54 protein-coding genes, 2 tRNA genes and 1 other RNA gene (1 of these 57 running past the window's edge) are annotated in these 57671 nt (G+C 47.7%); 33 read left to right on the top strand and 24 right to left on the bottom strand.

Annotation, left to right across the window (positions count from 1 at the left end):
• From recR to ffs, 3 genes are all read right to left on the bottom strand, one after another.
• Positions 1–165 carry the 5' end (the start) of a recombination mediator RecR gene (gene recR, locus ACN08Z_RS06960; protein ID WP_419103826.1) on the bottom strand. The gene continues 810 nt to the left of window position 1, outside the view, so 165 of the gene's 975 nt are visible here — the first part of the coding sequence; its start codon is at positions 163–165; the stop codon falls past the left edge of the window.
• A 49-nt stretch (positions 166–214) separates the two neighbouring features.
• Positions 215–2644 (bottom strand): DNA polymerase III subunit gamma and tau, encoded by a 2430-nt coding sequence (locus tag ACN08Z_RS06955; RefSeq protein ID WP_419103825.1) that lies wholly within the window; start codon positions 2642–2644, stop codon positions 215–217.
• A gap of 123 nt (positions 2645–2767) precedes the next feature.
• An RNA gene (ffs, locus tag ACN08Z_RS06950) (signal recognition particle sRNA small type) lies at positions 2768–2864 on the bottom strand.
• Between the two features lie 174 nt (positions 2865–3038).
• Here ffs and ACN08Z_RS06945 point away from each other — a divergent pair.
• The 3 genes from ACN08Z_RS06945 (at position 3039) to ACN08Z_RS06935 (ending at position 5600) form a co-directional block, all read left to right on the top strand.
• A tRNA-Ser gene (locus ACN08Z_RS06945) sits at positions 3039–3126 on the top strand.
• Positions 3127–3914: 788 nt separating this feature from the next.
• Positions 3915–4526 carry a hypothetical protein gene (locus ACN08Z_RS06940; protein ID WP_419103824.1) on the top strand — a complete coding sequence of 204 codons (612 nt, stop codon included), beginning with the start codon at positions 3915–3917 and terminating at the stop codon, positions 4524–4526.
• Positions 4527–4991: 465 nt separating this feature from the next.
• Positions 4992–5600, top strand: a complete 609-nt coding sequence (locus tag ACN08Z_RS06935; protein ID WP_419103823.1) for a hypothetical protein — start codon at positions 4992–4994, stop codon at positions 5598–5600.
• A 4-nt stretch (positions 5601–5604) separates the two neighbouring features.
• Here the strand turns inward: ACN08Z_RS06935 and ACN08Z_RS06930 are convergent, their stop codons facing one another.
• Positions 5605–6270, bottom strand: coding sequence for a TetR/AcrR family transcriptional regulator (locus ACN08Z_RS06930; protein WP_419103822.1), 666 nt, complete (start codon positions 6268–6270; stop codon positions 5605–5607).
• A 150-nt stretch (positions 6271–6420) separates the two neighbouring features.
• Here ACN08Z_RS06930 and ACN08Z_RS06925 point away from each other — a divergent pair, with 150 nt between their 5' ends.
• The 6 genes from ACN08Z_RS06925 to ykgO all read left to right on the top strand — a co-directional run bounded on the left by ACN08Z_RS06925 (position 6421) and on the right by ykgO (position 12855).
• Positions 6421–7224: a hydroxymethylpyrimidine/phosphomethylpyrimidine kinase gene (locus ACN08Z_RS06925; RefSeq protein WP_419103821.1), complete on the top strand. Its 804-nt coding sequence runs from the start codon at positions 6421–6423 to the stop codon at positions 7222–7224.
• A 241-nt stretch (positions 7225–7465) separates the two neighbouring features.
• A complete protein-coding gene (locus tag ACN08Z_RS06920; protein WP_419103820.1) occupies positions 7466–8158 on the top strand; it encodes a queuosine precursor transporter in 693 nt (230 codons plus the stop codon).
• 153 nt (positions 8159–8311) lie between these two features.
• Entirely contained in the window at positions 8312–9742 is a 1431-nt protein-coding gene (locus tag ACN08Z_RS06915) for an amino acid permease (protein WP_419103819.1), read from the top strand.
• A gap of 268 nt (positions 9743–10010) precedes the next feature.
• Positions 10011–11381 (top strand): amino acid permease, encoded by a 1371-nt coding sequence (locus tag ACN08Z_RS06910; RefSeq protein ID WP_419103832.1) that lies wholly within the window; start codon positions 10011–10013, stop codon positions 11379–11381.
• A gap of 216 nt (positions 11382–11597) precedes the next feature.
• On the top strand, positions 11598–12698 hold the full coding sequence (locus tag ACN08Z_RS06905; RefSeq protein WP_419103818.1) for a GTP-binding protein: 1101 nt from the start codon (positions 11598–11600) through the stop codon (positions 12696–12698).
• Positions 12699–12732: 34 nt separating this feature from the next.
• Positions 12733–12855 (top strand): type B 50S ribosomal protein L36, encoded by a 123-nt coding sequence (gene ykgO / locus ACN08Z_RS06900; RefSeq protein WP_419102357.1) that lies wholly within the window; start codon positions 12733–12735, stop codon positions 12853–12855.
• Between the two features lie 99 nt (positions 12856–12954).
• Here ykgO and ACN08Z_RS06895 read toward each other — a convergent pair whose 3' ends face one another.
• Together ACN08Z_RS06895 and tgt are read right to left on the bottom strand one after the other, a co-directional pair.
• Positions 12955–13452 (bottom strand): hypothetical protein, encoded by a 498-nt coding sequence (locus ACN08Z_RS06895; protein WP_419103817.1) that lies wholly within the window; start codon positions 13450–13452, stop codon positions 12955–12957.
• Positions 13453–13484: 32 nt separating this feature from the next.
• On the bottom strand, positions 13485–14789 hold the full coding sequence (gene tgt / locus ACN08Z_RS06890) for a tRNA guanosine(34) transglycosylase Tgt (RefSeq protein WP_419103831.1): 1305 nt from the start codon (positions 14787–14789) through the stop codon (positions 13485–13487).
• 161 nt (positions 14790–14950) lie between these two features.
• Here tgt and ACN08Z_RS06885 point away from each other — a divergent pair, with 161 nt between their 5' ends.
• On the top strand, positions 14951–16447 hold the full coding sequence (locus ACN08Z_RS06885) for a SulP family inorganic anion transporter (RefSeq protein WP_419103816.1): 1497 nt from the start codon (positions 14951–14953) through the stop codon (positions 16445–16447).
• A gap of 160 nt (positions 16448–16607) precedes the next feature.
• Here the strand turns inward: ACN08Z_RS06885 and ACN08Z_RS06880 are convergent, their stop codons facing one another.
• The 5 genes from ACN08Z_RS06880 to ACN08Z_RS06860 all read right to left on the bottom strand — a co-directional run bounded on the left by ACN08Z_RS06880 (position 16608) and on the right by ACN08Z_RS06860 (position 22742).
• Positions 16608–17783: a glycosyltransferase 87 family protein gene (locus tag ACN08Z_RS06880; RefSeq protein WP_419103815.1), complete on the bottom strand. Its 1176-nt coding sequence runs from the start codon at positions 17781–17783 to the stop codon at positions 16608–16610.
• A gap of 585 nt (positions 17784–18368) precedes the next feature.
• Entirely contained in the window at positions 18369–18596 is a 228-nt protein-coding gene (locus ACN08Z_RS06875) for a hypothetical protein (RefSeq protein WP_419103814.1), read from the bottom strand.
• A gap of 311 nt (positions 18597–18907) precedes the next feature.
• Positions 18908–20140 carry an MFS transporter gene (locus ACN08Z_RS06870; protein WP_419103813.1) on the bottom strand — a complete coding sequence of 411 codons (1233 nt, stop codon included), beginning with the start codon at positions 20138–20140 and terminating at the stop codon, positions 18908–18910.
• A 191-nt stretch (positions 20141–20331) separates the two neighbouring features.
• A complete protein-coding gene (locus ACN08Z_RS06865) occupies positions 20332–21594 on the bottom strand; it encodes a glycoside hydrolase family 76 protein (protein WP_419103812.1) in 1263 nt (420 codons plus the stop codon).
• Positions 21595–21677: 83 nt separating this feature from the next.
• Positions 21678–22742, bottom strand: a complete 1065-nt coding sequence (locus tag ACN08Z_RS06860) for a pseudouridine synthase (RefSeq protein WP_419103811.1) — start codon at positions 22740–22742, stop codon at positions 21678–21680.
• 148 nt (positions 22743–22890) lie between these two features.
• Here ACN08Z_RS06860 and ACN08Z_RS06855 point away from each other — a divergent pair, with 148 nt between their 5' ends.
• On the top strand, positions 22891–23481 hold the full coding sequence (locus ACN08Z_RS06855) for a malonic semialdehyde reductase (RefSeq protein ID WP_419103810.1): 591 nt from the start codon (positions 22891–22893) through the stop codon (positions 23479–23481).
• Positions 23482–23524: 43 nt separating this feature from the next.
• Here ACN08Z_RS06855 and ACN08Z_RS06850 read toward each other — a convergent pair whose 3' ends face one another.
• The 3 genes from ACN08Z_RS06850 to ACN08Z_RS06840 all read right to left on the bottom strand — a co-directional run bounded on the left by ACN08Z_RS06850 (position 23525) and on the right by ACN08Z_RS06840 (position 25088).
• Complete coding sequence (locus ACN08Z_RS06850) at positions 23525–24469, bottom strand: DUF4232 domain-containing protein (RefSeq protein ID WP_419103809.1); 945 nt, start codon at positions 24467–24469, stop codon at positions 23525–23527.
• A 1-nt stretch (position 24470) separates the two neighbouring features.
• Positions 24471–24791: a 2Fe-2S iron-sulfur cluster-binding protein gene (locus ACN08Z_RS06845; protein ID WP_419102365.1), complete on the bottom strand. Its 321-nt coding sequence runs from the start codon at positions 24789–24791 to the stop codon at positions 24471–24473.
• Positions 24792–25012: 221 nt separating this feature from the next.
• Positions 25013–25088, bottom strand: a tRNA-Arg gene (locus tag ACN08Z_RS06840).
• Between the two features lie 446 nt (positions 25089–25534).
• On the opposite strand from ACN08Z_RS06840, the gene ACN08Z_RS06835 reads away from it, so the two are divergent.
• Both ACN08Z_RS06835 and ACN08Z_RS06830 read left to right on the top strand, forming a co-directional pair.
• On the top strand, positions 25535–27397 hold the full coding sequence (locus ACN08Z_RS06835) for a phosphoenolpyruvate carboxykinase (GTP) (protein ID WP_419103808.1): 1863 nt from the start codon (positions 25535–25537) through the stop codon (positions 27395–27397).
• Between the two features lie 227 nt (positions 27398–27624).
• Positions 27625–29112: a sugar ABC transporter ATP-binding protein gene (locus tag ACN08Z_RS06830; RefSeq protein WP_419103807.1), complete on the top strand. Its 1488-nt coding sequence runs from the start codon at positions 27625–27627 to the stop codon at positions 29110–29112.
• A gap of 121 nt (positions 29113–29233) precedes the next feature.
• On the opposite strand, the gene ACN08Z_RS06825 is transcribed toward ACN08Z_RS06830, so the two are convergent.
• Positions 29234–29602, bottom strand: coding sequence for a hypothetical protein (locus ACN08Z_RS06825; RefSeq protein WP_419102368.1), 369 nt, complete (start codon positions 29600–29602; stop codon positions 29234–29236).
• Positions 29603–29954: 352 nt separating this feature from the next.
• Here ACN08Z_RS06825 and ACN08Z_RS06820 point away from each other — a divergent pair, with 352 nt between their 5' ends.
• Both ACN08Z_RS06820 and ACN08Z_RS06815 read left to right on the top strand, forming a co-directional pair.
• Positions 29955–30404, top strand: a complete 450-nt coding sequence (locus ACN08Z_RS06820) for an RrF2 family transcriptional regulator (protein ID WP_419103806.1) — start codon at positions 29955–29957, stop codon at positions 30402–30404.
• Between the two features lie 142 nt (positions 30405–30546).
• Complete coding sequence (locus ACN08Z_RS06815) at positions 30547–31740, top strand: globin domain-containing protein (RefSeq protein WP_419103805.1); 1194 nt, start codon at positions 30547–30549, stop codon at positions 31738–31740.
• 84 nt (positions 31741–31824) lie between these two features.
• On the opposite strand, the gene ACN08Z_RS06810 is transcribed toward ACN08Z_RS06815, so the two are convergent.
• Positions 31825–33228: a phosphomannomutase/phosphoglucomutase gene (locus ACN08Z_RS06810; RefSeq protein WP_419103804.1), complete on the bottom strand. Its 1404-nt coding sequence runs from the start codon at positions 33226–33228 to the stop codon at positions 31825–31827.
• 127 nt (positions 33229–33355) lie between these two features.
• Here ACN08Z_RS06810 and manA point away from each other — a divergent pair, with 127 nt between their 5' ends.
• Genes manA through ACN08Z_RS06795 form a run of 3 tightly spaced genes read left to right on the top strand, consistent with a single transcriptional unit; the run spans position 33356 to position 36221 of the window.
• Positions 33356–34546: a mannose-6-phosphate isomerase, class I gene (gene manA, locus ACN08Z_RS06805; protein ID WP_419103803.1), complete on the top strand. Its 1191-nt coding sequence runs from the start codon at positions 33356–33358 to the stop codon at positions 34544–34546.
• 31 nt (positions 34547–34577) lie between these two features.
• Entirely contained in the window at positions 34578–34847 is a 270-nt protein-coding gene (locus ACN08Z_RS06800; RefSeq protein WP_419103802.1) for an ACT domain-containing protein, read from the top strand.
• Positions 34848–34856: 9 nt separating this feature from the next.
• Entirely contained in the window at positions 34857–36221 is a 1365-nt protein-coding gene (locus ACN08Z_RS06795) for a PFL family protein (protein WP_419103801.1), read from the top strand.
• 110 nt (positions 36222–36331) lie between these two features.
• On the opposite strand, the gene ACN08Z_RS06790 is transcribed toward ACN08Z_RS06795, so the two are convergent.
• The 4 genes from ACN08Z_RS06790 to ACN08Z_RS06775 all read right to left on the bottom strand — a co-directional run bounded on the left by ACN08Z_RS06790 (position 36332) and on the right by ACN08Z_RS06775 (position 39277).
• Positions 36332–37081, bottom strand: a complete 750-nt coding sequence (locus ACN08Z_RS06790; RefSeq protein ID WP_419103800.1) for a sugar isomerase domain-containing protein — start codon at positions 37079–37081, stop codon at positions 36332–36334.
• 64 nt (positions 37082–37145) lie between these two features.
• Positions 37146–38486 carry a PTS ascorbate transporter subunit IIC gene (locus tag ACN08Z_RS06785; protein WP_419102376.1) on the bottom strand — a complete coding sequence of 447 codons (1341 nt, stop codon included), beginning with the start codon at positions 38484–38486 and terminating at the stop codon, positions 37146–37148.
• 42 nt (positions 38487–38528) lie between these two features.
• Positions 38529–38816 carry a PTS sugar transporter subunit IIB gene (locus ACN08Z_RS06780; RefSeq protein WP_419103799.1) on the bottom strand — a complete coding sequence of 96 codons (288 nt, stop codon included), beginning with the start codon at positions 38814–38816 and terminating at the stop codon, positions 38529–38531.
• 29 nt (positions 38817–38845) lie between these two features.
• Positions 38846–39277, bottom strand: coding sequence for a PTS sugar transporter subunit IIA (locus ACN08Z_RS06775; RefSeq protein ID WP_419103798.1), 432 nt, complete (start codon positions 39275–39277; stop codon positions 38846–38848).
• Positions 39278–39633: 356 nt separating this feature from the next.
• Here ACN08Z_RS06775 and ACN08Z_RS06770 point away from each other — a divergent pair, with 356 nt between their 5' ends.
• From ACN08Z_RS06770 to nagA, 5 genes are read left to right on the top strand one after another with little or no spacing between them, the layout of a single operon-like run.
• Positions 39634–40521 carry an SIS domain-containing protein gene (locus ACN08Z_RS06770; RefSeq protein ID WP_419103797.1) on the top strand — a complete coding sequence of 296 codons (888 nt, stop codon included), beginning with the start codon at positions 39634–39636 and terminating at the stop codon, positions 40519–40521.
• Between the two features lie 28 nt (positions 40522–40549).
• Positions 40550–41509: a 1-phosphofructokinase family hexose kinase gene (locus ACN08Z_RS06765; protein ID WP_419103796.1), complete on the top strand. Its 960-nt coding sequence runs from the start codon at positions 40550–40552 to the stop codon at positions 41507–41509.
• A 46-nt stretch (positions 41510–41555) separates the two neighbouring features.
• Positions 41556–42389 (top strand): class II fructose-bisphosphate aldolase, encoded by an 834-nt coding sequence (locus tag ACN08Z_RS06760; protein WP_419103795.1) that lies wholly within the window; start codon positions 41556–41558, stop codon positions 42387–42389.
• 57 nt (positions 42390–42446) lie between these two features.
• The gene (locus ACN08Z_RS06755; protein WP_419103794.1) at positions 42447–43244 is read left to right on the top strand and encodes a DeoR/GlpR family DNA-binding transcription regulator; all 798 of its coding nucleotides are present in this window, start codon (positions 42447–42449) and stop codon (positions 43242–43244) included.
• A 25-nt stretch (positions 43245–43269) separates the two neighbouring features.
• Positions 43270–44433, top strand: coding sequence for an N-acetylglucosamine-6-phosphate deacetylase (gene nagA, locus ACN08Z_RS06750; protein ID WP_419103793.1), 1164 nt, complete (start codon positions 43270–43272; stop codon positions 44431–44433).
• 24 nt (positions 44434–44457) lie between these two features.
• Here the strand turns inward: nagA and ACN08Z_RS06745 are convergent, their stop codons facing one another.
• The 3 genes from ACN08Z_RS06745 to tmk form a co-directional block, all read right to left on the bottom strand.
• Positions 44458–45657 (bottom strand): MFS transporter, encoded by a 1200-nt coding sequence (locus tag ACN08Z_RS06745; RefSeq protein ID WP_419103792.1) that lies wholly within the window; start codon positions 45655–45657, stop codon positions 44458–44460.
• A gap of 97 nt (positions 45658–45754) precedes the next feature.
• Positions 45755–46900, bottom strand: coding sequence for a DNA polymerase III subunit delta' (locus tag ACN08Z_RS06740; protein ID WP_419103791.1), 1146 nt, complete (start codon positions 46898–46900; stop codon positions 45755–45757).
• Positions 46897–47586, bottom strand: a complete 690-nt coding sequence (gene tmk, locus ACN08Z_RS06735; protein ID WP_419103790.1) for a dTMP kinase — start codon at positions 47584–47586, stop codon at positions 46897–46899. Before tmk ends, ACN08Z_RS06740 begins: the two co-directional genes overlap by 4 nt.
• 138 nt (positions 47587–47724) lie before the next feature.
• On the opposite strand from tmk, the gene ACN08Z_RS06730 reads away from it, so the two are divergent.
• The 5 genes from ACN08Z_RS06730 (at position 47725) to ACN08Z_RS06710 (ending at position 52282) form a co-directional block, all read left to right on the top strand.
• Positions 47725–48921, top strand: coding sequence for a trans-sulfuration enzyme family protein (locus tag ACN08Z_RS06730; RefSeq protein ID WP_419103789.1), 1197 nt, complete (start codon positions 47725–47727; stop codon positions 48919–48921).
• A 13-nt stretch (positions 48922–48934) separates the two neighbouring features.
• Positions 48935–49258 carry a DUF2516 family protein gene (locus ACN08Z_RS06725; protein ID WP_419103788.1) on the top strand — a complete coding sequence of 108 codons (324 nt, stop codon included), beginning with the start codon at positions 48935–48937 and terminating at the stop codon, positions 49256–49258.
• Positions 49259–49462: 204 nt separating this feature from the next.
• Complete coding sequence (locus ACN08Z_RS06720; RefSeq protein WP_419103787.1) at positions 49463–50203, top strand: phosphoglyceromutase; 741 nt, start codon at positions 49463–49465, stop codon at positions 50201–50203.
• 135 nt (positions 50204–50338) lie between these two features.
• On the top strand, positions 50339–51517 hold the full coding sequence (locus tag ACN08Z_RS06715; protein ID WP_419103786.1) for a sensor histidine kinase: 1179 nt from the start codon (positions 50339–50341) through the stop codon (positions 51515–51517).
• Between the two features lie 81 nt (positions 51518–51598).
• On the top strand, positions 51599–52282 hold the full coding sequence (locus ACN08Z_RS06710; RefSeq protein WP_419103785.1) for a winged helix-turn-helix domain-containing protein: 684 nt from the start codon (positions 51599–51601) through the stop codon (positions 52280–52282).
• Between the two features lie 94 nt (positions 52283–52376).
• Here ACN08Z_RS06710 and ACN08Z_RS06705 read toward each other — a convergent pair whose 3' ends face one another.
• Positions 52377–52901, bottom strand: a complete 525-nt coding sequence (locus ACN08Z_RS06705) for a hypothetical protein (RefSeq protein WP_419103784.1) — start codon at positions 52899–52901, stop codon at positions 52377–52379.
• A 258-nt stretch (positions 52902–53159) separates the two neighbouring features.
• Here ACN08Z_RS06705 and ACN08Z_RS06700 point away from each other — a divergent pair, with 258 nt between their 5' ends.
• The 5 genes from ACN08Z_RS06700 (at position 53160) to rlmB (ending at position 57589) form a co-directional block, all read left to right on the top strand.
• The gene (locus ACN08Z_RS06700; RefSeq protein WP_419102392.1) at positions 53160–53645 is read left to right on the top strand and encodes a CarD family transcriptional regulator; all 486 of its coding nucleotides are present in this window, start codon (positions 53160–53162) and stop codon (positions 53643–53645) included.
• A 44-nt stretch (positions 53646–53689) separates the two neighbouring features.
• Positions 53690–54484 carry a 2-C-methyl-D-erythritol 4-phosphate cytidylyltransferase gene (gene ispD / locus ACN08Z_RS06695; protein WP_419103783.1) on the top strand — a complete coding sequence of 265 codons (795 nt, stop codon included), beginning with the start codon at positions 53690–53692 and terminating at the stop codon, positions 54482–54484.
• Positions 54485–54492: 8 nt separating this feature from the next.
• A complete protein-coding gene (gene ispF / locus ACN08Z_RS06690; RefSeq protein WP_419103830.1) occupies positions 54493–54993 on the top strand; it encodes a 2-C-methyl-D-erythritol 2,4-cyclodiphosphate synthase in 501 nt (166 codons plus the stop codon).
• A gap of 82 nt (positions 54994–55075) precedes the next feature.
• Positions 55076–56497, top strand: coding sequence for a cysteine--tRNA ligase (gene cysS / locus ACN08Z_RS06685; RefSeq protein WP_419103782.1), 1422 nt, complete (start codon positions 55076–55078; stop codon positions 56495–56497).
• 108 nt (positions 56498–56605) lie between these two features.
• A complete protein-coding gene (gene rlmB / locus ACN08Z_RS06680) occupies positions 56606–57589 on the top strand; it encodes a 23S rRNA (guanosine(2251)-2'-O)-methyltransferase RlmB (RefSeq protein ID WP_419103781.1) in 984 nt (327 codons plus the stop codon).
• The last annotated feature ends 82 nt before the right edge of the window (positions 57590–57671 follow it).

Raw genomic sequence — 57671 nt, 5'->3', positions numbered from 1 at the left:
GAAACTCACAGTGTTTTTGACGGTATTAATCGCATTGGTAAGTTTCTGCATTTCTGAAGAATCAGAATTCAAGATATGAAAGGCGATACGTTGGGCAGACTTTGGTCCAACACCTGGCAACCTGCCAAGCTCATCGATGAGGTTCTGCACCGCAGCATCGTACATAGAGAGAGCTCCTTATATATGGGTAGAACGCAAGTAGAAGAATATGTGGTTAGTTTTTGATGTTGTCGATGACAACTCCACCAAGAATTTTTTCGACGGCTCGTTGTCCGATGAGCATAACCTTCTCTAGAGGTTCGTCTTCATCAGAGGGGACGAAGTCTTCTTCTACGGGATTATTATCGTGAACCTCTTGAGCCTTTTCGTGTACGGCGCGGTTTCCTTCAGCCACTTCTTTGGCATATTTTTCGCGGAAGCTTGGTGCTGTATCTTCGTGTTTTTCGTCGTCGTTTTCTACGTTTTGAGTTTCGTCCTCAGCTTCTTCAGGCTGTTCTGGTGCAACGGAGATGTCGGGGCGTTTCCATTGCTGTGAAGTGGGGTGATTCTCTCGTGCGGAGTCGTGTAGGGGTGGTGCCTGTCCGTCGATAACACGTAAATGAGGGTGCTCTTCGACAAAATCGTCTACATCATCGTCCTCTGCGTCATCAGCTGGTTCGTATTCGACGTTAGCGATACTGTTATGTACTGGCTCTGCTATTTCTGGTTCTTCAGTTGGGTCTGGTACGGGGCTAAGAACTGTTGTTTTAGCCTGTTCTGGTGATGAGGATTCTATCGGCTGTTCCTCATCAGGGTGTGAGGGTACAGGCGCTACTTCCCAATCGGTGACGGGGTTATTCCAGTTTTCGGGGCTGAATTCTGGGTCTTTTCCGGTGTGGGGTTGTAGATGCTCGTTCCACTGTTGCTGTGGTTGAGGCTGTTCAACGGCTGGTTTTTGAAGATGCTCTGTTGACGTAGCGGGGGAGGGCTGGTGTGATGGTGTGTTTTGAGGTGTAGTTTTAAGGACTTTTGCGTGAATATCACAGCGAGTGCCAAAGACTTTAAAGAGGGCGTTTTTGAGGAGGGGGAGGAATTCTTTAACGCCTCGTAGTGTTTGAATATCAGCTTCGATATAGAGGGCGTTGTTGGTGAAGTCGCAGGGATTGCATTGGCCAAATCTTTCTTGTGCTTGGCTTTCGGGTATGGCTTCGAGAACTTCTTTCCATCGTGTGGTGATGGCGTTGAGAAGTGCTGCTCCTGTGAGTGGCGCGTAGGGGGTGTTTGCTGTGTGGGAAGATGAGGTATCCTCGGCAGCGGGCTGAGCGGGCTGAGCGGGCTGAGCGGGCTGAGCGGGCTGAGCGGGCTGAGCGGGCTGAACCGAAGCCAACGGCGGAGCAGATAACGGCGGACGACTCATCGATTGAGCGCCCTGCTCACTCGCAGATAACGAATACTCTGCACGAGCTGTAGAACGACTAGAATCGTCCTCGTTCTCTTCAACAAGAGAACGCACACGACGCTCAAGGCGATCTAAACGTGCGCCGACAGCGCCAATAGACTTCTCAGAAGCCGGCAAAAGAATACGAGCACACAACAACTCTAAGTGAAGCTGAGGTGATGTCGCACCACTCATCTCGTTAAGCGCATGACTGGTTACATCTGCTGCTCGTGAGAGCTCTGCTGGGCCGAAAGCAGAGGCCTGTTGGCGTAAACGTTCAACCTGATCGGCGCTCATATTCTGAAGGACACTCTCAACAGATCCGTGAACTGCCTGAATAATAATCAAATCACGCAGACGTTCTAACAAATCTTCAACAAATCGGCGGGGATCTTGTCCTGTTTGAATAACACGGTCTACTGCATGGAAAACTTCAGCAGCATTTGCTTGAGCAAAAGCAAAAATAACATCGTCTAAAAGTCCGCTATGGGTAAATCCTAGTAAAGACGTAGCGACATCATAGGAAATATGTTGTTGCTGAGAACCTGCCATCAACTGATCAAGGATAGATAGACTATCGCGAACAGACCCACCACCGGCACGAACTACCAGTGGGATAACGCCGTCTTCAACCTGCACATTTTCTTCTTGGCACAGTTGCAATAGGTAGGAAGAGAGAGTGCTTGGGGGAACAAGTCTGAAAGGGTAGTGATGGGTGCGAGAACGAATTGTTCCGAGGACTTTATTCGGTTCGGTCGTCGCAAAAATAAATTTAATGTGCTCTGGTGGTTCTTCAACGATTTTAAGAAGAGCGTTAAACCCTTCGCGAGTGACCATGTGCGCTTCGTCAATGATGAAGATTTTATAGCGGTCACGAACCGGTGCGAAAGTTGCTCGTTCGCGTAAATCTCGAGCATGGTCGACGCCACCGTGTGAGGCAGCGTCCATTTCAATGACGTCCAGCGATCCTCCGCCGTGGCGAGAAAGCTCTTTACACGAGTCACAGGCTCCGCAAGGGTTGGGTGTTGGGCCTTCTGCACAGTTGAGGCAGCGCGCGAGGATGCGAGCAGACGTTGTTTTACCGCAGCCTCGTGGACCCGAGAACAGGTAGGCATGATTGACGCGGTTATTGGTTAGCGCTGTAATGAGTGGTTCGGTGACGTGTTCCTGACCGATAACCTCGTTAAAGGATTCTGGGCGGTAACGGCGATAAAGTGCAGTGCTCACAGCTCAACCCTATACATTCGTGCAATAAAAAAGAATCTTGCACCCTAGTCTAATGAATAGGTCAGTGTTAAGGGTAATTTATCCACGCAGAGCAGAAGATGCTTTTTGTAAAGCTTGGGCATAAAAAAGGACCCCTTACGCACCCGTCAGAGCTCAGATACCCTTGCTGTCTTCCGACCCTGGGGGAGTTCTCCAAGATAACGCCACGTAAGAGGCTGATACAGAGTCTACCTCATAAAGTCATTGAAAGAAAGCTGACAAGGTGGTGAAGCAAAAAACAGTCAGTGGTGTAGCTAACGAAAAAGTTAGGGGCTAGGAATTGCGAACGTTTAAAAAGTGCGGTAGGCTTTTATCTGTTCGCTTACGTGAAGCTTGAGAAAGCTACGTAGCGTTTGGAGGATTCGCCTAGCGGCCTATGGCGCACGCCTGGAACGCGTGTTGGGTTAACGCCCTCGGGGGTTCAAATCCCCCATCCTCCGCCATAAAAGCAATAAGCTCATCACTACGTATAGTGATGAGCTTATTGCTTTAAATATTTACTGCCTATCTCTTTGGCGTGGAGCGCCGAATGGTAGTGTTCTCTATCCGTTTCACATGTTTATGGGTTTGATTGTGATGACGAAAGACTCTGTTGCGCGAGGCTCTAACCCTTTAAGCGTTATGTCTTTTTGTGTCTCATTTTGCGGACAAAGGTAAGTGGTTTACGTAACAATTTTCGATAAGCTCTAGAGCCTTCTAACGTTCTGATACCAAAGTTGTCTGAGAGTTTCTGACCATTTGTCTGATATTTTCGCAAAAAGTGTCGGATAAGCGAAATGTTATCTGTGGGCTGTTTGGGTGACTGGTGTCCACGGCTAAGTTGCTCTTTAAACTTTACTGTTCAAGAATTTTTTCGATGTTTCAACATCCTACTTTTGGATATTTCAACTAGTAAATAGGGTGTATTTTAGATTTTCTCTTGCTTCAAAGAAACACTTAAAAATAGCAATAAAATAATGAAAAGAAACCTTATATTTTTTCTCTAGGTGATAAGTTCGAGAACACCAAAACTCCCGAAAATAAAAAGTGTCGTTTTTCTCAAAGCTAAGAATTGGCGAGAGTTTCCTCTAGATAACTGAAAAAATACGAAATCTTTATCGTTGCATTGAATTCTTATGTCGTTTATATTCTTGAACGGTTGCTCGGAGTTGTCTATGATTTTACCTGAGCTTCATTTTTGATGAATCCTCACCAACGGAAACCACACAACGTATATAAGAAAAAGGTAATTATGAGTGTCACTCGCCGTAATTTAGTTAAGTCCGCAGCGTGGGCTGCTCCAGTAGTTGTGGCTACTGCTGCTGTCCCCGCTTATGCAGCATCATTTGATGAACCACACACCAACCCTAACCTTCGCTGGAATGGTAGCTCCTTCGTTAGCCACGATGTTTATGATGATTACCACACTCGAGTCAGCCCAAGCCGTCGCGGTCCCTTTGGTGTTCAATACCAGAACGTCCTTCCAGAAGATACTGTAACCGACTTGAGCATCACCTACTGGCTACCTTACGACTCCTTTACATTCCACCCCGAGGGAGACTCTAGCCCCTTCTGGTCAACTCTATCTCGTGATATGACTCGCGAGCCTCGTGTTGCAACTCAAAATGGTGCTCCTCAGACTGTCTATCCTTACACAACTTATTGGGTGGGTGGAAGCAATATCTCTGAGGCTGGTCAAAACCGTGGTGGTGGAACTTACTGGTTCCCACGCTACGAATTCTTCAGTGATCAGAGCGATCCTAGTGAATGGCGCTCATATCTTTACCAAATCCGTATGAGTATTAACGGTGGACCTTTGGAAGACAAGAACGGCCGTTTAGATACTCAAACATTTACACGTTAAATATCTAAAAAGTATAAAAATCTATCGTTTAGATAACAGCATTGTTTCCGCACAATAAATCTTTGCGGGAACAATGCATTTAAAAGAATAGTAAATCATAAAATAATATCTTCTTAAAAAATACACGTGGGGTTTGATAAAAAATCTTATCAAACCCCACGTGTATATATAAAAAATATATGTTAAGAAACAGCTACTAAATAAGGGCTCTTTCCGTCCAAACGTACAGGATTTCCAACCTCATCAAAACGAGCGCCTAGACGCCCTGGAATAAAACGAATAGTAGGCTGAAGTGGTGTCAACGCTTTTCTATATCAGGGATTTCGTTGTGAACTCATTTACCTAGACTGGATTGGTCTTCTGGCAGGGTCTTGAATCTGAAACACACGCATACTTATAATGCTATTAAAATTTTCTTAAATAATTTTTATAAGTTGATTCGCTTGCTTGTTATAAGGATTCGTCATGGTCAGTTCTAGCCGTCGTTATATCGTAAAGTCTGCGCTTTGGAGTGCTCCGGCTGTTATTGCCACTACTGCTATTCCTGCTTATGCTGGTTCACCTGGTAGTAATCCTGACCTTAGATGGGAGTCCGGACCCTCTAACGTGGGACGTTTTACTTGGGACCGGTACTGGCCACGTGTGAGCATGGGTGGTTGTAGCGTTAAATTTTCTCATGTAAATCCAGGAGACACTTTTCAGGGATTACAACAAACCTTCTGGTTACCTGATGCTGATTTACGTTTCCATAGAGCGTACCAATCGAGTATGAAATGGTCTTTGCTTGAGCGTGAGTATGGCAGAAGTTTGCGGAGCATTTCGAAAAACGGCAAAACACAAACTCTCTACCCATATACCACCCGATGGGTAGGAGGGGACCTTATTGTCAAGGAAACATCGTGTACAGCCAGAGATGGTTGTTACTGCCTAGTAGGGTACCGTTACTTTGCTTATGGAGCTAATTACTATCCTGGTTCTTATTGGTATGGTTATTATCATGAGACTTCCATGAGCGTTAACGGTGAAGGACTAGTCTCTAAAGAGACAGAGTCCGTACATTACTCAGCTCCGTAAATAACTAAGAAACAGCTACTAAATAAGGGCTCTTTCCGTCCAAACGTACAGGATTTCCAACCTCATCAAAACGAGCGCCTAGACCCATTTGAATAAAACGAATCGTTGAATCAATATGACGTTGACGTGCCTTAGCATCAGGTGTCTCGTCAGTGCGCTCTGCACTAGAAGAGAGAGAACCATGAATAAGACGAGCCATTTCGCGAATATCGTTCTCTAGAATGTAACCTTGGTCGATAGCTTCTTGAAGTATTTTCCCCAGAACAATCTGCAACGCGGATACGTGCTTGCCTAGTTTTGCGAAAGACTCGGGGGAGAGTACTGAACGCATTGCTGGCCCCGGTGGCATGTGATGTAGGGAAAGACGCTCAATTTCTAGGCGGATATATACGGCAAGTTTGTCAATCGGGTTGGTGATACCCTCAAGGCCTTCGTTAAGATCGGAGAGGAACTTGTCCGTTTCGTCCATTGCGTATGCTACAAGTAGCTCGCCCATATCTGCAAAATAGTTATAGACTGCGGTGCGTCCAATACCAGCGTTTTTTGCGACGTCGGTCATGGTGAGTCCGGGTAGTCCACGCATATAGAGGAGTCGACCAAAAGAGTCGAGAATGGCACGTTTGGTGTTCTCGCGTTGTGCCGCGTTTGAGGCTGCAGAAATTCTAGGCATAACGCTACTGTATACTAACTTTGCTCAGATAGTGACAAAAACCGGAAAACTGTCAGCGTAATCTCAGAATGCAGAGTAGTCTGAATCACAAAAACACGGGTTTAGTGTAAAAAACGAGCGAATATCGCTACCACGCGGTACATTGACGCTATGACAAAACGACCCTACGCGTTAACCATCGCCGGTAACGAGGCAACCGGCGGAGCAGGCGCACAAGCAGACCTCAAAACATTCCAAGCCCTCGGCGTTTATGGTTCCCTCGCACTTACCTGCATTGTCTCATTCGACCCTAAGAACGACTGGGCACATCGCTTCGTTCCCGTGGACGCTCAGACTGTGCACGACCAATTAGAAGTAGTGCACGCAACCTACAATCTTGACGCCGTGAAAATTGGAATGCTCGGCACCGTACCCACCATCGAAACAGTGGCACGCTTCCTTGAAGAACACACCCCCCAAAACCTCGTACTAGACCCCGTACTTATCTGTAAGGGACAAGAACCCGGTGCCGCATTAGATATTGACAACGCTCTTAAAGAAAAAATTCTACCGCTGGCAACTTTCGTCACCCCGAACCACTTTGAATCAATGAGCCTATCTGGTATGGATTCCATCACCACCGTTAAAGAACTAGAGCAAGCAGCGCGCATCATCCACGAAAAGTCTGGCGCAACAGTTCTGGCAAAAGGTTCTATCCGACTCGAAGGTGATAATGCAGTGGACGTCTACTATGACGGAAACACCCTCGAAGTATTAGAAACACCCAAAATTGATGATGGTGCAGTTGTCGCCGGTGCAGGTTGTACCCTTGCCGCTGCCATTACCGGCTACTTGGCGCAAGGAAAAACACCCCTTGAAGCAGCACAACAGGCGAAAAAGTTTGTGAGTACCGGTATCGCAGAACGCGTCCGTTCTAACGCGCCCTTTGATGCGCTCTACCAAATCAACCAATAGCACCATCCCTACACAAGCTGCGCTGTAACACTCTTGGAGTGTTTATGACAACGTGCAGTATGAGAGTGCATCGTAACTTCTGCGGTGACGAATACTATGTATGACCATAAAATTCGTCACCGCAGAAGTTTATCTTCTACCCTGAAGGCACTATACTTCTTCTAGAGAAAATGCCTGGGTGGCAGACGGGCAGCATATCTCAATGACACTCCCTACCTATTTAAGTTCAAGGAGCGACTTTATGCCCGCCACCGCCTCACAACAACACTATGCCCAGCCTTCTCGTACCTACTACGACCTATTACTGTGTGCCTCGGCTATTATTCTTATCCTCTCTAACATTGCTGCCACGAAAGGTGTTGCTTTCGGCAGTATCCTCACTGACGGCGGTTTCTTCCTCTTTCCCTTGGCTTACATTATTGGGGATGTTCTCTCCGAAATTTATGGTTTTGCGCGCACTCGTAGAGTCATTATTATCTCGTTTCTAGCGGCAGCTTTTGCAAGCCTTAGTTTCTGGATACTCATTAAACTTCCGAGTGCAGACTACTACGAGAACCAACAAGCCTTAGAAGCTGTGCTGGGTCCGGTACCGTTGATTGTTGCTGGCTCTCTTGCTGGATACCTTATTGGCCAGCTACTGAACTCATGGGTTATGGTTGCCATGAAAAAACGTTTTGACGGCAAGTTCCTTGTTGGTCGGCTTGTTGGATCTACCCTAGTAGGCGAACTGGCAGACACTATTATTTTCTGCACGGTTGCTGCACCGATTCTTGGAATTAGTACTTTTGATAATTACCTCAACTATGTTCTTGTCGGCTATTTCTATAAATGTCTTGTCGAACTTGTGCTGATGCCCGTCACTGTTCCGGTGATTTCGTGGTTTAAGAAGAATGAGCCAACTTATCGGAGCGTATCTGAGACGGCTTCTTCGTAGATTCGTAATGCTGTATAGAGAAGATAAGATGTGGCGCATCTAAAAGACCATAATCTGAACAAAACTCCGAAAGAGTGAGCCAAGAGCTGTAGCATATATATCATCCAATATGCATGTATATGCATTACCATCCACACCCATAAGGTACACCCCATGGCTTCTCAACAAGAACCCACCCCAGACGGCGGACTCGAACGCTCACTGAGCCACGGTCAAATGACCATGATTGCCCTCGGACTAGCCGTCGGCACTGGACTATTCCTCGGCTCTGGCGGAGCTATTGCCATTGCCGGCCCAGCCGTCATTATCTCCTACATGATTGGCTCACTCATTGCCGCAATCATCGGCGCTTGTGCCGGCGAAATGGCCGTACGCTATCCCGTTCGTGGTGGCTTTGGCACACTCGCCGGAAAATTCCTCGGCCCCTACGCCGGATACACTACACGATGGGCATATTGGGCGACGACTGTACCTCTCACCGGCGCCGAACTTGTAGCCGTCGGACAATACATGACCTACTGGTACCCCACCGTACCTCTCTGGATATGGGTTGCCCTCTCAGGGGCAATCATTGTGGGGCTGAACCTCACGAGCGTTAAATCTTTTGGAACACTTGAATTCTTCCTTTCTTCCATCAAAGTTATTGCCGTAATCGTTTTCATCATCTTTGGCTTATTGCTGGTTTTTGTTGGTCTTCCATCAAGCCCCGCAGTTGGTATCCAAAACCTCACCAACGACGGCGGATTCATGCCAAATGGATTGTCCTCAATCTGGCTCGCCTTGGCTATCGTGATGTTCTCCTTCGGCGGTATCGAACTTATCTCTATCTCTGCTGCAGAGGCGAAAGACCCTGTGCGTTCGGTTCGAGCTTCAGCCAAAGCGATGATGTGGCGTCTTGCAACGTTCTATGTACTAGCACTTTTCGTTGTGGTTTCTGTCATTCCTTGGCGTGAAGCTTCCTCCTTGCACGGAGAGATTGAGACTTCTCCTTTTGTGCTCGTCTTCTCTCAACTGAACATCCCCTATATTGCGGGTATCACTAACTTTGTTGTTCTGATTGCTGCTCTTTCTGGAGCTAATGCCGCCCTTTACGCCGCAACACGGCAGCTTCACGCCTTGGGACACGACCGTATGGCGCCCGCAATTTTTGCGCGAACCACCTCGCAGGGTATTCCGGCACTTGCTTTAGGCGTTTCGATGCTTGGCTCTGTTGTTGCTATTGTGATGGCTATTTCTGGTGTTGGCGGTATTTTCTCGTTGATGATGGCTTTGGTCATTCTCTGCGTCCTTGTTACGTGGACGATGATTCTTCTGAGCTACATCAGCTTTAAACGCGTTGAGGGTAACAGTTCTCCATTCCGTGTATGGGGCGGTTCTGCAACTGCTTTACTAGGTCTAATTGGTGTTTTTGCAACCTTCTTAGCGCTTTTCTTCATTGGTAATATGACCACTTCTGCGATGGTTGGTGTTGGCTTCTTCGCCCTCATCACTGTGGTCTATTTTGCAGGTGTTCGCTCTCGTCAACACGTTGATGACACTGCTTTTGAAGAGGCTCGTTCACATGTTGAGCATTATCAAAACTAGTGGATAACACACTAGACGGTTCGCACCATATTGCACGGTTGATATGAACTATCGCGCATCATATGGTGCGAACCGTAACGTTTTTCTTCTCTTTTTGTTTATCTTCTTCATCTTTTTGAGGGTTCTGTCTATCGTTTGGTAGTTTTGAAAACTCTACGGAGGACGAGGAACTCTCGCATCATAAAGGATATATATTGTGGCAACTTCGGTGACTAGATCTACATTCGAAGATTCTCGAAACCTTAAGCGTTCTTTGACCCATGGTCAGATGACGATGATTGTGTTGGGCTCAGCATTAGGTACGGGGCTTTTCCTTGGCTCTGGTAGCGCTATTGCGTTAGCTGGTCCAGCAGTTATTCTCTCGTATGCTTGTGGCTCTTTGCTTGCTGCCATTATTGGCGGAGCAACGGGGGAGATGGCAGTTCATTCTCCGGTGCGCGGCGGTTTTGGGTCTATCGCTGGTAAGTATCTTGGGCCTTTCGCCGGGTTCTTGACGCGTTGGGCTTATTGGACGTGCACCATGGTCATTACCGGTATTGAGCTCGTTGCGGTGGCCTCTTATCTGAAGTTCTGGTGGCCACAGCTTCCGTTATGGGTTGGCATTGTGGCCTTTGGTGTCCTAATTATCTTGTTGAACATTCGTTCTGTGCATTATTTTGGCGTGATGGAGTTTGCTTTATCGTCGGTGAAAGTGATTGCGCTGAGTGCCTTTATTCTGGTGGGTTTGTGCTTGGTGTTCTTCGGTCTGCCGGGGCATGCTGCTACGGGTGTTGCGCATTTGAGCGATGACGGTGGTTTTATGCCGGGTGGTATTAAGTCTGTGTGGCTTTCGTTGGCGATTGTGATGTTTTCTTTTGGTGGTATTGAGATGATTTCTATTTCTGCTGCTGAAGCGAAAAATCCGGCTCGTTCGGTGCGTTCTTCTGCCAAAGCGATGATGTGGCGTCTTGCAACGTTTTATATTCTTTCGTTGTTTGTGGTTGTTTCGGTGATTCCTTGGCGTCAGGCTGCAACGTTTAATGGGGAAGTTGAGGGTTCACCTTTTGTGTTGGTGTTCTCTGAGCTGGGTATTCCTGCGATTGCGACGATTACTAACCTTGTGGTGTTGGTGGCTTCGCTTTCTGCGGCGAATGCAAATCTTTATGCGGGTACTCGTTTGATGCATTCTTTGGCTGCTGATTCTATGGCTCCTCGGATGATGTCTCGTACGAATCGTCAAGGTATTCCTGTTCGGGCGATGTGGCTTTCTACGCTGGGTGTTGTTTTAGCTATTCTTTTGGCAGTGTTTAAACCTGGTGATGCTTTTGGCACGATGATTACGCTGGTTATGGTGAGTGCTTTGACGGTGTGGGTTCTGATTCTTTTGGCGTATCTTGCGTTTAAACGTGTTGAAGGTAATTCGTCTGCGTTTCGTCTTTGGGGTGGTCGTGCGACGGGTGCTCTGGGAATTGTAGGACTTTGTGCCGTATGGTCTGCGCTTTTTGCTACTCAGGGGACGATTGCTCCTGCTACGGTTGGGGTTGCGTATTTTGTGGTTTTGACGATGGTGTATTTTGCGGTGGTACGTAAGGTTCATGTCGTGGATGAGAGTGCGTTTGAGGAGGCTCGGCGTGCTAGTGGGTCTTCTTCAGAGGCTTGATGATTTGTTAAAACTTTTTCTGCACAACTCTTGTATATGAGAATCATTATCGTTTAGACTATAGGTATTAGAACGCGTGATCTTCTCATGCATTCAATGTCTGTGTGTTGCTCAAGGCCCCCAATCTAAGGGGGCCTTGGCGTTTAATATCTCGTGTTGAATAACACGCTTCTTCTGAAGTTTACATGAGAACGATTCTCATTTATGCTTGGGTGTATGTCCATCACAGCTATCTCCTCACTGAGCCACTGGGCACGAGACAACGCCCTCAACACCGCACTCAAAGCACTCAAAAATAGCACCGACACTACACCTACCATCCTCAGCTTCGACATCCTCGACCCCGAAGAAAACGCACACCCCGAAAAAATCACCATACGAGTCACCCGAAACCACCACGAGACCACCAAAACCACCGACATCATCCTCAAAAGTAACTGCTCATCCTGCGCAACCACACTCCTCCTCTCCGACTGCCTACAACTATCAGATAACACAGAAGAAACCCTCATCCTCCTACCACCAGGAGTATCCCTCAACACCGTCATCAACGTCGCAGAAAAACTAGAACACCACATACACAGCGCCATCCTCGCCCTCGACATCAGCACCATCGAAGACGAACTCTGGGACAACAAACCCCTCGAACAACGAGGCCTCAACGGCGGCTGCGAAGACGAACGAACCCCCGGAGAATTCATCATCACCGAAATCGCCTGGGCAGACACCGCCATCACCTCAGAAATACCCTTCACCCACAGCACCGACACCGAAAAACACCGCGCCCAAGAACTCCTCGCACACCTCGGAACACACCTAAAAATCATCTCCTGCACAGAAACAACACAACCCATCTGCGGATGCCACCAACGAGAAGACAGCATTCAACGAGCACAAGCCGGACACCTAGGAATCAACACCCAAGAACTCACCCCCATCACCAACGAAACCCCACAACACACACCTATCAACACCGCCATACGCACCGGAAAAAACTTCACCACCGTCGTCCTCACAACCTCCGGAATCCTCCACCACGACAGATTCGCCTCCGCACTACCACACCTAGCAGAAGGCAACTGCCGACTTCGCGGAACACTCTGCATCAACAGCTACGGTTCAGAACGTATCGCCATCGAAGGCATCGGCCCCTTCGTCTGGCTCGAACAACAAGGGCAATGGGAACAACAAGAACCACACAACACCATCGCCATCACCGGAGACGACCTCAACCCCACCGAACTCCAAGAACTTCTCAACCAGTGCATTATCACTGGAGAAGAAATAGCAGAAAACCTCCTCAACAGCACCAGCTAACGAGGAACCAACACCCACCCAGAAAAGGAAAAACATGAAAGTTCGTAAATCACTACGCTCACTCAAAAACCTACCCGGAGCACAAGTCGTCCGCAGACGCGGAAAAACCTACGTCATCAACAAGAAAAACCCACGATACAAAGCCCGACAAGGCTAAAACCCCACCAAAAAGCCCCTGCTGTACCACCTCCAAAAGAACACCAACGAACCACGAGGACACAGCAGGGGCTTACCACCACCTAAAAATAGGCGCCAACTACGAAGAAAGAACCTCCTCCAACTTCGTCAAAGAACCCTTCCACGTAGCAGCCACATCATCATGAACCTGCTCCGGCAACGGACCTACCTCAACCTTCACCGTAATACCTTCACCAACACCAGAAGACGTAATCACCGTACCCGGAACAAAACCAATACGAATACCCATCAAATGATCCGTAGGCTCACCCATCGGCCCAGCAATAGACTCCACCAGCTCCAAACCCTCAAGAGAAATCGACTCAAAACGAAGATACACCGGAGCAAAAACATTCAGCTCAGACTCATGCTTCATCGCCAACTGAACACGCCCACCACGCTGAGGCTCAAAAGTCACCGTATCCGGCTGAACTGACCAACCACGCGGCGGATACCACTGCAAAAAGAGATCACGCGAAGTAAACGCAGCCAACAACTCATCAGAACTGACCACAAAATCATGAGAAACACTCACAACCTCATTCTCAGAAACATGATCTAACGGAAAACCCGACACAAAACCTCCAAAAATCAAAAAAAGAATAAACCCTACTCAGGGCGACGATCAGAATAATAATTACCGAGAAACTCATCACGATACGCAAAATAATCACCCTGATTAATCGCCTCACGAGCATCATCAACCATCTTCACAATAAAACGCTCATTATGGATAGACGCCAACGTCGCAGACAAACGCTCCTCAGCCTTAAACAAATGATGAAGATATGCACGAGTGTAATGACCGCAGGTATAACAATCACAACCCTCAAAAATCGGACGAAAATCAGTCTTAAAACGAGCATTCGTCAAATTCATACGCCCATCAGGGGTATACACCGCAGAATTACGGGCAACACGAGTCGGCGAAACACAGTCAAAAGTATCAACACCATTCTCAATGCCGGTAAAAATATCGTCCGGCTCAGAAATACCCAAAAGATGACGAGGCTTATTCTCCGGCAACTCCTCAGTACACCAGCGAACAATCGTCCCCAAATTCTCTTTTTCTAAAGCGCCACCAATACCAAAACCATCAAACGGCATCGCACCCAAATCACGACAAGCCTGCCGACGTAAATCCTCATACTGGGCGCCCTGAATAACACCAAACAAAGCCTGATACGGCTTATCAGAACGCTCAACCGTCAAACGCTCATGCTCAGCAATACAACGCAAAGCCCACAAACGAGTACGCTCTAACGCCTCCTCCTGATAACGACGAGAATTATAAAGCGTCGTCAACTCATCAAAAGCAAACATAATGTCAGCACCAATTTTATGCTGAACCTGCATCGACACCTCAGGCGTAAACCGGTGCATACTGCCATTAATATGAGACTTAAAATTAACGCCATCATCATCAACATGCGCCATACGCTCACGCCCACGAGCAACATCATCATCACCCAACGGGCGCCCATCAACACCGCGAGCCTGCTCAACGGTGCCCATATCAATCACCTTTTTGAACCCAGAACCTAGGCTCATCACCTGAAAACCACCAGAATCGGTAAACGTTGGACCCGACCAATTCATAAAACGGCCAAGACCACCAGCAGCATCAAGAACATCAGGCCCCGGCTGCAAATACAAGTGATACGCATTCGCCAAAAGAGCCTGCGAACCAAGCTCCTTCATCGCCTCAGGCAAAACAGCCTTAACCGTTGCCTTCGTCCCCACCGGAGTAAAAGCAGGAGTATGAATATCACCATGAGGAGTATGAATCACACCAGTTCTACCACGAAACTCACCACCATTAGCAGCAGTACGCTCAGCAGAAATCTGCTCACGCTCGGCAAGACGCTCACCCAGCTCAAAAGAAAATGTTGGATTAGAAAAATCAGTATTCAGCACGGACACTAGTCTACTCGGTCGCCAGCTACAGACTCCATGACATCCGCACCTGCACACGCTAAGCCGTGCTAACTCACACTCCCCACATCAGACACCAGCACATAACCCTGCTAGGCTTGTTCAAATATTCTGTCACCACACAACCGGCAAAAGAGAGCATGCACACCACACCCCACCCCGCACTAAGCCCCACACAACGTGGAGCAACACTCACCGTCCTCAAACACCCCAAACTCTTACTCATCGAAATACTCGCCGGACTTGTCACCGCGTTAGCGCTCATCCCCGAAGCGCTCGCATTCTCCGTCGTCGCCGGAGTAGACCCGCAAGTTGGGCTCTTCGCCTGCTTCACCATGGCAACAACTATCGCCATAACTGGTGGACGTCGCGCCATGATATCCGGCGCAGCAGGATCTACCGCCCTCGTTATCGCACCACTTATGGCAACCCACGGATTGCCCCACCTCATTGCAGCAGTGCTCCTTGCCGGAGTTCTTCAAATACTTCTAGCAGTTTTCGGTGTCGCTAAACTCATGCGTTTTATTCCGCGCCAAGTCATGGTCGGCTTCGTCAACGCGCTCGCTATCCTGATTTTTTCTTCTCAACTGCCACAGCTCATCGACGTGCCTTTTGCTGTCTATCCGCTAGTTGTTGTTGGACTCATCATTGTGTTTGGTCTCCCTAAAATCACCACAACTATTCCAGCGCCTCTCATCGCTATTATTCTTCTCACTGCGGTGACAATATACGCGGGTATTAAAGTGCCTACTGTCGGTGAATATGGTGAGCTTCCACATTCATTGCCGGTATTGAGCGTTATCGACGTACCGCTCACTGTAGAAACTCTTAAAACCATTTTCCCTTTTGCGCTTGCTATGGCATTTGTGGGTCTGGTCGAATCCCTCATGACCGCAAAACTGGTCGATGATATTACGGACACTCATTCCAATAAAACCCGTGAATCATGGGGACAGGGCGTGGCGAATATCGTTACTGCAGCCTTTGGCGGTATGGGAGGATGCGCCATGATTGGGCAAACCATGATTAACGTTAAAACAGGTAACGCTCGTTCACGTGTTTCTACTTTCTGTGCAGGAATTTTTGTTTTGGTGCTCTCTGTTGTTCTTGGAGATATTGTTGCGAGAATTCCTATGGCTGCGCTTGTTGCCGTCATGATTCTTGTTGCTATTAGTACATTTAACTGGCATTCCGTACGCTGGAGCACCCTTAAAGCTATGCCACGAGCAGAGACCGCCGTCATGCTGATGACGGTGCTTGTTACTGTCGGTACACATAATCTTGCTCTTGGTGTTGGTATCGGTATTCTTGTTGCGATGGTTCTTTTTGCGAGACGTGTTGCCCATGTGGTCACGGTGGAGCGTGCTGTGCAGGGCGAAGATACTGTAACGTACAGTGTCAATGGCCCGTTGTTTTTCGCCTCATCAAACGACTTGTACTACCAGTTCTCGTATAGTGATGATCCCAAGAATATTGTGATTGATTTGAGTAATTCTCATGTGTGGGATGCTTCTACTGTTTCAGCATTAGATTCCATTATTTTTAAGTATGAGACTCTTGGAAAAACAGCAACAGTTTTTGGTCTCAATGAGATGAGCCACGGAATGAATAACCGTCTTAGCGGAAAACTTGGCTAAAGAGCTACGTAACACCAACTAAAAATACATCGCAGGACCTATTCCTGCGTATTGTGGTTGAAAGCGTCGCAGTAGAATCTAACTCAACTCTACATTTTTGATGATGCATGCAATACTGCATATCACTGTTTGCCACGGGGCTATAGTCGGTACTGACCGATTATAGCCCCGTTTTATTGTTTAAAATTCTTCTAGTGGTGTTCGCAAACATGTACATAATCCAGAGTATTCCGCACAACACAAGTGATGATCTGAAGAACTCGTAAAATAGTAGTGGTGCACCAACTGATGCAAGATAGTCACCTAAATCTGTTCCTTGGACCATACATACTAGCGACCATGCTACTGCAAGAGGTATCTTAAACGGCTGTCGGGTTGAGCGTAGGAGCCATATGATTGAAGGAACAGCCCAGACCCAATGGTGTAACCATGATACTGGTGAGAGCAGGCATGACGCGACTCCAATGATAGAAGCTACAGCTAGATAATCACCTAATTGTAATAGACGCGATGCTGCTATGAACGATATTGATATTACAAAAAGTGAAAGTAAGGCAACTAGTGCACTGTCGTGATTACCAGTCCATCTAGAGATAACACCTTGTATTGAGCTATTCCCCGACGTTGAAAAGTTTTGGCCTAAGTCTACTACTGAAGAGAGGTTAAAGATTTTAGAGGTAAAATATTCCAACGTATTGTGGGGAGTAAAAAGAAAACCTATAATGACTGTTATCAAAAATGAAATAGAAGAATAAATAAAATATTTCCATCTCTTTGAAAATAAGAAAAATGCGATAAATAGCGCGGGTGTCAGTTTAATTCCTGCAGCGATTCCTATTAATATACCTCGGGGGAGCACCTTTATGTTCTTGCGGAGCAAGTCATAAAGACATAAAAAGCATAGTATTATATTTATTTGCCCAAACATAAAGTGCTGAGCTATGATATTAAACGACGAAAACATTAGTGAAAATAAAAATATTTTTATTCCGCTAATATCATTAATAGATATCTTGACTATATAAAATAGTAAAATTGCGTTTAAAAAAGTCCAAGTAAATACACCTAAAGGTTCTGGGAAATATCCTAAGGGATAGAGTATTATGGCAGAGAAAGGTGTATATACAAAAGGAAGCCCCTGTTCTACATATGTTCCAATAGCGTCTTTGTCGTAGATACTTAAACCGTGTTGCAGGAGACTGCTTACATTTTTATAGACACCGTAATCTACTGGATTATACCCAATATGAAGATGTATAAGAGATGTTCTAATAGAGGCTACTAATACCCCGTAAGATACTGCGAGTAAAAATGTTTTATGTTTTATATTTCCCATTTATATTTTTGCTTATTGGTTACTGTAAAAGGCGTGATTTATGATATATTCTTTACCCATGATAACTCCTTGGGTGGGTTTCGGAAGTAGTAAAGATGATACAAGTCACTTTAGCATATTATTTTAATTGCCTCTAGATAGAAATTTAAGAATTTTTATAATAACTCTTAGTGTGAGGCGTTCAAAATAACTTTCATCTTGAGGTGGCTCGCAGAATTTGATGCAAAAGGTATCCGTTCTGAGCTGCTTGCGCGGAAGGGTAAGAATACGTCATATGGCGATATGAGCAACCTTTGAGTTTAACGTTTGAACAAAATTAGTATGAAATATATTCAGTCAAGATACCTAGTAAGTTCCATATTTGGTGGGTCCAAGCAGAGGTTACTTATAAGAGGGGGTCTTCTCTTCGGAGTTCGTTCAGGCTTCAGTAGAAGAAGATGAGAAGAGTTAAATCTTAGCTGCCTCATATTCTTCTGGATGCTCCTAAGGAAGAATTGTGAAGACATCTCAAAGAAAACACTCAGCGCGTGACTTCTCAACAAAAGTCACGCGCTGACACTAACGATGCGATGAAAAAATCAACTACTATTTCTGGGTCTTCTTGCCCTTGGTAGAGTGTGAATCTTTCCAGATGTGCCATGCTAGGCTAGCCAAAAAAGTCACCATACCAAAACAATAGGTAACCCAGAATTCTTTTGAAATTCCTGCCCATCCGCTGGTAAAGAGTTCTCCTCCGCTGAGCACTAACGCAATAGGTAATGGCATGAATAATAAAACTGCTACAGTGACAAGAAAAGCAACGAACTTATCCATGTATTTATCCCCTTTACTTTAGGCGTCCTCACAACATGCTTTAGAAGCCCATCAAGAAAGACCTTATGAGCAGTATCTCTGCCCATAAAATTGCACCTTTTGAAGCACAAATCATTAATTTTTTATACTACAGTCTTATACAAAACAAAACAATGGACCATACAAGAAGTTCTCCTATTTCATCTTGTCAAAATACCCCACATAACACTCTCACCCCACCTTCCTTGAAGATAGAACAAAGCTCAAAGAACGTGATTTACAGAATATCCACACAATGACGTTCACTAAGATGAACTCCACACATAGGCTAATTAGCCGTTTTCAGATAAAACCGGAAGTTTTCTTATCTCGCCTGAAACAATAACCCACAACGGCGATACACACAGCAACAACAGAAATACGATAAATACCGTACCAGCCTGCAAATACGCTAAAAGAAAAGATGCGAGAACAGCACCCAACGGATCAGCTCCCCACGTTAACAACCGCTGAGACATCGAGAACCTTCCCAACACATCATGCGGAACCAAAAGATGCTTAAGCGTCTCCGAAATCGAAATATTAATCATCATAGAGCTAGACCATAAGGCAAGCGAAACTCCCACGATAACAATCGAAAAAACATTATTAAAATACTGAGAAATATAGATTCCAACCCCAGAGGCAACCGGAAGCAGAAAAGTCACGATGAGGACATAATACGGTTTTAAGGTATCTACCTTTCGACCAGAAAAATGAGCAAGAATAATTCCAAGGACCCCACCAAGAGAACTCGCAACACCTAAGCTAAGTACCGAAAAATCTGTGTTCCGAAGCAGATAAATAATATAGACTGCCTGAATTCCTGAGGTTATAAAGTTAAAGTAAACGATACTCTTGGTCAATGGAAACTGGATGTTGTCCCTCACTAAGAAAGTTAACCCTGCCCAATACCCCGTATGGGTATCTTCCGAAACCTTTTGTTCGGTATCAGCGACACCCCTGTAACTTCTCGCGGCAGATACCGGTCCAATCAACGACAACGCATACAGGACACCAAAAATTATGAAGAGATTTGAACTGTTCATCATGCCAAACGCAACTCCAGCGGCAGCACCAACGACTATATCTGCCACCGAATGAAGGCTGGCAAACCATCGATTTGCCCGAGGAATATACTTTTTATCAATCACCGCAGGAATCAAGGACGAGAACAAGCTGTCGTAGAAAACCGTAATCCCCGAAATAAGAAACGCGAAGAAGAAAAGAAAGACAATCTTGAACTCACCGATAGCCAACAAGTAGCTAACTGAGAAGCACAATAGCGCCCGTATAAGAGAACATAAAGAAAGAAGCATAATCTTCTTGTGAGAATCACCCAGACGCTGCAACAAAAGAAGAAAAGAAAGCGTGCCAACCCCTACCGCAACATTAATGGCAGAGACCTGAGAATTCTCAAGATTAAGTGAAGATATGGCTATGACAGGGAGTATAAATAATATGAACTGTGTCGAGGTGAAGCTGAGCAGCTCTCCAGACCAGAGAGCACGAAAAATATTAGGCATATTTGATTTCTGTGATTCAAAACGTGTTTTAGATATAGACTATCTGGTTGTACAGGTTCCTCATCATTCCTGTACAACTTAATCGCAGAACAATTTAAGCGAGATACCGTTTTGTCTCTATTTTCCCTTTTTATGCTGAGAACATCATGGACTACATTTTAAAGCACCACTACTCAAAATGAGTGTAAAACTTATTGTTCTAACACCCGTGCAGCAGCCTCAAGAATCATCCACCCCTGAAGCTGAGACGACAGCTCCACCGGAGCGCCAGGCACTAACGTTTGCGAAGAATGTTGAAGAATATCCGGAGAGAAAAGAACGACCGGCTCCCCACGAATCTCACGAACATCAATCCCCGCCTCATTAACCGGCAACGTTGGATCAAACTCTCGTCTGCCCTCCCACAAAACTTCTGCTGTATGAACCACTAAATCACCAGCAAGAGAACGAGAAGACTCCCTAACATTGACAGAGAGCGCAACCTGAGCCAAATATCGGACAAGAATACCGGTAAACAGTCCACCATCACCATCTTTGCCTGTGCGAAGAATCCTCAAACGTTCCGTATCAGAAACATCAAAATCCTCTGTAAAATGTTCGACTATTCCCTCAAGCAAAGCGGAAATATGGTCTTGAACTTTATCCGGCAAAGGCATACCCACACCGTGAATTTCAAGAAGAGCCGACAAAATAGGGCCCTGATTATACGAAAAGAGAGAATCTTCTAGTTGAGACTGCTCGGAAAGAATCTTAATACCATCAAGATATGCACGACGCCGTTCATCCCACAAATTCTCTTGAAGCCAATCAACAAGAGCACGCGCCTGATCGTGCTGATGTGCCCGTGCAAAAGCTAGAGCCGCAGGAGCAGTAGCCGGAGTATTTTTAAAATCATGGTCAGTAGACCAAAACATTCCACCACCAAGATGCTCCGTAGCACCTCGACGTAACGCCTTAAAAAGTTGCACCCCTGCATCTTGTGCTGGCATATACCCGCGACCATACAACAACTCAGACAACGCATTCATGCGCCCCACAGCGAGAGCAAGCCACGCCATATCGTCATAGAAAGTATTCGTGTAGAGACCAAAATTTCTAGCCCGAATACCGCGCAAAATCTGTTGAGAACGTTCAAACCATCTCGTCGCCTGTGAAGAATCCATATGTCGATGAGCACGGAATGACGCGTCAAGAGCACAATCCAAGAAATGCGCCTGCCACCAAAAATGCCAATGCGTCAAACGTTCCTTAACCGGACGGCAATCAGGCACCTGAGGAGCCCCCAAAAGAGTACCAGGAATGGATAATGCACGCTGAGCAAAAAAGTGTAATACCGAAGAACCAGCAGTTTCAGCCCGCATGCTCATAGTCTGAGCATACTCAGCTTTTAGCTGGCGACTTTCGGCCTCTGAAATCTCATAACGATGCGACTTGCGACTAGGTGCCTGCTCCATATATCTCCTTCAGTGAGAGAAACCCAATAACCGAGTACGAAGAAAAGTCTAAACCTTTACCGTTCCCTCAGTGCTCACCCTAACTATTGGGCTAAAGCCAAAGTTCGTGAACTCGTGACGACAAGATCTTCTCCCGTTAGCGGGTGTCTAAGAGAAATCCTCTTGGCAAGTAACTGTAGCGGTAAATTCTGCTCATCAGGAAACTCATGACACACCGTAGGGTAGAGAGTATCACCAAGAATAGGGGCACCTAAAAGGAGCATATGGGCACGTAACTGGTGAGTTTTACCACTATGAGGTTTCAGTCGATACACCCCATAAAGATTACGCGAGTTAGGGGCTACAAGGCGAGGATTATGCTCCAGTCTCAGCTGATGAAGCTGATTTGTTGAGTATTGAATACTTCGAACTAACTCAACCTCAGAGAGCGCATTAGGCTCAAGTCCTAGACTCAGACACTGCTGTTCAGAATGCTGAATAACTTGAACCTGCTGACGATTCTTAACGATGTGACTACGCACCACCTGCCATGGGGAACCCGAACCCTCCAACTGAGGAATCAGCGGGGCAACTGCCTCATACTCTTTGACAATGCGGCGGCTTTGAAACAACGTCTGAAAAGGGCCACGGCTCTGCGGAATCTTCGAAAAAACCAAAACACCCGCTGTCGCTCTATCTAAACGATGCACCGGCGAAAGTAACGGATTCTGATGCTGAACCCGCAATTTGGTTAACGCTGTTTGCGCAACAAACATCCCACGAGGAGTGGTGGGTAAAAAATGTGGTTTATCAACAACAAGAATCCACTCATCCTCATAAAGAACAGGAATATCATCAGGTAGTTGAGGCTCTTGGGATAGTTCACGGTAATACCAAATCGTTAGGCCACCCTCAAAAGGAGCGTCTAGAGGTAGGGGCGTACCATCTTCTGTGACAACCTCTCCTTGGCAAAAAAGACGATTAACAACCTCTGGCGTATCAGGATAAAAACGAGCAATAAGATACTGCGCAATGGTGGGGGTAGGGGTATCTACCCGTGTACGTAAATCTTCGGGAAACTCAGTGGGGAGCTTGAGAGAAATAGGATCAATGCCAAGGCGTTGAGGTAGCGGTTTAACAAGAAGACGCCTGCGACTTCGACCAGCCATAAACACCACACTTTAACATACGAGACACACAAAGAAACAAAAAGATAACACCAACGATAACGCAAAGAACCCCAATAACCCCTTTTATGAGAGGAGAAGAAAAGCTTATGCTTAGTAGAAATTAATTCGTTAGTTCAAGAGGAACATCATGACAACAGAACACTTAGATACCGAAACTCTTCATAAAATCTTTGTGCAACCGCGTACTGCACACCAATTCACTCAACAAGACGTTTCTGACGAACAACTACGTGCAATATATGACCTCACCAAAATGGGTCCAACAGCCTTTAACTCTCAACCTTTGCGGCTGACCTTTTTGAGAAGCACCACTGCCCGAGAACGCCTGCTACCTCATGTTGCACCGTCAAACCAGCCGCAGATTCAGCAAGCACCCGTGAGCGCTATTCTCAGTTTTGATACACAATGGGTTGATAAGTTTGAAAAATTTAACCCGCCCATGGCTCATGCTGCACAAAAGTTCTCACGAGAAGAATCACGCCTTCATTCTGCTGAACAATCAGCAACACTTTCTGCAGGGTATCTCATCACAGCTGTTCGTGCCCTTGGGCTATCTGCTGGGCCAATGACCGGCGCAAACTTCTCTGCTATCAATCAGGAATTCTTCCCTGATGGAAACCAACGTGCCTTCATGATCGTCAACATCGGGTATAGTACGCCAACCCCGTACAAACGAAATCCACGTTTTAGCTTTGAAGAAGTAGCCGAGATTCTCTAGAGCGTCATCGGATTGGTAAGAAACAGACGGTGAGCTGTTTAACCTATGAGGAGCCCGCCCCTACCTGACCGATACTGAGCTGAGTAACAGTATTATCTGAACAAGCTTCTGCTGGGAATTTTAAAACTAATGAGTTCGATGTCCCAGGGATGATGACGCGATAGCCTGCAGCTGTTGTGGGCTGGCACATTTGCTCACTGTAAAGTCCTGCACGGGTTTCTCTGAGGATTGCTGTTACAGACTCATGAGAATGTAAGATTTTACCTGAGCTCGTCCATTCTCCCGCGGGCACTGCGCTTGCCCCAATCTGGTGACCATTTGCATCTACATAGTTCACACCTGGGTAACCGCTCAGAGAACACGGAGCTGTGCCAGTATTACTGAACGTCAAACTAATATAGCGAGAGCCAGCAGCACCAGCACCGGGGGCTGCTTGTGCATCGATACGGATATTTCCATAGTCACAGACAGGTGTACTTGCTGTCATTGGAGCTGTTGAAGCTGGTGCCGGAACAACAGGTTCAGGGTGTGATGCTTCAGGCGTCGTCTTTGACTCACGGTGAGGTTCAGTAGCTACGGGAGGTTCTGGCGGAACCGTAATGACCGTTCCACGTGGAACGGGAGGTTCGCTGTATTCGATGACCTGCGGTTGCTGCGTAGGCTCTGGAGAAGGAACTTGTTCCTGTGCAGGTGCTGATGAGGTTGGGGCATGTCGTGTATCTTCGTCAGTTTTTGGTGCAGAAGAACTTGACGCTGGGGTAGAAGCAGAGCCGGACGCTGTGGAAGATTCTGCTGTCGGGCTTGGGGTAACTACTTTTGGTGTGCCTGTTGGTGCAGGGGCAGGAGAGGATGAAGCGGGGGAGGAGACCTCTGTTTGAGGCGTGGGCGCAGAACTCTGTTGCGGACTATGAGAACACGCGTTGAGTGCAAGTAGCCCGATGGTTAGATAGGGGAGAAATCTTGTGGTGGGGGAACTAAAGATTTTCATATCACATCCCAGGTTTAAGCGTTATCGTCGCGCCGTCCATGCCTTCTGCATATTCTGCTTGGCAGCATAGTCGAGAATATTCGTTGGCGACATCGTCTACCATGTCGAGGAGGTCTTCTTCTGCTTCGGTGCGCTCGCCAGATGCTTCAAAGTGTTCTGGGTCGATGAAGGCGTGGCAGGTTGCGCATGATGCGTTTCCGCCGCAGGTTGCTAGTACTGGGAATTGGTTGGCAAGAAGTGCGTCAAGCAGTGTTTGGTCTTCTTCCCATTCTGCGGAACGGGTTTCTCCGTTTTCGTCGGTGACGTTGATATTGATGCTCATGTGCGGTGTACTCCTTGGGCGTTGTGGGTGAGTTGTGACCTTGTTATCGTGGAACGCTTTTAGGTTAACTATTATTCCTCTTTTATTCTGCACTGTGCGTAGTACGTGTGCGAAAATACGTCATAAATATGATGTGTAGAGTGTTCCTGTATGTTGTTATATGGCAGAAAGCTTGGGATAAAAATAAAACCCGATTCCTAAGAACCGGGTTTTATTTTCTGTGGTGCGCCCGAAGGGATTCGAACCCCCAACCTTCTGATCCGTAGTCAGATGCTCTATCCGTTGAGCTACAGGCGCATGTTTCTCGGCTTGGTTCTGAAACCCTTGCCGTTGCAACAGGTAATACTTTACAGAGTCTTTGGGGTAAAAGACAAATCAAAAATGCGTGACGCTTATCTCATTGCGTGTAAACGGGGTGCTCGAATGGGTGAACGTTTGATTTTTGTCAAAATATTAGCTGTCTGACTAGGTTTAACTATTTGGTACGGATAAATCCAACATGCTAAGAGAAAAAACTTGTAATTACACAAACATCACGAAACTCAAACGATACTCTTGGTCTATCACGATGAGGTGAGCAACCTTGGTTGTTTAGCTCCTAAACCTTGCACTGAGCAGTACCGCCTGCACAAAGATTTAGGAGCTTTTGGCGTTTATCGCGCAAAAACCAACACAACCAAGGACCGTTGTTTCAGCACATCGAGGTACTGAGACCATTAACACACTAAAAGGGGAAGCTCCTTATGAGCAACAAACAACAAAACACACAGGACAATGTTCTCAACACAGCTGTACTAGAACAGTTAGAGAATGCACCAACAACATACTCCGACATTATCGACTGGGTTCGAGACGTCGCACAGATGACACAACCTAAAAATATCCACTGGGTTGACGGAAGCGAAGAAGAATACAACCGCTTAGCGTCAGAACTCGTCGAAGCCGGAACCTTCGTTCGACTCTCCGACCACGAATTCCCCAACTCCTACGCCGCATTCTCTGACCCCGACGACGTTGCTCGCGTCGAAGAACGAACCTTCATCTGCTCCGAAACTGAACAAGGAGCAGGCGCAACCAACAACTGGCGCGACCCCGCTCAAATGCGAGAACTCATGAGCAAACTATACGCCGGCTCCATGCGCGGACGCACCATGTACGTTATTCCTTTTGTCATGGGTTCACTCGATGCAACCGAACCAAAATACGGTATTGAAATCACCGACTCTGCCTATGTCGTATGCTCCATGCGCATTATGGCAACTATCGGCACAGCAGTCCTCGATAAACTCTCTGCAACACAAGGGTTCTTTGTCAAAGCGCTTCACAGCGTCGGCGCACCCTTAGAGGACGGCCAAACAGACGTGCCATGGCCATGCAACCCAGAAAAGTACATCGTCCAGTTCCCTGAAACTCGAGAAATTTGGTCTTTCGGCTCTGGCTACGGTGGAAACGCTCTCCTTGGCAAAAAATGCTACGCGCTACGTATCGCATCGGCGATGGGACGTGATGAAGGATGGATGGCAGAACATATGCTTATCCTCAAAGTCACCAACCCCGAACAAAAAACTCACTATCTGGCGGCTGCTTTCCCATCAGCTTGCGGAAAAACAAACTTTGCCATGATGGAACCAACCATCGAAGGCTGGAAAGCTGAAATGATTGGTGACGACATCTCGTGGATTACCTTCAATGGCGAAGGTAAACCCCACGTCGTCAACCCTGAAGCAGGAATGTTTGGTGTTGCACCTGGCACCGGCTGGAGCACGAACCCTAACGCAATGCGAGCTATTGCCAAAGGTAACACCATCTTCACCAACGTTGCTCTCACTGACGATAACTCCGTCTGGTGGGAAGGAAAAACCGAGGACGTGCCAGAACACCTTACGGACTGGCGCGGTGAGTCATGGACTCCTGATTGTGGGCGTCCGGCAGCTCACCCGAACTCTCGATTCTGCACCCCCATTGAACAAGTCGATATGCTAGCGCCCGAATTTAGCGAACCTGACGGTGTTCCGTTGAGCGCTATTATTTTTGGTGGACGACGTAAAACAACGGTGCCACTTGTCTCTCAAGCGCGCACATGGGAAGAAGGTGTCTTCCGCGGTGCAACACTATCCTCAGAAACTACAGCTGCTGCAAAAGGTGCAGTAGGTGTGGTGCGTCGTGATCCTATGGCGATGTTGCCGTTCATTGGCTACAACGTTAATGACTATTTTGCCCATTGGCTTGCTCTAGGAGGAAAGCATGGCGAAGAGAACATGCCAAAGATTTACTACGTGAACTGGTTCCGCCGTACTCCTGATGGAGGGTTCGCGTGGCCTGGTTTTGGTGAGAATTCTCGTGTTGTTAAATGGATTTTCGACCGTCTTGAAGGAAAAGCTCACGGTGAAGAGACCGCTCTGGGTATTGTTCCGGGCGTAGCAGATATCGACACCGATGGTCTGGATATTACAGAAGACCAATTACGTGCAGCCTTGGCTGTTAACCCTGAGGAATGCCGTGAAGAGCTCGAAAGTATCGATCAGTGGTTAGAAAGCCTAGGGGACGGGCTGCCCGAAGCCATTAAGGTTCAACGTCGTGCTTTTGCAGAACGTATTGGCAAATAATATTGGCACTATCTGATACGTCATATCAGGAACGGCAGTAATGTGTATATACACATTACTGCCGTTTTTTGATGTTTTAAGGGACGCAGTGCAATATAATTACCTAATTGATACTAATTACTATTAGTATCTCTATTTGGGGAAAGTATTCTAAGAATCTGATTGGAAGATTCTTGATGCTTTACATAAGTATTGTCGCCGCATTTTCTTTCGGAGGGTAAGCAACGGTGGAGAACCTGCTCAGCGTTAAAGGGTTAACTAAGAAGCATGATCACCTTCTCGCATTGAAGGGCGCCGATTTTGACGTCGCCAGAGGTGAGGTTCTAGGCTTACTCGGTGAGAACGGCGCTGGAAAATCAACATTAATATCTATTCTTGGTGGCTGGGACGTCGCCACCTCTGGCACCATGACACTCGCCGGAGAACCTTATAACCCTAAAACTCCTGATGAAGCACTTGCTTGTGGTGTTGGGTCTATCCGTCAAAAGTTCAAAGTTGACCCTGAACTTACTGTTGCTCAAGCTATTTTCCGTGCAACATTCCACGCTGATAAATCTGAAGAAGAACAGAACGAGCGTGCACAAAAACTTCTTGATGATGCTGGACTATCTATCAGCCCCACCACAAAGATGGGTGAACTGGTTCGCGCTGAGCAAGCTCTTATCGAGGTTGTTCGTATGGAAGCAGAAGAAACTCAGCTGGTGCTCATGGACGAGGTTGCCGCAACCTTTAACGACTACGAAATCTATCAATTCCATGAGATTACCCGTCGTCTGGTAGCAGAAGGCCGTTCTGTCATTTATATTACGCACCGTCTTGACGAGATTCGTTCTCTAGCAGATCGTGCTGTCATCTTGGACAACGGAATTATCTCTCACGAGATTTCCCCTAATATGATGAGCTCTCAAGAAATTGCATTTAAGATGTTCCACCGTGAGATTCCTATGGGGCAACGTCCTGAAGAATTCTCTGGTGAACACGAAAAGCTACAGGTTGAAGGCCTATGCGGTGCATCTGGTTTCTTGAAAGATGTGACATTCTCCGTTAATAAGGGAGAGGTTCTTGGGCTGACAGGTCTTCGTCGTTCTGGTATTAACGAGGTAGCAGCCGCTCTCGTCGGTGTTGATCAAGAAGCTACTTTTAAGACGCTAAAAATTAATGGTGAAGACGTCACCTTAGGAAGCCCCGAAGCCTCTGTCTCCTACGGTATTGGGTATCTTTCAGACGATGATGATGAGCTAGGCATCGCTAATGAGCGTTCTATCGCAAAGACCCTCATGGAATCTGCTGGTATTGAAAGCAACGCAGAGGGCTTCTTGCATGAGGTGTCTGCTCTTCGTGAGGTTGCTGACCAAATCCAGAAGCTACATATTAAGACCACTAATATTCAAAGTGAAGTCGGCAAGCTCTCTGGCGGTGACCAGCAGAAGGTGGCACTCGCTCGGTGGATGACTACTGACTGTGAGATTCTTATTCTTAACCACCCTACTCGTGGTATTGATGTGAGCGCTAAATCTGAAATTTATAAGATGCTCAAAGAACTCACAGAAAAGGGTACTTCAATTATTCTGATTGGTTCGGATATGTCTGAACTGATTGAGCTGTGTAACCGTATTGCTGTGATGCACGATGGCAAGCTGGTATCTATTCAAAGTAATGAAGAAGCTACTGAAGATACTCTGATGGAAGCTGCTATCGGAGACGACGAGCTTTAAAATATTTTAGGCGCCCCACCTTATCGAGGTGGGGCGCCTAAAATATTTAAAGAATAAGGGTGTATCGCTTCGTGACACGAAGCGATACACCCTTATTTGGTGCCTCTAGAAACAAAGAAGTTTAGAGGGAAATGCGTGAAGCAATGCTGTTGAGCTTGTGACGTGCAAGTGCCAAGTTAGCAGTGTTGCGGTCAAGTACGAGGTAAACGAAAAGACCTGAAGTCTCAGAAGCGTTGAGTACGTTCACGAGGTGGTACTGGCTAGAGAGGGTAATCATAATGTCTTCAATGTTGCCACCAAGACCGAGGTCGGTCATGGTCTTGAGCTTCGCGCGAACTACGTTGGAGTTACCTGCTGCAGCAACGGTCAAGTCAAAACCGGGGGCACCGCCAGAAGCGAGAGCCATACCAGAAGAAATGTCAACAAGTGCTGCACCGGAAGCGCCCTCGATGGAGAGGAGTTCCTGGATTGAGGATTCTAGAGAGGACATTGAAATCCCTTTCTTAGTTTCGAGTGAAAAGTCTATTGCGTTGTGCCGAACACCCTTGATGTATTGGACATACCCGCCACACGAGGCTCGTACAAATAGATTCACAAAGGAATCTTAAAATGCAAATGCTTTATACATATTACCTCTTGCACAACAAATTAGGGGACACGGTGGGAGTGTCGTTGCTTGAGATAGGAAAACTTTTGACATAAAAAAGGACATTTTTTGGGTTTTATCAGGGTAATAAACACTTCTGCGTCTGAGTGTCAGGGAGTTTTATTCGGGTTTTTCTCTTCTAGCAGATACAGTTTTATTGTCGTCTTTTTGCGCAATGTCTATGGGAGGTGAGCGTATGCGACTTACTGCGTTTTCAGATGTTTCTTTGCGTATTATGATGCTGCTTTCTGGCGCTGAGGGGCATCAGCTCTCTACTCAGGCCATTGCTGAAGGAGTAGGAACTCCTTATCACCATGTGACAAAATCTGTTGCTTTTTTGGCTCATCAGGGGTGGGTGCTTTCGAGTCGAGGGCGCTCAGGGGGTGTAAAGCTTTCTGACGAAGGTAAGAATGTGACGATTGGGCAGTTGTTGCGTCATACTGAGCGAGATAGTCCGATTGTTGAGTGTGAGGGTGCAAAAAGCTCTTGTCCTCTCAATACTGAATGTGATGTGCGTGCTCATTTGGCGCGTGCTCGTCAGGCGTTTTATGAGGTATTGGATCCTGTTGTTATTTCTTCTTTGCCGACGCAGAAGCAATTACAACCGGTTTTTGTTCAGCTGGGTTTATCGCCTTCTGGCAAGTGAGAATAGTATTTTTAGTGTGCTGTGGCAGGTTGTCCCGCGGGAGGGATAACCTGCTTTTTGTTTCCCCAATGCGTAATTCTTGCATAAAATATGCTAATTTAATAACGGGTTTACACACAACCTGTCACTAAGGAGACATCACATGCTTTCAGAAAAGTCACGCCCCATCATCGAGGCAACCCTAGCAGTCGTCGCAGAACGAATGCCACACATCACCCCAGAGTTCTACCGTCGAATGTTTGCCGCTCGACCAGACCTCATGGACGGAATGTTCTCACGCTCCTCCCAACTCGAAGGAACCCAACCCCAAGCACTCGCCGGTTCCGTCGTCATCTTCGCAGACTACATCTTCAACAATCCCGACAAATACCCCGACGAAGTCCTCTCACGTGTTGCCCACAAACACGCATCCCTCGGACTCCAAGCCGTAGAATATACCACCGTCTACAAATACCTCTTCGAAGCCATCGCAGCAGACCTTGGAGACGCCTGCACCCCCGAAGTAGCTGAAGCATGGAGCGAAGTATACTGGCTCATGGGTAACGCCCTCATCAACATCGAAAAAGGCCTCTACGCTTCCCAAGCAAATGACGTCATGCACGCCCCCTTCCGCCTCATCAAACGTGTAGAAACCGGCGATAACGTCGTCGATATGACCTTTGAAGCAGCTAACGACGTACCCCTCACCCCCGCAAAAGCAGGACAATACGTCAGCCTCATCGCAAAAGCTGAAGATGGACTCAAACAAGCCCGACAATACACCCTGCTACCAGCCGGAGAAAACCAACGCCGTATCGCCAGCAAACTTGACCCCAACGGCGAAATGACAAAAATTCACCACGCACTCAAAGTCGGCGACATCATCCAGCTTTCCAACCCCTACGGCGACATCACCCTCGGCGGGTTCGGAGACAACGGAACCAGCCCCCTCTACCTCTTCTCTGCAGGTATCGGAATCACCCCCATGATTGCTTTCCTCGACGAAATGGTACGCGAAAACTCCACCCGCGAAGTTGTCCTCGTACATAGTGACCGCACCCCCGAAAGCTGGCCACTACGTGAAGAAGCAGAAAAACTCGTCTCTTCACTCCAGAACGGAAAAATTGTGCGATTCTTCGAAGAGTCCCACGACGGAGAACACCAAGGTCGACTAGATATCACCCAACTCGACATCGACCCCAACGCCATGGCATACCTCTGCGGGCCTCTTCCCTTCATGAAGAACGCAAGAAGCCAACTCATCGACGCAGGTATCCCCGGTGTTCGTATCCAATACGAAATCTTTGGACCTGACCAATGGATGCTTCGCGACACCGCCCGCGCAGCACAACACTAATTCTCTTCCCCTAAAAAAGAAGTTGCCCTGACGCTCAAAACGTCAGGGCAACTTCTTCACTTTAATGTGAACAAAACCAACTAATTAGCTAGCACGTACAATGCTAAGAATCTGATCACGAACACGTTCCATCGTCTGCTGATCGGGAGCTTCCAAATTCAAACGCAAGAACGGCTCAGTGTTCGATGGGCGAAGGTTAGCCCACCATCCCTCAGAGCGGTGCTCAAAAGTGGTACCGTCCATGGTTGATACCTCAACAGCATCACCCAACGCTTCAACCACACGAGCAATAGTGGCGTCTTTATCGGCAACCTCAGAGTTAATCTCGCCAGAAGCCACATATGGAGAATACTCCGCCGCAATCTGAGAAAGAGAATTCTCGGAAGAACCAAGAACAGCCAAAACATGCATTGCTGCGAGCATGCCAGTATCAGCGTTGAAGAAATCCTTGAAATAATAGTGAGCAGAATGCTCGCCACCAAAGACACCATTTTCTTCAGCCATAACAGCCTTAATGAAAGAATGACCCACACGAGTCTTTACGGCGCGAGCGCCCTTCTTCTCCACAAGTTCAGGTACAGCCTTAGACGTAATGAGGTTATAGATAATAACGGGCTCTTTAACGCCTTCAGCTTGAGCACGAGCAATTTCTCGTTCGGCAACAATAGCGGTAATGGCAGAAGGAGAAACTGGTTCGCCCTTTTCGTCAACGACGAAGCAACGGTCTGCATCACCGTCAAAAGCTAGACCAATATCTGCACCGTGTTCTACAACAGCTTTTTGTAAATCAACGAGGTTTGCTGGTTCTAGTGGGTTAGCTGGGTGATTTGGGAAAGTTCCATCGAGCTCAAAATAGAGTGGAACAATTTCTAGAGGTAGACCAGGAAGAATGGAGTCGCCAAGAACTGCTGGGGTGGTCATTCCGCCCATGCCGTTACCTGCATCGACAACAACTTTAAGAGGGCGAATATTCGATAGGTCAACGAGGTTACGTAGATATTCTGAGTAGTCTTTGAGAACATCTTTTTCGCTGACAGAGCCAACATTATCTACTGAAGGAATAGATCCTTCGTTGAGGTAGTCTTGGGCGCGGTCACGAACGTCAAAAAGTCCGGTTTCAGAAGAAATAGGTACGGCACCAGCCTTAGACATTTTCATGCCGTTGTATTCTGCTGGGTTATGGCTTGCGGTGAAGGTAACGCCAGCGGCATTTTCTACACCACACGCAAAGTACAGCTCATCGGTAGAAATAAGGCCAATCTTGATGACGTTTGCCCCACGAGCAGTAGCACCTTCAGCGAACGCTTCGGTGAAGCTTTCGCCAGATGGGCGCATGTCGCTACCTACGAGGACGTTCTGACCAGAAAGTTCTAGAACATCAACGAATGCAGCTGCCGTAGCACGGACAGTTTCTTCAGTAATAGTTTCCCCAACGATGCCGCGAACATCGTACGCTTTAAAGGATGCGGTTAGATCAATTGTATTCACGGGGTTATTCTAACTGTTTCTCACAGTAATACCGGACTATTTTCTCAGGGTATGGCTATAAACACTGAAAAATGCTTCTGGCTGATGAAACAATCCCGAGAGTATAGATAAGGATATGATGGACTCTATGGGTGAACTAATACGTTTAGAAAACACAATACAGAACTATGCTTGGGGTTCTTTGACCGCCTTAGCAAAAATGCGAGGAGAAGAAACTCCTTCAACACAACCAGAAGCAGAACTTTGGGTCGGTGCACATAACGCTGCCCCATCATATGTGTTAATTGACGGAGAACGTATAGGTCTTAATACCCTCGTTGAACAAGATCCCAAACGTTTCTTACCTTCGAATTATGAGGGAACAACTTTTCCATTTCTTTTTAAGATTCTTGCTATTGACGCCCCACTATCTATCCAAGTCCACCCAACGCCTGAACAAGCGCTCGCAGGATACCATGCCGAAAACGAACAGAATATTCCTCTAGACGCCCCGCATCGAAATTACAAAGATGAGCATTCCAAGCCGGAGACCGTTATTGCTCTATCCGATATGACAATTCTGACCGGTGTACGTCCTGTTGAAGAGTTGCAACATATTGCGCAGGTATTTGACCTTCAGTGGCTTCTACCTCTACTAACAGCACCTAACGATAAAGAACTTCTTGCCGCTATTTTGCGTATGGACACAGCTGACGCGAAGCGTCACCTAGACGTAACGCTATCTCATACTGCTCAATGGTTAGAACAGAACCCTACTGTTGTAGAGGGCGTCCTTTACGATGTTGCACAGTTGATGCAACTTCTTCAGCAGAAGCACCCTGCCGATATTGGGGCGCTGGTTGCGATGGTGATGAACCTTTTGCACTTGCACCCTGGCGATTCTGCGTATACTCCAGACGGGCAAGTTCATGCGTACGTATCAGGTACAGCGATTGAACTGATGAACCCTTCCGATAACGTCATGAGAGCAGGGCTCACCCCCAAGCATATTGATGTTGAAGAGCTCATCCGTATTCTTGCGGTGCAACAGGATGCGCCGGTGGTTCAGCGTGCTCAACCTGATGATGACACTCTTGGGGTGTTTAGCATGTGGGATCCACGATTGAGCGTAACACGCGTTAAACTTTCTCAAGGTCAGAGCGTTTCTTATACCTTTAAAGGTGCTGCTGCAGTGATTGGCACAAGCGGAGAACTGGCGATAAGCACACCTAACGTTCAGCTCACTCTCGGTGCTACAGAATCACTGTTACATGCTGGCAGCGATACCCCCACCACTATGAGCGGTGTTGGCGAAGCCTACATCGCCGCATACATATAGACTCAGCTACTGAGCCAAAAGAAAGACCCCCATGAATATCATTTTGACTGTTACCGGACACGACCATCAAGGAATTGTGGCAGCTGTTGCCACAGAATTGGCAAAGAATCAGGTAAATATTCTCAATATTTCGCAGACTCTTATGGACGATTATTTCACCATGATTTTGCACGGACGTTTCGATGACGAGACTCAAAGTATCCAAGAACTACAAGAGGCTATGCGCAGTGTAGAAGAGGAACAGCGTCTGAAAATTCGTATTCAATCTGAAGCTATTTTCGACGCAATGCACACCCTCTAGGAGTTTGTGATGGTTTTTGATCGTAACGCTAATATCCTCGAAACTCTGCAAATGATTGAGGAGGATAAGCTTGATATTCGTACGGTAACGATGGGTATTTCTCTGCTGGACTGTGCTGACGCACAGGCCGAGGTTGCCTGCCAAAAGATTTACCAAAAAATTACTCAACGCGCACAAAAACTTGTTGAAGTTGTTGAGGGCATTGAAGCCGAACTGGGCATCCCCATTATTAATAAACGTATCTCTGTGACCCCTATTTCTTTAGTGGCTGGGGCGAGCGACGCAACGGACTACGTGGAATACGCGAAAGCTTTAGACGCTGCAGCGAAAGCCACTGGGGTAGATTTTATCGGTGGTTTCAGCGCCCTTGTCGATAAAGGTATGACTCCTGCAGATAGCCGTTTGCTTGAGAGTATTCCACGAGCTCTCAACGAAACGGACGTTGTGTGCGCGTCGGTTAATATTGGGTCTTCTCGAGCCGGCATTAATATGAGCGCTGTCGCTAAGATGGGCGAGGTTATTCGTCAAACGGCAGAAGGCTCAGCTCATAAACATGGTTTTGCGTGCTCTAAACTTGTGGTTTTTGCGAATGCTGTATCTGATAATCCTTTTATGGCCGGTGCATTCCACGGTGTACAAGAAGCTGACACCGTTATTTCTGTAGGAGTTTCTGGACCTGGTGTTGTCAAACGTGCTCTTGAACGAGTCCGTGGCGAATCTTTTGACGCATGCGCAGAAGCAGTGAAGAAAGCGGCCTTTAAAATTACTCGTGTTGGGCAGCTTGTCGGAAACCTCGCTGCAGAACGTTTAGGCGTTCAGTTCGGCATCGTTGATTTATCTCTTGCCCCTACTGCCGAGGTGGGGGATTCTGTGGCACATATCCTTGAGGAGATGGGCCTAGAGAGCGTTGGTACACACGGCACAATTGCTGCTTTGGCATTAGTTAATGATGCTGTGAAAAAAGGTGGCATGATGGCGTGCTCTCATGTGGGTGGATTATCTGGATCTTTCATCCCAGTATCAGAAGATATTGGCATGATTGAAGCAGCTGCCGCACAGAAAATTACTCTTGATAAGCTCGAAGCGATGACAGCCATTTGTTCTGTCGGGTTAGACATGGTCGCTATTCCCGGTGATACGTCAGCATCTACGATTGCTGCCATGATTGCTGATGAAGCGGCAATAGGCGTCATGAATCATAAGACAACTGCGGTGCGTGTTATTCCTGCTATTGGTCTTGAGATCGGGCAGATGGTGGAGTTTGGTGGGCTTCTAGGGCGGGCCCCTGTGATGCCCATCCACGCTGAATCTTCTGAACTATTTGCGGCTCGCGGTGGAAGAATTCCTTCTCCTGTTCACGGTTTTAGGAACTAATATGTGTTGAGCGGTTTGCTCACTTTCCCCATATCTAAAGCGGTGGTGTTCTCTCAAAAGATGAGAGAACACCACCGCTTCATACTGCTTGTGAAGAGTTATATATCTTCTTAGTTGAGGTAGAAGATTTTGTCCTTATTCTCAGCCATGTGCTGTGCGTTCCAGTCTGCACCGCCGTCAAGGTTTGCAGCAAGGAATACTGGTGCGCTGATACCTTGTGCCACAAGATTCTCGATAATGCCTGCAGATAGTGAATGCAAGATTGCGGTGGAGGTGACTCCAGATGCAGGGGTGAACTTCTGAGGCACGCCCTCTAGGCTCAGCACTGCGTCTCCTGCATCTACTTGGTTGTCGATGAGGATATCTGCATGGTCTTTGAGCTTGGTTCCGTCGGGTACACGTGAGGTGACGGTTTCGGTGTATTTAGAGGAGGTGAGTCCTACGACGAAAATACCGCGAGCGCGTGCTTCACGTGCTAGCTCTACAGGGAGTGCGTTACGTCCGGAGACGGAGACTACGATGAGGACGTCTCCTTCTTTGAGTGGTGCATTGTTGAGCACTACTTCAGCGTATCCGGGCATCTGTTCCATCTGCGACCCGAGGGTGGTTGGGCGTGTGGTGAGTGCTTCAACACCGGGTGCGTAGAGTGGGTTGATGAGCATGAGTCCGCCGGCACGGTAGACGATGTCTTGTACGGGAAGGCTGGAGTGTGAAGCGCCGAAAGCGAAGATGTGTGCGCCTTGTGCTACGCGTTCTGCGATAGCTTGTGCGGCTTTGTCGATGGTGGGGACTTCTTCTTCACGAATTTTTTCGAGAAGTGAGATGATTTGTTGGTAGTAGCTATCCAGTAGCTGTGACATGATGACCATCCTTTACGATGTATGAGTCGAATGGGGGTATGTGATGTGGATTGGGGGAGTGTTCTTAGGCGAGGATGCCGAGAAGTTGTCCAATCCAGTGGATGATGATGCCCGGTACGATGGCGTCAGGAACAGTGAAGCCTAGTCCTGATGCGCCGAGGGCGGGCAGGTCGCCGAAGGCGTTGATGTGGTAGGCGAAAGAGATGAGAATCCAGCCGAGGAATCCCCAGAGGAAGCCTCCTAGCCATGCTGCGGTTCGTCCGCCGGTAGAGTTTGCGAAGATTGCTGCGGTACCGGATGCGAAGAATGCAACGATCATGGAGGGGATTGGTACTGGCCAACCTAGTGCAACGCAGATAACCATGCCGGTGATTTGGCCGATGAGACCTGAGATGAGGCCGATGAGTAGTGCGTTGGGGGCGAAGGCGAAGAGTACAGGAACGTCCAGCGCGGGGATGGCGTTGGGGATAACTTTTTGGGAGATACCTTCGAATGCGGGAACGATTTCGCCGATGAGCATGCGGACACCGTAGAGGAGGATGAGCATACCTGCGGTGAATTGCATGGCCATCATGAAGGAGAAAATGACCCAGCTTTGTCCGTCGGAGATACCGCCGTCTGCTACGGGTGCTTCGAAGGCGCTTACTCCTGCGGAGCTGACTGCTGCTAGTGCTGAGCCGAGTGAGACAATCATCATGACGATGGAGGTGGATACTGCAACGTCGCGGAAGAATGAGAGTTTCTCGGGGAGTTTGATGTCTTCGGTGGATTTTTCTTTGTTTCCTACGACCATGCCGAGGTATCCGGCGAGGACGTTGAGGAGGGTTTGTCCGTGTGCGAAGCCGACGTCATTTCCGCCGGTGATACGACGGACGAAGGGTTGTGCGATGGCGGGGGCGAACGTCATGTATGCGCCGTCGATGAGGGAGGCGATGATGACGGTCCATACGGGGCCTAGTCCGAGTTGGTAGATGGCGATGGTGAATGCGCCGGCGTGTACCCAGATCATATGTCCGGTGAGGTAGACGTAGTGCCATGGGGTGAATCGTGCGAGGAGTAGGTGCACGATGTAGCCGAAGAGCATGGTGAGACCAATTTGTGAGCCGAGGGCTGCTACTGGTCCGGTTTGTACTGCTGAGACGACGGCTTCGTCGAAGGTGACGAATGTGGTGATGTTGCTGGCGGGGAACGCCATCTCGAACATCTTTTGGATGGGTGCTAGGCCTTGGATGAGGACTGTTGCACCGCCGGCGATGATAAGTAGTGATAGTGCTGTTTTGATGGTGCCGGTGATGACTTCATCGGCTGCTTTTTTCTGTGCGACTAATCCAATGAACGCAATGAATCCGACGATGATTGCGGGGATTTGGATGAGTTGTACGAAAAAGTCAAGGAGAGAGTTCATTGCTTCTACCTCAAGCTATATGGGGAATGGGGAGTGGTGTGGCTAGTTGCCTGCGGTGAAGTCGTTTACTGCGGCGAGTACTTTGGTTTTGACTTCATTTTTGTCGATGAGGTTGTCGATGAGTACGACGATTGCTTTGGTTCCTTCAACGTTTTTTGCCATTCCGGTGGTGGTGACGACGATGTCTGAGGGTTGTGATTTGAAGGAGCCAAGGTCGATGGCTTGTACTTTTGCGTCGATGTTTTCTGCGTTGAGGAGGGTGCGGATTTGGCTTGCGAGCATCATAGAGGTTCCGAGTCCCATGCCGCATACGGTTGCAATTGAAATCATGATGATTATTACCTTTTCTTTGTGTTGTTTTATTGGGTGAAAACTTCCATCAGTTGAACGTCGCTGCTCGCCTGACGGGCCTTTTCGATGAGTTCTTGTTGTCCGAGGACGTCTGCTAGTTCTTGGATTTTTTCCATGTGTCCGTCGGTGTTTTCGGATGCGAAAGAAATGAGGAAGTCGACGGGGTCGTTGTTTTTGCTGCCGAATTTTACGGGGGTAGCTAGTGTGACGACTGCTGTTCCTGCTTTGAGGACTCCGCTGGTTGCTTTTGCGTGGGGCATGGCAATGCCGGGGATGAAGACCATATATGGTCCGAAGTCTTCGACACCTTTGATCATTGCTTCGGTATATTCTTTGGTCGCTATTCCGGCTTCTTCGTAGAGTTCACCAACGATGCTGATGGCTTCTCTCCAGTCTTTTGCTGTGCGTTGGGCTGAAACAACGTCTGGTACGAAGGTCATTGAGACCACCTCATCTTTCTCAACTGTTACACAAGCCATCATAATGATTGAAAATGACTGATGTAAAGCAAGTTGAGTGAAGTTTTTGCAAAATAATCAAAATTAGTCACTTTGTTAAATAAAGTGATTTCTGACTTTTAGTAACGCGCTTTCTGTGTTAAATGCCGATTTTCTAGGGTAATCTTCTTGGTTTCTAGGGTTTTTGGTGGAGTGTTGGCGAGTAAACGTGGCTGATTGAAAATTATTCTTGTAGACACAAAAAGAATCATATGTAATCATAATTGTGAAAACTTTTGATTAATTGGGTGATGGATTTTGAGAAAAACCCCAACACCAAACACAGAAAGGCCACAACTATGACAACCCCCGGCGCCCACATGAAAGAAGAACTCCTCAGCCAACCACAAACCTGGGCACAAGCACTCGAACTAGACACCTCAGCACTACCCCAAGACGGCACAAAAGTCGCAGCCGTAGGATGCGGAACATCCTGGTTCATGGCACAAAGCTACGCCGCACTACGCGAAAACGAAGGACACGGAATCACCGACGCCTTCACCGCAACCGAAGTACCCACCGAACGCGACTACGACGAATACCTCATCATCTGCCGCTCCGGAACCACCAGCGAAATCATCACCTTCATGGAATCCGTCAAAGGGAAAAAACCCATCACCGTACTTGTTGGAGTCGCAGACTCACCCGTAGCAGAACTAGCAGACCGCGTCATAGACCTCGGCTTCGCCGACGAACAATCCGTCGTACAAACCCGCTTCGCCACCACCGCACTCATGCTCCTCCGCTCCTCCATCCACAGCCGCGACATCTGCCAAAACGCCATCAAAGACTGCGAACGAGCACTATCCGAACCACTAGATCCAGAACTCATCAACGCAGAACAATACTCATTCCTCGGCACCGGCTGGACAGCACCCATCGCCACCGAAGCGGCACTAAAAATGCGTGAATCCTCGCAAAAATGGACAGAATCCTACAACTCCATGGAATACCGACACGGCCCCATCGCTATCGCCTCAAAAGGTCGTATCACCTGGCAATTCGGACAAGCACCAGCAGGCCTTCGCGAACAAGTAGAAGCCACCGGCGCACGCTTCGAAAACCAAGATCTAGACCCCATGGCAGACCTTGCACGCCAACACCTCGTAGCACTCGAAACAGCCCTAGCCAACGAGCTAGACCCCGACCAGCCACGCAACCTCACACGCTCAGTCATCCTCAACTAAACACAAACTGAAGGTAGAGGTAAAAGCCATGAACACATCAGCCGTTGTCGCTATCACGCTCAACCCCGCACTAGACATCACCATCACCATCGAGCACCTCAGCGCAGAATCAACACTACGCATTCCCGCCGCTCAACGTCGCCTCGGAGGTAAAGGACTTAACGTCGCCAACGTCGCCGCCGAACAAGGCTATACGGCCGTGGCTCTAGGGCCCATCTGTCACGAATCTCTCCAAGAGCTTCACCAACGACAAACTGAGCAACGCAACACAACGCACCCCCTCAACGACGGTGTGCACACGGCTTTTACCCCTACCCCCACACCTTTACGTAGCACCTACGCAATACACCAAAAACACGATTCCTCCACCACCATCATCAACGAAAACGGTGCAGAACACCCAAGCCACGTGTATGAAGGAATCCTCAACACCCTAGAAGACACCCTCAAACACTATGAGCACTGTGCCGTAACACTCTCTGGTTCTTTCCCGCCAGCAGCACCCACCACACTCATCAACGACATCAGCACGCTCTGCCAACGCTACGGCAGCACTTTCATCGTAGATACCTCAGGGAAACACCTCCTCGACGCCGCCCAAGCACACGCCGACTACCTCAAACCCAACTACTCTGAACTTCTCGAAGCCACCCAATCAGACGAACTCTTCACCGCTGTCAAAAAACTTCAAAACCTCGGCGCTCAAAACATCATCGTCTCTTGCGCAGAAGACGGACTGTACTTCATCAACCACCATCAGGCATACCGCGCCAAACTTGCTCAACCACTGCAAGGTAACCCCACCGGCGCCGGAGACGCACTCGTCGCAGCACTCGCCACCGGACTCATCGACAAACTTCCCACCGAAGAACTCCTCCGCCGAGCAATCTGCTGGTCTGCCTCAGCGCTCACACAACCTATCGCCGGAGCTATTGGCACCGAATGGGAATCCCTCAACACCAACATCCTGATGGAAAAAATCCGCTAACCCAAACCTTTATCCCCTGAACACAACCACGACAGGAAAGAAAACCATGCCACAAATCAACACCATCGACCTCGTGCGCTCCGCCGACCAAAACCGCAGAGGAATCGGAGCTTTCAATGTCGTCCACCTAGAAACAGCAGAAGCCATCGCACAAGCAGCCGAAACAACAGGCTTACCCGTTATCATGCAGCTAAGCCATAACTGCATCAACTTCCACGGCAACCTCACCCCACTGGGGCAAGCCATGATCGACATCGCACAACTCTCCACCGCAAACATCGCAGTACACCTAGACCACTGCGAATCAGTAGACTTAGCCTGCCAAGCTATCGACCTCGGTTTTAACTCCGTCATGTACGACGGCTCCACCCTACCGTATGAAGAAAACCTCGCCGCCACGGTCAAAGTTGTAGAGTACGCCCACCGCAACGGCGCCAGCGTAGAAGCCGAACTTGGAGAAATCGGAGGCAAAAAAGGCGCCCACACCCCTGGTGTACGCACCGATCCCGCCGAAGCACACGAGTTTGTACAAGCCACAGGGGTAGACACCCTAGCTGTTGCCGTCGGTAGCGAACACGCCATGACCGAACGCACCGCACGACTAGACCACGAACTCATCACACAATTACGTGAATCTACAGGGGTCCCACTCGTCCTTCACGGATCTTCTGGTGTCAGCGATGAGCAGATTCTCCAAGGAATCCGCTCAGGTATGACTAAAATCAATGTATCAACACACCTTAACAGTTTCTTTACTGAAGCTATTGCACAATACCTTCACCAAAACCCAACAGTTGTGGACTCCCGCAAATACTTGGGTGCTGCACGAGAAGCGTTAAGCGCAGAAGCCGCCCGACTATTGAGCGTCTTCGCCGGTTAAAGTGCGTTGAGAATAACCTCAAATAACTAGCTCATAGCGAATGGAACACGACCGACGATGCGCAGCCAACGACATGCCGAAATACTGGAACTCCTCAACGAACGCCAGTGCCTGAGCGTCAACGAAATTATTGACGCCCTAGACATCTCAGCGGCAACAGCCCGACGAGACCTCGACTACCTCGCCGGCGAAGGTCTTCTGCAACGAACCCGTGGTGGAGCACAAAGTAACCAAAACGTCCTCGCCAGCCCTATGAGCCGTAGAGACTCTTCTCACCTACCACAAAAAACCGCTATCGCACGTGCTGCTATCGAGCATCTACAACCTGGCATGATTATTGGCTTTACAGGAGGTAGCACCGTCGGAGAAGTCGCCCGCGAACTATCACAATGGGTCTACCAACACCAAGATGTTGAACTTACCCCCGCTCAACCTCTTCTGACCGTTGTCACCAACGCCGTAGACATCGCTTATGCGCTCGCCGAGAACTCACGTATCAAAATTGTTCTCATCGGCGGTGAAGTCAACAGCTACTCCTACGAAATCACCGGACCTTTTGCGACCGACATGCTCAAAAACATCTCCCTCGATTTGGCATTTATCGGGGTGAACGGTTTTGACCAGAACGGCCCAGGAACAGTGAACGAATATGAGGCCATGGTGAACTCTGCGATGGCAACACGTGCAGAAAAAACTTTTATTGTTGCTGATTCTTCAAAGTTTGGAAAACGCTCATTCTCTAGTGTGGGCGGAGTCGAAAACATCTCAGAAGTGATTACCGACTCTCAGCTACAACCAGAACTTGCTGAGGAAGTCCAAAACCTCGGCTATAACCTCAAAATTGTTGATTTATAACATCCTAAAGGTGTGAATATATACCATGTCTTCTCTTCTGATTCATTCAGCAACCGTCTACGACGGAACCATTGGCGGCGTTTATCCCGATAGCGCAGTTCTCGTAGAGGACGGAAAAATCACCGATATTCTGAGCACCTCTGAATGGAAGACAAAACAAACCCCTGATACACGTATTGTTGATGCGCAGGGCGCTCCCGTCGTTCCCGGATATCTTGATATACATCATCATGGCGGGGGAGGGCATGCCTATGATGAGGCAAATCTTGATACTGCACGTGTTGCACTCAACGCCCACCGTCAGCACGGAACAACTCGAAGCGTCTTATCGTTCGTGACGAACTCGATAGAACATATGGCAGGCGCTCTGAACACTTTTCAACAGCTACTCAAAGACGATCAGCAGGTTCTTGGATTCCACGCCGAAGGGCCGTTTCTTCACCCACAACATAAGGGTGCCCACCCCGAAAAACTGCTCAAGGACCCATTAGCTGAAGACGTTGAGAGACTACTTGAAGCTTCAGACGGGCACCTCCGACAGATTACTTTAGCCCCCGAACGTCATGGTGCTTTATCCGCAATACAACGTTTTACGAGTGCTGGAACAGCTGTAGCTGTTGGCCATACAAACGCCACCTATGAGCAAGCTCAGCAAGCTTTTGCTGCAGGCGCTTCACTCCTGACCCACACGTTTAATGGGATGAACGGTATTCACCATCGTGCCCCCGGTCCGGTGATCGCCGCTTTAGAAGAACAATCTGTGTCTCTAGAAGTTATTAATGACGGTATTCATGTCCACCCATCAGTAGTGCATACTCTTTTCCGTGAGGCTCCAGAACGTATTGTCTTGGTAACTGATGCGATGTCAGCTGCTTGTAACCCGGATGGCTTGTATATTTTGGGTACTTTAGATGTCAAGGTCGAAAATGGTGTTGCTCGTTTAGTACACGGGGATTCTCTTGCTGGCTCTACTTTGACGATGGACTACGCCGTGCAGCACGCTGTACGTTCTGTTGGCGTGGGGTTAGATGTTGCAGTTGCTTCTGCAACGTCTCATGCTGCTCATGCTATTGGTGTGGGGCGAAGCTATGGGCGAATTGCTCCAGGGTATTCGGGAGATATCCTGATTTTGGATGAGCAGACGTTACTTCCAAACCATATTTATGTAGATGGCGTCCCTCAACGATAGTATGTTTGCGTATTTCACCGATGTTTAGCGAACCTCATCGCTGGTAGGTTTGGTAGAAGTCATCGAGATAGTAGCAATTTCTCGTGCTCCTTGACCGAACGCGAAACTGCATATTGTTGAGGTGATAAAAATGACGCCAGCTAAAACCATTGCCCATTGAGGACCTAACCTATCCGATAACGGGCCAACGAGTGAATTTCCGATGAGCATTCCGCCGGTCATGACAACTGTCATAAGAGAAAACAATCGCCCTTGAAACTCTTCTGGTGCAGATTGAACAAATACTAAGTTGCCAACAACTTCTTCTGGGCCATACGCAAGACCCCATATGAACCATAAGATGCAAAACATCAGAAATTGGGGTTCAAAGCCCATCAACATATTGGTGAGTCCGTATATTGTTCCAGATGCTAGAAGCCAGGACCGTGCTCCTCCTCGGAACTTCATTTTGCCAGCGATTATAGAACTAGAAATCGTTGCTACACCATAGCAAGCTGACGCAATCCCAAACTCAAAACTGGTTAGCCCTAAATTTTCGCTCACGTATGGAACTGCAGAAAGAACACCAATAGGAACTGCTGCCATTGAGAAGAACCAGAAAATATACAGGGTCTTTAATGCTGGGATATTTCTGGCTATCTCAATGCCCGCTTTGACCATGTCGATATTCTTTTGGCCTTGATGTTTTTCGGCCCGATTTTTATAGTCTGTATCAAAATTTTTGATGGTGTATATGAGCAAAGCATATACACCATAGAGAATGCCACAGATGACAAGTGTGTGCGAAGCGCCGATAAAACCTACTAAAGCGCCACCCATCACGGGGCTAACTGATTGCATGAAGAATGAGACACCAGCTCTTTTACCGATAAAATCTTGATAGTTCTCTCCAAAGATCAGAGGCAGGCTAGAGTACATCGCAGGCCGTTCTAATGCACCTACGCTAGAAGAAATAAAAGAGATAACCATCATCGCAAAAACACCGGCAGAAGCCCATGTCAGAGGCAACGTTATTAATAGAATAGATTGCAGAATGTTAGAGTAAGCAATGATTTTTTGCCTGTTGAGCTTCTCAACTTGTGGAGAGCCTAATATTCCTACAAGAATTGCAGGAATAGCACCAGAGACTGCAACTAGAGACGCCGATGAGAGCCTTCCTGTTGCTGTATACACCAGAAACGGAGATGCTATTGTTTTTATTCCCTCAGACGCTTCTGAAAGCATGAGAGCAGATAAAATTCTATACTCTAAAAATTTAGAAGATTTGCATGTAACGGCCATTGGTCTTCACTCGAGACTTCTTTTCCTATAACACGGTTGACTATCGTTGAATAAAGGAACACATCATCGCTTCAAAAGCGAGTTTTGCGCTAGCATTCGTTGAAATACGTTTACGTGTTAGCGTCAAAGTATCTAAATGTCCGAGTGCCTGTTCTGGGCTCATTCGTTGCGCATAATCATGTAATTCTGCGGTGAGGTGAGTATTAATCAGTGCAGAACCAGTACCAAGCTGTATCGTTAGCACATCTCTAAATACTGTCTGTAAATCAATCAGAAAACGGTCTAGCGTGTCGGTAGCCATTCGCCGACTACGACGTTTTTGCTCTTCTTCTAACTGACGAATCTGAGCTTTAACATTGGGTGTTATTTTTTCGTCTTCTGTTATTCCAAGAGTTCTCAAAAGTTCTTGTAATTCTCGTTCATGTCGTTCTTTTGACGTATGATCAGCTTCTTCTTGAGCGATGTTTACTAGCTCTTGAGCAGCATGCATTGCTGCTGGAACAGACGAGAGAAAAATAGGCATACGCACGACCTGCTCACGGCGTTGACGTGCTTTATCTGATCGTGCAAGATGGCGGGCAACCCCAATATGTCCTTGTGCTAATGACGCACAATGACGGGCAAGAGCTTCGGGGTATCCCTCAACACCAGCAAGGAGTTTAACCACTTCTTCCCGATCCGGTACTCGTAGGGTGACAGGCCTACAACGAGAACGAATCGTCACCAGAACATCAACGGGGGAGGGCGCACAAAGAATCCAGATGGTGTGTTCTGGCGGTTCTTCAATAGCTTTGAGAAGAACGTTAGATGTTCTTTCTGGCATCCTATCAGCATCTTCGACGATGATAATGCGCCAGCGACCTACCGCAGGTCTATCTTGAGCTTTGGTGACGAGTTCTCGTGCTTGCTCAATTTTGATGCTGATATTTTCAGTAGAAAAGTGCGTCAAATCTGCGTGGGTGCCACGTAAAACGCTATGGCAGGTTTTGCATACACCACATCCGCGTAGCTGAGTATTGGGTTCTTCGCAGAGTAAGGATGCTGCAAAAGCTCGTGCGGCGGTTGAGCGCCCTGAACCGGGTGGTCCGGTGAAAAGCCAAGCATGTGTAGGGCGTTCTAATTGTGCTTGTTGGCGGAGTTGCTCTACGACTTCTGGCTGCCCGATAAGTGTGTCCCAGATACTCATCCTTGCTCCTGAATATGTCGGATGAGGTGGTCATAGATATTTTGGTGCATCTGTTCAATATCTTGTTGCGCATCAATACACACATAATGGTGTGTTTTTGCTGAAGCAGAATGCGGTAAATCGTTGAAAGCTTGCTGTATTTTTTGGTGGAAGCTATCTGGCTCTGCTTCTAGACGGTCTTGCTGCCCGCGACGATGAGTGCGTTGTCGGCTTTTTTCTAAGGGCAGGTCGAGAAGGAACGTAATATCTGGGTGCAGGTTTTCAGTGGCCCAGAGTGAAAGGTTTGTGATGTTTTCTTGGCCAAGTTCTCGCCCGATACCTTGATAGACAGCTGAGGAATCAATGTATCGGTCACATAGCACAATTTTACCTTCTGCTAAGGCTGGACGGATAAGCTGTTGAGCATGCGCAGCACGTGATGCAGCAAAGATGAGCGCTTCGGTCCGTGCGTCAATGGCTGTTTCAGTATGTTCGAGGACGAGCTGACGCAGTTTCTCTCCTATGGGGGTGCCTCCCGGCTCACGGGTACATATAACATCGTAGTTTTCTTGGCGTAGCCGTTGCTCTAGAAGTTTGACTTGGGTAGATTTACCAGCACCATCGCCACCTTCAAAGACAACGAATATGCCGTTACCTAGATGTCCTGTTGCGCGGTGCTGTGCACTATAGTTTAGAGATTCGCTCACGCTTATAAGAGTATCAAAGCAATAGAAATAGGTACTTAGCTCAAAAGTGTCTTCTGCGGTAAGTAATAGAAATGTTTTCTGCTGTTAAAAAGTGTACGTACTATCGTGGATGGTTATGTTCAGCGTAGTCTAATGGGTATGAGTACAGCAAAAGACATTTCTTCAGCAACATATGTGGTGAGTGCCGGCCGTCCAGCCCCAGAACACGATGCACCGGTAAACCCTCCTGTTATTTTTTCTTCGACGTATCGCGGTGCAGGCACTGTAGACCCTGAACACGACAAAGTGTATGCACGCTTTGACAATCCCACATGGAACGGATTTGAAGAAGTTGTCGCTGGTATTGAAGGTGCATCTCTCCCTGGACTTGTCTTTTCGTCAGGAATGGCAGCTATATCTGCGGTTATGGATCTAGTTCCTGCTGGTGCAACAATCCTGATTCCACGTCACGTATACATGAGCTCAGCAACAATCGCTGAAGACTTGCAACGCCGTGGTGTTGCTGAGGTGATTCGCTTAGATATTGAGAATACTCAAGAAGTGATTGATGCTTTAGAGAGAGTCTCTCAAAAATATGATTTAGCTGGAAAAACTCCTCATTATTCTGCTCCTGAAGCGCTTTTATGGTTAGAGAGTCCCACTAACCCGATGCTAGAAGTCGCTGATTTACCCACGATTTTGAGTGCTGCTCAACGGCTTGGCGTACTTTCTGCGGTGGATAATACCTTTTCAACAGGTTTAGTTCAGCAACCTTTAGCTTTGGGCGCTGATGTGGTGGTTCATTCTGCAACGAAGTATTTATCAGGGCATTCTGATGTTCTTTTAGGCATTGCGGTAACTTCTCATCAGCCGTTACGGGAAGCTATTTTGCGTTATCGTACGCTACATGGCGCTATCGCTGGGCCAATGGAAGCATGGCTAGCGTTGAGGGGTATTCGTACATTGTCTTTACGTATGGAACGCTCTATGGATAATGCGCTGGAGCTGGCTCAGCGTTTGAGTAAGCATCCTGCTGTCGCACAGGTGCGTTATCCGGGGCTTCCGGAGGATGCTGGGTATGAGCGCGCTCGCCAGCAGATGAATGGTTTTGGTGCTGTACTGTGTATTGTTCTTGACGCTGATGCGGTGCAGACTCAGCAGGTGGCGGAGCGTTTGCGGTTGTGGACTCCTGCAACGAGTTTGGGCGGTGTGGAGTCCTTGGTGGAGCGTCGCCGTCGTCATCCGTCGGAACCAGAGAGCATTCCTGAGTCGTTGATTCGTTTATCTGTGGGGATTGAGCATGTTGATGATTTATACGCTGATTTGTGTGAAGCTCTTGATGTTTTAGTCAAATGATAGGCTGTGTTGTATGAGTCCTCTATCTATTGTTGTGTATTTTCAGTGGGGCGTATCTGCTCTTTTCGCTTTAGTCGTTGCTGGTTTGTCTTTATGGGCGTTGTTAGATGCTGTTCGAGCTACGGACTATGCTTATCAAAGCGCTTTTAAGCGGACTAAAACTTTTTGGGTCGCCTTAACGGGTGGTAGCGTCTTGGCTTCTGCTCTGGCTCTTTTGACCTTGTCTCAAGGTGGTGTCCCTAATTTGTTCTTCCAGCTTTTTGCGGCTATTGCGGCTGGTGTGTTTTTGGCTGATGTTCGTCCGGTTGTTACGGTGCGTCGCAATAAAGACTATTAAACACAACTAAACGCAAAAAGATTCTGAGGGGTTTATGATGTGCTGTTATCGCGCATCATAAACCCCTCTATTATGTGCTGACTAGTGCATTTATAAGATTTCTTGTGTTTTTTCTTGATGTTCGTCGCGTATTTTCCAGAACTTTTAGGGATTTTTAAGTGGGAATACCTTTGCATGTGTGGATAGTAGTGGAACAATGGAGATATGACTTACAAACTAGTATTACTCCGTCACGGTCAGTCCGAATGGAACGAACTCAACCTCTTTACCGGTTGGGTGGATGTTAACCTCACCGAACAGGGCCGAGCAGAAGCTCAACGCGGTGGCCAAATGCTCAAAGAGCGCAATATCCTTCCCGATGTTGTTCACACCTCTCTACAACGTCGCGCTATCAATACCGCAAACCTCGCTCTTGACGCTGCAGATCGTCTGTGGATTCCTGTCAAACGCAACTGGCGTTTGAACGAGCGTCACTACGGTGCTCTACAGGGCAAAAACAAATCCGAAACTCTCGAAAAATACGGCGAAGAGCAGTTCATGACATGGCGTCGTTCTTATGACGTCCCGCCTCCTGCCCTCGACGATAACGACGAGTACTCTCAGGCGAACGATCCTCGTTATGCTGATATCGAGAACGCTCCTCGCACCGAATGCCTCAAGGACGTTCTAGAACGTATGCTCCCTTACTGGGAATCAGACATTAAACCAGACCTAGCTTCTGGTAAGACTGTTCTCGTTGCAGCTCACGGTAACTCCTTGCGTTCTTTGGTCAAGCATCTTGAAGGTATCTCTGACGAAGACATCGCTGGTTTGAACATTCCTACTGGCATTCCGCTGTACTACGAGTTGGACGAGAATTTCCAACCGCTTAAAGCTGGTGAATATCTTGATCCTGCTGCTGCAGCTGAAGCAATTAAGGCTGTTGCTAACCAAGGCAAAAAATAATATCTAGATTGTTTTCTTCGGCGTCTCTAGCTTGTCTAGGGGCGCCGTCGTTTTATCTGGAAGGGAAATTGCAGGTGAACATTCATCTTTTGATGTTCTTCTAGTTTTCCTTCTACGTCTGTTAAGAATAAGCTGGTGTCTGTGGACCCTATCCTCATTGCTCTAATTTTTATTATGGTTGGTCTTGCAATTGGTGTCTTGAGCATGTGGGCTGTCACTAAAAGTGACCGTGAACGTGCGCAATGGGCAGATATTGAAGAGCCAAGTATTCAAGACGGTGCTGCCGAAGTGCTCGCCGTAATTGGTCGCGCCTATGTGGTGGTTGATGCTGTTGACGGAGTGGTTCAAGCTTCACCCGGTGCATACGCTTTAGGGCTGGTCCGTGGGCACACCATCGTGTGTGAAGAGATGATTGAGATGATTCGTCAGGCTCGTAGCGGTGGTACTATCGCAGAACGTGAAATATCTTTAATCCGTGGAGTAACGACTAAGAGTACTCTTGTCATTGATTTACGTGTTGCTCCTTTGCGCGATGAATATATTTTGGTTCTTGCCGATGACCGCACCGAAATCGCTCGAGTTCAAACCATTCGTAATGACTTTGTTGCCAACGTCTCTCATGAACTTAAAACACCTGTTGGTGCTATTGGGTTGATGGCAGAGGCCATCGAATCGTCTTCAGACGACCCAGAATCAGTAGAGTATTTTTCACAACGGTTACAGAAAGAGTCTCGTCGTTTAGCTTCTTTGGTTCAAGATGTTATTGAGCTTTCTCGGTTGCAGTCTGCTGATGTGGTGCGTCAATCTCAGCTTGTTGACGTCAACGACCTAATAACCGGTGCCATTGATAGAAACCGTATTACGGCTGAGGGTAAAAATATCACGTTGAGTTCTCAGGGGTGGGCTAAGCACTTGGTACATGGAGACCCTGAACTTTTAGGTACTGCGTTACGTAACCTCATCGAGAACGCTATACGTTATTCTCCCGAATCAACGCATGTGACGGTTTCTGTCCGTCAGGATGAAGAGAATATTTATATCTCTGTGACGGACGAGGGCAATGGTATTGCTCGCGAGGAACAAGACCGTATCTTTGAGCGTTTTTATCGTATTGACCCTGCTCGTTCTCGTCAGACCGGTGGTACAGGCTTGGGGCTAAGTATTGTCAAGCACGTGATGGCTCAGCATGGTGGCGAGGTATCTCTTGAGTCAGAGGTTGGGCAAGGATCTACGTTTACGATGTCTTTGCCGATGGTTGATGAACAAACCGAGCATGACTTATTGGGGTCAGAGAGCGTCACCTCCGCGCCGTAGACGAGGTGTGCTCGTACAATTTTTGTAGAGGCTCAAACATTGTTGAGAGCTATATTTTCTGAATGTAAAGGACATAACTATATGGCTAGGATCTTGGTTGTTGAAGATGAAGAAGCCTTGAGCGAGCCTCTGGCCTTTTTGCTAGGCCGTGAGGGGTTCGACGTTCAGGTCGTTGATAACGGTATTGACGCTGTTGTTGAGTTTGAACGTAATGGTGCAGATCTTGTTCTTCTTGATGTCATGCTTCCTGGTCAGTCGGGTATGGAAGTATGCAAGCAACTACGTGCCCAGTCTTCTGTTCCTATCATTATGCTCACTGCTAAAGACAGTGAGATTGATAAGGTACTTGGTTTAGAGCTTGGCGCTGATGATTACGTGACGAAGCCTTATTCTTCTCGTGAGCTTATTGCTCGTGTACGAGCGGTGTTGCGTCGTCAAGGTGACGGTGAGGAGTTAGAAGCTTCTAGCGCTGTCGAAGTTGGCCCTGTGCGTATGGACGTTGAACGGCACATCGTCACTGTTGACGGTGAGACGGTAACAATGCCGTTGAAGGAATTTGAGCTTCTGGAGATGCTCTTACGTAACGCTGGTCGAGTTTTGACACGTTCTCAGCTGATTGACCGTGTATGGGGCTCTAATTATGTGGGAGATACGAAGACTCTTGACGTGCATATTAAGCGTATTCGTTCAAAGATTGAGCCAGATCCTTCAACCCCCCGTTATGTTGTGACGGTGCGTGGCTTGGGCTATAAGTTTGAGTCTTAGGTTTTACGGTTTAATAGGCAGATAAAAAAGCTGGTGGGCATTCACTGTGATGTGAGTGCCCACCAGCTTTTTATGACAGAAGTGGTGCCGTGTTTTAGTGTCCGCTAGATTCTGCTGGTGTTGCGCTTGCGCTAGACATTGTGGCATTGGGAACGAATGGTTTGTACTCTGGTAGTGTTCCGTCAAGTACGGGAATGTTTACCGGTTCGCTATTTCCGTTGGAGCTGACTTTTACGTCAAGTAGCATGAGTCCAGGGTTAGCACCAGCTGGGTCGATGATGAGTTTGTGGGATTCATCTTCTAAACGAATTTCTTTGCCTGCTGGTACGGTGATGTTTTCTGCACCGGCAGGGAAGTTGATGGTGACGGTAGCGTCTTCTTTGCCGTTGTTGAGGATAGTTCCGAGAACTCGCCCGTCAGCGTCTGCTGATTCTGCGATTACCATAATGTTACGTACGGCAATGTCTCCTACGTTTGCTGATACGCCGTCAGAGGGTGAGTATTGGAATGTTGTTGGCTGGGTGTAGATGTATCCACAGCCTGTTGTGGTGAGCGCTGCAAGTGCGATGGTGGTGCAAGCGACTGCACGTTTGAGCGTGGAGGAGACGGCAAACTTCACGGCATGAACTCCTTGATGGTTACGAAGCATAATCGTTGTGCTGAGGTAAATGTGTGTGTCTCAATACAACTGAAAATATTAGGGTCTTTCGTATACAGTCTAACGGTTTAACGACGGAACGTCTGTATCTGCTCAATGGAGGGCGGATGAAAAGGCGGATAAATGCTAAATATAAGGTTTTTGTGGCTTAAAAATTACTTCTGGTGGTTCTTAAATCTTCCCATGATAGACTAGTTAAGCTGAAAGGGGTTTATCCATATGCTTTTTGAGGTTGGCGAAACCGTCGTTTACCCTCACCACGGTGCTGCAACAATCGAAGAAATTAAGATGCGCACTATTCGTGGTGAAGAAAAAATGTATTTAAAACTCAAGGTTGCTCAGGGCGACCTTGTGATTGAGGTACCTGCTGAGAACGTTGATATGGTGGGTATGCGTGATGTCGTTGACGAACGCGGCTTGCAAGAAGTTATTGACGTGCTGCAGGCTCAAGATACTGAAGAAGCCGCAAACTGGTCTCGTCGTTATAAAGCGAATGTTGAGAAACTTGCTTCCGGCGACGTGATTAAGGTTGCTGAGGTCGTTCGTGACTTATGGCGTCGTGAGAACGACCGTGGTCTTTCTGCTGGTGAGAAACGTATGCTCGCTAAAGCTCGTCAGATTCTTTCGTCCGAGGTCGCTTTGGCTAAAGATATTGACGAACAATCTGCTGAGAAAGAACTCGATAAAATTCTCGAAGACGTCTAAAAATCTAGAATATTTATTCTTTTCTATCCGGTAGGCTCATGGCTGTGACTAATACCGATAGTTTTTCTCAGATGGCGGACGACGTTACTGGAACATCTCCAGTAGCGTCGTTCGCCGTCGTCATTCTTGCCGCTGGTTCTGGTACTCGTCTTGGATACGGTATCCCTAAAGCTGCTGTTCAACATTCTGGCAAGACCTTATTAGAGTGGGCTCTAGCTGGCGTTGATGCTTCTGGTGTTGCTTCACGTATCGTTGTTACTGTTCCGACCGATGATACTGCTCTGACGAACATTGCTGCTGATTATGGTGCTCTTACAGTGTCTGGCGGGTCAAGCCGTGCTGAGTCTGTTGCTTTAGCATTATCTGCTTTAGACAATGCTCCCGTGCGTTCTGGCTTTTCTTCTGACGCTCCTTCTCACGTGCTCATCCACGATGCGGCACGAAGTTTTACACCTGTTGAGGTGTTTCATCGGGTCTGCCAGTCATTATCTTCAGGGCAGGCTGCCGTCATTCCCGTTCTTCCGGTTGTCGATACGATTAAGACGGTAGATGCAGACGGTTACGTGCGTTCTACTGTGCAGCGTTCTGTGTTGCGTTCTGTTCAGACTCCGCAAGGTTTCCATTTCAAAACGTTATTGGGCGCATACCGGCAGGCTGAAGAACAAGGTTTAAGCGATGAGATTACCGATGACGCTTCTGTTGCTGAAATGTGCGGTATCCCCGTAAAAACTGTTCTTGGTGATTTCCGTTCACTAAAAATTACTGTTGCTGAGGATTTGGCGTTAGCTTCAGCGTTAAAACTTGCAGATGAGTTATCTGCTGTTTCAGAGAAAGATTGATGTCTAGAATGATAATTCCTCGTACTGGGATTGGTATTGACGTTCATGCTTTTAGCACAGACCCTCAGACACCACTATGGATTGCTGGGCTGTTGTGGGATGGAGAAGTTGGGCTATCGGGTCATTCTGATGGTGACGTTGTGGCTCACGCTGCTGCTGACGCTCTTTTTTCTGCTAGCGGTACGGGGGATTTAGGGTCAAATTTTGGGGTCGACCGTCCGGAACTCAAAGGTGCTTCTGGCATTTTCTTGTTGGAGGAAGCTGCACGGATTGTGCGTTCTTCTGGTTTTGAGATTGGTAATATCGCGGTTCAGCTGGTAGGCAACCGTCCCAAGTTTTCTCCTCGTCGTCAGGAGGCTCATGACGTTCTTTCGAAGGCGGTTGGCGCACCGGTAACGGTTACTGCTACGACGACTGATGGCTTGGGGCTAACAGGTCGAGGTGAAGGCATTGCCGCTATTGCTACAGCATTGGTGTATCCGTCTTCTTCCGTTGCAGATAAAGAGTAACGGGTAGTAACTACTCACACTTATCGCGGGGTGTCGTTGGTTAAAACGTGCGCCTTTGCTCAGCTTTGCATAGACTAAGGGAGTGACTTTGCGTTTTTACGATACTGCTACTGCTTCTATTCGAGATTTTGTTCCTGTCCGCCCCGGACATGCGTCGCTTTATTATTGTGGTGCGACGGTTCAGGGCGCCCCTCATATTGGGCATGTGCGTTCTGCCTTGGTTTTTGACCAGCTGTCTCGGTGGCTTCGCTACCGTGGTTATCAGGTGACAACGGTTCGTAATGTCACTGATATTGACGATAAGATTCTTGTGAACTCTGCGCGCTCTTTTGAAGCGGACTATGAGGGCGAGTACCCTTGTGAGCCTTGGTGGGCTTTAGCGTATCGTTATGAAAAGGTTTTTGCGCAGGCCTATGATGCTCTTGGCATTGACCCACCAACCTATGAGCCTCGAGCGACGGGGCATATTCCGCAGATGTTTGCCTTGATTGAGCGGTTGATTGCTGCCGGCCATGCGTATCCTGCGTTGGATGATTCTGGTGACGTATATTTTGATGTTCGTTCGTGGCCTAGCTATGGTGCGTTGACTCATCAGCATATTGATGACATGCAAGATGCGGCTGATGCTGATCCTCGCGGTAAGCGTGACCCTCGTGATTTTGCGCTGTGGAAGGGCTACAAAGCGGGTGAGCCGGAATCTGCTTCGTGGGATTCTCCGTGGGGCCGTGGTCGTCCAGGCTGGCATTTGGAATGCTCTGCCATGGCTGGCCGTTATCTTGGTTCTCATTTTGATTTTCATGGTGGCGGTTTAGATTTACGTTTCCCTCATCATGAGAATGAGTTGGCGCAGTCTACTGCTGCTGGTGATGCTTTCGCGAATTTCTGGCTTCATAATGGTCTGGTCACTTATGAGGGTGAGAAGATGTCGAAGTCTATCGGCAATACGGTTTCTCCTGAGCAGATGCTTCAGAGTGCGCGGGCTCTTGCTGTTCGTTATTATTTGGGTCAGGCTCATTATCGTTCAGTGCTTGATTATCGTCCGACGTCGTTGGAAGAGGCTACGGCTTCGGTAGAACGTATTGAGGCGTTTCTTGCTGCAACTGTTTCTGAGCATCGTTTGGGTGAGGTTCCTGAAGAGTTTGCTCAGGCAATGGACGATGATTTGAACATTCCTCGTGCACTAGCTGTTGTTCATGAGTATGTTCGTGCCGGTAATTCTGCTCTTGCTCAGGGTGAGGATGTTTCTTCTATCGTTGTTGCTGTTTATACGATGGTTGATGTTTTGGGTCTTCGTTCGTTGATGAGTTTTTCTGCCTCTGGTCAGGGTTCTTCGGCTGCTGCTGAGGTTGCGTTGGATTCGTTGATTCAGGGCATGTTGTCTGAGCGTTCTGTTGCTCGGGAACAAAAAGATTGGGCACGCGCTGATGAGATTCGTGATGCTCTTTCTGCTGCTGGTGTGACGATTAAGGATGGGGCTTCAGGTTCTACTTGGTCGTTGTCGTAGTTTTTTAGTTTTGGTATAGATATGTTCTCTGCTTGTCTCAGGGCGCATATATTGGATATATAGATGTGAAGTCGTAGAGGTTTCTACGCAGGATATTGAGGAATAGTTATGGCTAAGGCTGGGCGTCGTCCTGGAGCGACGACAAAGAAAAAGGGTCCGACTAAGGGAACCGGTGGTAAGAACCGTAAGTCTCTTGAGGGTAAGGGGCCTACTCCTAAGGCGGAGGATCGTCCGTATCATAAGGCGTATAAGATGAAGCGTGCGGCTGAGCGTCGTCAGGTTGGTTTGCATTCTCGTCCGCAGCCTCGTTTGGGTGGTAAGCGTACGAGCGAGGAGTTAGTGACTGGTCGTAATGCGGTGTTGGAAGCGTTGAAGACGGATATTCCGGCGAAGCATTTGTATGTGATGAGTCGTATTGATGCTGATGAGCGTGTTCGTGAGATTATGACGTTGGCGAATAAGGCTGATTTGCCGATGCTTGAGATTTCTCGTGGTGAGTTGGATCGTTTGACGGAGGGTTCTGTTCATCAGGGTATTGCTTTGCAGATTCCTCCGTATAAGTATCCTGATGCTACGGATTTGGTTTTGTCGGTGATGGAGTCTCATCATGCTGGTGAGCTTTCTTCTGCTCCTCTTTTTGTTGCGTTGGATGGTATTACTGATCCTCGTAATTTGGGTGCGATTATTCGTAGTGTTTCGGCGTTCTCTGGTGATGGTGTGATTATTCCTGAGCGTCGCTCTGCTGCTGTGACTGCTTCTGCTTGGAAGACTTCTGCTGGTGCTGCTGCTCGTATTCCTGTTGCGATGGCTACGAATTTGACTCGTGTTGTTCAGCAGGCGAAAGATGCTGGTGTTTTTGTCGTTGGTCTTGATGGTGGTGGAGACATTCTTCTTCCTGAGTTGGAGCTTGCTTCTGAGCCGTTGATGATTGTTGTTGGTTCTGAGGGTAAGGGTCTGTCTCGTTTGGTGACGGAGAACTGTGATCAGATTGTTTCTATTCCTATTGATTCTGCGATGGAGTCGTTGAATGCGTCGATGGCGGTGGGTATTTCTTTGTATGAGGTATCTCGTCGTCGTGCGTTGAGCAGCTAGTTGTGAGCTGTTTGAGCCGGTTATTTCTTCTTGTATGAGGGGAGGTAGCCGGCTTTTTTGTGTATTTTGGGTGCTTTGAGAA

Source organism: Rothia sp. P7181 (genome assembly GCF_048513015.1).
GTDB lineage: Bacteria > Actinomycetota > Actinomycetes > Actinomycetales > Micrococcaceae > Rothia.
Note: the sequence above shows the minus strand (reverse complement) of the source record. Positions and strands in the feature narration are given on the sequence as shown.

Bases quoted from the DNA above. Each gene is read 5' to 3' on its own strand.
- ACN08Z_RS06770 (WP_419103797.1), top strand. From the start codon at position 39,634: ATGACAACCCCCGGCGCCCACATGAAAGAAGAACTCCTCAGCCAACCA.
- ACN08Z_RS06930 (WP_419103822.1), bottom strand. From the start codon at position 6,270: ATGCCTAGAATTTCTGCAGCCTCAAACGCGGCACAACGCGAGAACACC.
- ACN08Z_RS06835 (WP_419103808.1), top strand. From the start codon at position 25,535: ATGAGCAACAAACAACAAAACACACAGGACAATGTTCTCAACACAGCT.
- ACN08Z_RS06920 (WP_419103820.1), top strand. From the start codon at position 7,466: ATGCCCGCCACCGCCTCACAACAACACTATGCCCAGCCTTCTCGTACC.
- ACN08Z_RS06720 (WP_419103787.1), top strand. From the start codon at position 49,463: ATGACTTACAAACTAGTATTACTCCGTCACGGTCAGTCCGAATGGAAC.
- ACN08Z_RS06850 (WP_419103809.1), bottom strand. From the start codon at position 24,469: ATGAAAATCTTTAGTTCCCCCACCACAAGATTTCTCCCCTATCTAACC.
- ACN08Z_RS06785 (WP_419102376.1), bottom strand. From the start codon at position 38,486: ATGAACTCTCTCCTTGACTTTTTCGTACAACTCATCCAAATCCCCGCA.
- ACN08Z_RS06860 (WP_419103811.1), bottom strand. From the start codon at position 22,742: ATGGCTGGTCGAAGTCGCAGGCGTCTTCTTGTTAAACCGCTACCTCAA.
- ACN08Z_RS06760 (WP_419103795.1), top strand. From the start codon at position 41,556: ATGCCACAAATCAACACCATCGACCTCGTGCGCTCCGCCGACCAAAAC.
- ACN08Z_RS06885 (WP_419103816.1), top strand. From the start codon at position 14,951: ATGCACACCACACCCCACCCCGCACTAAGCCCCACACAACGTGGAGCA.
- manA (WP_419103803.1), top strand. From the start codon at position 33,356: ATGGGTGAACTAATACGTTTAGAAAACACAATACAGAACTATGCTTGG.
- ACN08Z_RS06755 (WP_419103794.1), top strand. From the start codon at position 42,447: ATGCGCAGCCAACGACATGCCGAAATACTGGAACTCCTCAACGAACGC.
- ACN08Z_RS06910 (WP_419103832.1), top strand. From the start codon at position 10,011: ATGACGATGATTGTGTTGGGCTCAGCATTAGGTACGGGGCTTTTCCTT.
- ACN08Z_RS06870 (WP_419103813.1), bottom strand. From the start codon at position 20,140: ATGCCTAATATTTTTCGTGCTCTCTGGTCTGGAGAGCTGCTCAGCTTC.
- ACN08Z_RS06940 (WP_419103824.1), top strand. From the start codon at position 3,915: ATGAGTGTCACTCGCCGTAATTTAGTTAAGTCCGCAGCGTGGGCTGCT.
- ispF (WP_419103830.1), top strand. From the start codon at position 54,493: ATGATAATTCCTCGTACTGGGATTGGTATTGACGTTCATGCTTTTAGC.
- ACN08Z_RS06740 (WP_419103791.1), bottom strand. From the start codon at position 46,900: ATGAGTATCTGGGACACACTTATCGGGCAGCCAGAAGTCGTAGAGCAA.
- ACN08Z_RS06820 (WP_419103806.1), top strand. From the start codon at position 29,955: ATGCGACTTACTGCGTTTTCAGATGTTTCTTTGCGTATTATGATGCTG.
- ACN08Z_RS06765 (WP_419103796.1), top strand. From the start codon at position 40,550: ATGAACACATCAGCCGTTGTCGCTATCACGCTCAACCCCGCACTAGAC.
- ACN08Z_RS06935 (WP_419103823.1), top strand. From the start codon at position 4,992: ATGGTCAGTTCTAGCCGTCGTTATATCGTAAAGTCTGCGCTTTGGAGT.
- ACN08Z_RS06815 (WP_419103805.1), top strand. From the start codon at position 30,547: ATGCTTTCAGAAAAGTCACGCCCCATCATCGAGGCAACCCTAGCAGTC.
- ACN08Z_RS06925 (WP_419103821.1), top strand. From the start codon at position 6,421: ATGACAAAACGACCCTACGCGTTAACCATCGCCGGTAACGAGGCAACC.
- ACN08Z_RS06845 (WP_419102365.1), bottom strand. From the start codon at position 24,791: ATGAGCATCAATATCAACGTCACCGACGAAAACGGAGAAACCCGTTCC.
- ACN08Z_RS06700 (WP_419102392.1), top strand. From the start codon at position 53,160: ATGCTTTTTGAGGTTGGCGAAACCGTCGTTTACCCTCACCACGGTGCT.
- ACN08Z_RS06800 (WP_419103802.1), top strand. From the start codon at position 34,578: ATGAATATCATTTTGACTGTTACCGGACACGACCATCAAGGAATTGTG.
- ACN08Z_RS06710 (WP_419103785.1), top strand. From the start codon at position 51,599: ATGGCTAGGATCTTGGTTGTTGAAGATGAAGAAGCCTTGAGCGAGCCT.
- ACN08Z_RS06775 (WP_419103798.1), bottom strand. From the start codon at position 39,277: ATGACCTTCGTACCAGACGTTGTTTCAGCCCAACGCACAGCAAAAGAC.
- ACN08Z_RS06795 (WP_419103801.1), top strand. From the start codon at position 34,857: ATGGTTTTTGATCGTAACGCTAATATCCTCGAAACTCTGCAAATGATT.
- ACN08Z_RS06865 (WP_419103812.1), bottom strand. From the start codon at position 21,594: ATGGAGCAGGCACCTAGTCGCAAGTCGCATCGTTATGAGATTTCAGAG.
- ACN08Z_RS06855 (WP_419103810.1), top strand. From the start codon at position 22,891: ATGACAACAGAACACTTAGATACCGAAACTCTTCATAAAATCTTTGTG.
- ACN08Z_RS06745 (WP_419103792.1), bottom strand. From the start codon at position 45,657: ATGCTTTCAGAAGCGTCTGAGGGAATAAAAACAATAGCATCTCCGTTT.
- rlmB (WP_419103781.1), top strand. From the start codon at position 56,606: ATGGCTAAGGCTGGGCGTCGTCCTGGAGCGACGACAAAGAAAAAGGGT.
- ACN08Z_RS06825 (WP_419102368.1), bottom strand. From the start codon at position 29,602: ATGTCCTCTCTAGAATCCTCAATCCAGGAACTCCTCTCCATCGAGGGC.
- ACN08Z_RS06905 (WP_419103818.1), top strand. From the start codon at position 11,598: ATGTCCATCACAGCTATCTCCTCACTGAGCCACTGGGCACGAGACAAC.
- ACN08Z_RS06880 (WP_419103815.1), bottom strand. From the start codon at position 17,783: ATGGGAAATATAAAACATAAAACATTTTTACTCGCAGTATCTTACGGG.
- ykgO (WP_419102357.1), top strand. From the start codon at position 12,733: ATGAAAGTTCGTAAATCACTACGCTCACTCAAAAACCTACCCGGAGCA.
- ACN08Z_RS06730 (WP_419103789.1), top strand. From the start codon at position 47,725: ATGAGTACAGCAAAAGACATTTCTTCAGCAACATATGTGGTGAGTGCC.
- ACN08Z_RS06915 (WP_419103819.1), top strand. From the start codon at position 8,312: ATGGCTTCTCAACAAGAACCCACCCCAGACGGCGGACTCGAACGCTCA.
- nagA (WP_419103793.1), top strand. From the start codon at position 43,270: ATGTCTTCTCTTCTGATTCATTCAGCAACCGTCTACGACGGAACCATT.
- ACN08Z_RS06790 (WP_419103800.1), bottom strand. From the start codon at position 37,081: ATGTCACAGCTACTGGATAGCTACTACCAACAAATCATCTCACTTCTC.
- ACN08Z_RS06725 (WP_419103788.1), top strand. From the start codon at position 48,935: ATGAGTCCTCTATCTATTGTTGTGTATTTTCAGTGGGGCGTATCTGCT.
- ACN08Z_RS06875 (WP_419103814.1), bottom strand. From the start codon at position 18,596: ATGGATAAGTTCGTTGCTTTTCTTGTCACTGTAGCAGTTTTATTATTC.
- ACN08Z_RS06780 (WP_419103799.1), bottom strand. From the start codon at position 38,816: ATGATTTCAATTGCAACCGTATGCGGCATGGGACTCGGAACCTCTATG.